Genomic DNA, 49,508 nt, shown 5'->3' with positions numbered 1-49,508 from the left:
GACTGCATTGGACACAAATGTGATTTTGTTTTCCTTTCTTCTTGCCGTTTTTACGGATATGGGTTGATTTACATTCAGGGCATTGCATAAATTATTCCTCCTATTCATACTCTAACTCAGCAACGCCATATTTCACTCGCAATGACATAATTTTGATATTACTCACGCTCTTCTTCAACTTTTTGCACATCAATCGCCCCTTCCCGAAAAGGACAACCCTTGCAAGAATGAAGCCTCGAAACTTCCTCGGTGTTTAAAACTCTCTCCAGAGGACAGCGCAACTCTTCCTCTTCTTTTTTGTCAAAGCAGATGTGAAAACCCACCAAACCAACAGTCAGCACTAGCCCCGCCGAAGAATTGAGAGCACCGATTACAGTACCCACAACCGCTTCTGCAATCATCCATCCATGCTGTTTCGACAATCCCATAAATCATTCCCAAACTCAACTAAATTGAGTATCAAATTTCGGGATACCCGAATGCCAAAGAATGGCTGCAACTCTGCTATACTAGGAATTAGGGATATTTGGGACGCTCATTCGGTATCGGGAATCCCGAAACTTTTTTAGCAACTTATTTTGAAAATCTATGCCCAATCTGGGAGAAGGCGATAAGTCTTGGCAGCGAGTCAAGGATTTGGTGGAGGCGCTGCTAGATTATAAGTTAAATAATAAAAATGACATCTCTAATCTCCATGCCGAATGGACAGGTAAGACTACCGACTTGTACGTCACGACGACCCTGGAAGCCCTGCGCCACTTGCTGAAAGATAAAAATGCCTTAAATGCCTTCAAACCAAATAAGACAACATCTGACAAGCAAGTTAGAATGTATATCGGTGAGGTACTTAATAATTATCTCGACGAAAATCTGAAAATTCTGAAGAATCACATCCCGAAGCCGAAAAGGCGGGGCAATTCAAATAGGATTTTTACTCTAAATTTGTGGAGTCAAAAGGACAAAGCAAAGAATTTAGAAGAGTTGGCAAAAGTTTGGGGCGGTACACCAGATAACAGCAGGCAAAATAGTGAGGGCAAAACTGAGAAGGATAATGTGCCCGCAGATTCCCCTCCCGATAAATCAATCCGGGTGGCTGTTTCTGAGATACCTCAATCGGTGCCTGTGTGGAAAGGGCGCGATGAATTGGTGGCAAAATTAACTGCTAAATTAGTACAAATTCTGCCCGATGGAAGTTCGCCCCCGAAAGTATTGGCGATAGTCGGGCAAGGCGGCATGGGCAAAACGAGTTTGGCAATCAAACTTGTGGAAGGATTGGGGATAAATTGGCAGCATTCTGTTTCTCAAGCAGGGAAAAGTTTGCTGGCGGGCGGTTATGAATGCGTGATGTATTTCAAGGTACAGGAAGGAACCAGTTTTGATGATGTGGCTGGGTTTCTGTTAAGTGAAGGTTTGGGAATTCCGGGGGCGGTGGAGTTAAAAAAGCCTGAAGAAAAGATTGCGAAAATTATGATGGGTTTGCAACAAACTCGCTGTCTGTTGATACTCGATAACCTGGAAGATATTTTGCATCCGGCGGTTGAGGCGGGAAATCCTGATTGTTTGGATTCGTCGCAGGTACATCGAACTATTTCACCGGATTGGGGTAAGTTGTTGAATGCTTTGGTTTATCAGCAGCACCAATCGCAAATGATTTTGACCAGCCGGGAAGTGCCTGGAGATTTGGCTGATACCCGCTATCCGGGTTTAGCGCCGGATGCCGAATTGGTGCATATTGAAGTGTTGCAAGGTGTGGATGAGAAGGCGACTGTGGAGATTTTGCAGCGACAGTTGACCGATGAATTAGCTGATTTGCAGTGGATATCTCGGCGGGTTGAAGGTCATCTTTTTTTATTAACTCAATTGGTGGCTCTTGGCAAGGGAAAACCGGGATATTTGCGGAAGCATCCTGAATTGGTAACGAAGAAGATGGAACTGATTTTGCGAGAACAAATGGTAAGGCAAAGTGCAGCGGCAAGAGATTTGTTGTGTCGGATGTGTGTGTTGCGAGTGCCTATAGATGTGAGGGGTTTAACTTTTTTGCGGCTGTATACGGATGATTATGAAAAAGATATCCGCTTTGAAGTAGCAGCAATATTAGAAGAACCTGCTGAGTTGACAGATGCAGAAATTGAGGAGACAGCAGCAATTTTAGAGCGATTAGTAGGTGCGAGTTTGGTGCTGTGTCGCTATGACGAGGAGAAATGTGAGGATTTTTACGATTTGCACCGGGTAATTGAGGAATTTTTGCAAGGGGAATATGAACGGGAATTGCCACAACTGTTGGAAAGTATTTATAAGTTTTACTGCACTGGTAAAAATGTGAAAAATCCTCAAACTTTAGCAGATTTACAATCAGTTCTAGAAGCTCAACATTTTGCCTTTAGGTTGGGAAATTATGGAGAAGCTTATTCTTTAATTCCAAATGAATATTTAAATCGGTGGGGATACTGGAATTTATCAAAAGAATTGCACGAGCAAATTTTACCTTATGTTGAAGGATATAGGCGGTCTTATTGTTTGAGGGAAATCGGTGCAATTCATCGCAATTTTGGGAATTGGGATTTAGCAGAAAAATATTTTAAAGATGCGCTATCAATCGCACAAGAAGATGATAATAATCAGAGCGGGATTGCTACTTCATTAGGGATGTTGGGAGATATCGAGCGAAATCGTGGCAATTGGGAGGAAGCAGAGCGACTTTACCGGCAAGCTTTGGCATTGAGGACAGAATTGGGCGATCGCGAAGGGATAGCATATTGTTGGGTATCGTTGGGATATATCGAGCAATGTCGCGGCAATTGGGAGGAAGCTGAGCGACTTTACCGGCAATCTTTGGCATTGAGGACAGAATTGGGCGATCGCGAAGGGATAGCAACTTCTTGGGGAGTGTTGGGAGATATCGAGCGAAATCGTGGCAAATGGGATGAAGCAGAACAGTTCAAGCGACAGTCTTTTCAGTTGCGACAAGAATTAGGCGATCGTGAAGGTATGGCAATGTCTTTGTGTGCTTGGGGAGAAATCAAACACGCTAGGAGTGATTTTTATGCTGCTGAACAACTTTATCAGGAGTCTTTACAGATAAGACAAGAATTGGGTGATACTGCTGGCATAGCTATTGTAAAAGGTTGTCTTGCTAAGAATAAAGTTACTCAAGGAAATCTCGAAGAAGCAGAACAGCTATTAATTGCAGCTTTTGCAACAATGCAAGAACTGAATATGTCATACGAAATTGCCGAAGCTAACTACGATTTAGCACGACTCCACCGCAAGCGCGGCAACACAGAAGTTGCTCAACAAAATTACGATACAGCACATCAAATATTTCAACAATTGGGAGCGGTCAAGGATGTTGAGAGAATCGAGAAAGAATGGCACAGCATTGATTAGAAAAGGAGAAACCCGGTTTCACCAGGCCTCACGCGCCTAGTCCAAGAAACCGGGTTTCTATGAGAATTTACGCCTCCTCACGAGATTGTCTGAAGAAACCCGGCTTCTGAGTCTCGCGCGGAGTCTCCAGAAGGATTATCGCGTGAAATCGCTATCAAGAATCTGGCAAATCTCCCAGCAGACGTTGTGCTAATTCTAAAAATTGTTCTGCATGACCAATTAATTGATTAACCTCATCTTCTGTAATTGCCGAATCGATATCATAGTCACCCTGATTTCGCAAATTTTGAGCAGAAATTAAATAACGGTGAAACTCCACCGGAACTCTGCCTGTCCGAGCAAAATCTCTACCAAATGCCGAAATCACAGCAGCATGACTGGAGAAACTTAAACCCTCACCCAGCAAGAAAGCTTCGGCAACATAAAACATGGTGTAATAAGCGCGCGATGCTGCAAAGTCAGGAAGTGCATTAGCTACTAATAACCTAGCTGCCCGCAAGCTTTCACCTGCTTTTGTTAAAAGAGCAATTTGTTCTGGTATCAAATCGGTACTCCTTCTCTGCGAACATTTAGAAAGAAAGGACTTTTCTCTTGCTGAAAACGTATGGTCGAAGCAAAAGCACTAGAAATTACTACAGTTTTATCTAAGCATAAAGCGGCAATAAATTCACTGGTGCGAGCGATTTCTAGGCCAGCATGAACTTGCCCGTTCAACACAACTAAAATGTCAATATCAGAATCTGGTTTGGCATCTCCTCTAGCTTGGGAACCGTAGAGAATTAACTGCACGAGTCTTTCGCCGTAAACTTCGTGAAAGTAGTGGCGGAGTTCTGCTAAAATTTCGGGTAAATTATCGTTCATTTAGATTCGCTATGTTTAGGTGTAATATCAATTCCGGCTGCGCCGGAACGATATAGAGGAGACGGCAGTGCCGTTTCCCTACCGCGATTAATTGTAGGGACACGGCACTGCCGTGTCCTCCGTTTATATCATTTTAACCGATCGCCTTTTTGATCAAATCCAACTTGCCCTTATAGGGAGCATACCGCCATTGCAACTCCAGCCAGAATGACTTTTGCAGCACACTCTTGTAATGCGAAAAAGTATCAAAACTCGCTTTCCCGTGATAACTCCCGATGCCGCTTTCCCCAACTCCCCCAAACGGTAAAGTTGTGACACCAACCTGCATTACGGTATCATTAATACAAACTCCCCCCGAAGAAGTTTCCCGCAAAACTCGTTCTTGTTTCTCCTTATCCTTCGAGAACAAATACAAAGCTAACGGTTTGGGGCGCGCGTTGATTTGGGCGATCGCCTCCCCGAAATCCTCATACTCCAAAACAGGCAAAATCGGCCCGAAAATCTCATCCTGCATCACCGGTGAATCCCAGGAGATTTTATCTAAAACAGTCGGTGCAATATACTTGTTTTCTGGGTCAGTTTGCCCGCCAATCACAATTTCTCCATCTTTGAGAAACACACTCAAACGCTCCAATTGCCGCTGATTGATAATCCGCGAATAGTCGGGACTGATTTGTGGATTGTCACCGTAAAATCCTTGAATTGATGTTTTAATTGCTTCCATTAATTGCGGCTTGACTTTCTTGTCTACCAAGAGGTAATCTGGAGCAATGCAGGTTTGTCCGGCATTGATGAATTTGCCCCAAGCAATGCGTTTTGCCGTGTGTTCAATCTGAATATCTGAATCGACAATGCAAGGACTTTTGCCGCCTAATTCTAATGTTACTGGCGTCAGGTGTTTGGCGGCGGCTTCCATCACGATTCTGCCGATTTTTGTACCGCCTGTAAAGAAGATGTGGTCAAATCTTTCGGCTAGCAATTGTTGGCTGACTTCCACGCCTCCTTCGACGGCTGCTATGTAGGCGGGATCGAAGATTTTGCCAATCATGTCGGCGACGACGGTTGAGGTGTGGGAGGCGATTTCTGAGGGTTTGAGGATGGCGCAGTTACCGGCGGCGATCGCCCCGACTAACGGTGATATCATTAACTGGAATGGATAGTTCCAAGGCCCGATGATTAAAACTACGCCTAAAGGTTCTGGGAAAATGCGGGCTGATGCGGGGAATTGGTCGATCGAAGTTGGTACTTTTTTCGGCTTTACCCAGGATTTGAGGTTTTTGATGGCATAATTGACTTCTGCGATCGCAGCAATTTCAAAGTATGCCTCAAACTCTGGCCGATTCAAGTCAGCCTTGACAGCATCGACGATTTGTGATTGATTAAGTTCGATCGCACTTTTAAGTTTCTTCAGTTGTTCAATCCGAAAATCCACATCTTTAGTTTTCCCAGTAGCAAAAAATTGGCGTTGCTCCCGGATCGTATCGCTGACACTCAATAGCATATTTTCTCCTGTATCTATACATAAATGTTACAATAAAAAAATGAAAATTTCCAAAAGCCATCTTTTATATTCCTGCTTGTCATTGCTTTGCTTGTTCGCAGTTACAAGCTGCAATTCGAGTTCTCAAAAACAAGTTGTTATTTGCTCAAAAGACTTTAGCGAACAAGTCATCCTTGCAGAAATTTTAGCACAGCACATCGAAGCCAAAACAGATATTAAAGTAGAACGCGAACTCAACCTCGGAGGCTCGCTTTGCCATCAATCCCTAACAGCAGGAAAAATCGACTTGTACGTCGAATATACGGGTACAGGTTTTACCAACATTCTCAAACAAAAGCCGATTTCTGACCCCAAAAAAGTCCTCGCTTACCTCAAACAAGAATATCCCAAACAGTTTAAAGCCGAATGGACTGAACCCCTGGGATTTAATAACGGTTTTGCGATTATTGTGCGGGGAGACGATGCCAAAAAACTTAACTTGCAAAATCTCTCGCAATTGGGTAAAGCTGCACCAAAATTGCGCGCTGGTTTCGGGCCGGAATTCAAAGATAGAGAAGATGGATTTCCCGGATTGGCTAAAACTTACGGGATTAAATTTGCGGAAGAACCGAAGGAGTTGCTGTTAGGATTGCTTTATCAAGCACTGCAACAAAAAGAAGTAGATGTGATTGCTGGAGGCACAACCGATGGTTTGATTCAAAGTTTGGGTTTGGTAGTGCTCAAAGATGATAAGAACTATTTCCCGCCCTATGAAGCTGTGCCGGTTGTGCGATCGCAAATTTTGGAAAAATATCCCGAATTGCGTCCAGTGCTCGCAGAGTTGGGCGGCAAAATCTCCGAGGAAGATATGCGCCAACTCAACTATCAAGTTGATGGGAAACAGCAGGATGCCGCACAAGTAGCGCGGCAGTTTTTGCAGCAAAAATTGGGTGAGTCCAAGCCTGCAACTCCGGCGAAATAAAGGCACGAATTATGCAAAAAATGGTTGGATATCATGTCGAGCAAAATATCAACTATAGGTTTGTAGTGAGGACTTTAGTCCTTCTTTTTGCGGACTAAAGTCCTCACTACAAACCTACAATCGGGTGCGTCTCGAAGGAGACCGGGCGAATATAATTCGCGTCTATACAAGCACTCACGTGACGGGAGCAGGTTGAAGAACGAACGGTTGAAATTATGTTACCTTCTTTACACCGCGGAGGCGGACGAAAGTTTGTATAGGCGCGGTTTCAACCGCCGTCTTTCTTAAGTTCCTTCACTCAGCTTCACTCAGCCTCCGCAAATTCAAAATATCGCTCATATTTTTAATCTGCATACAAGTCCGCTCGAACTGTTCTTTATCCTGGATATCCATGCACAAGTCAATTAATGCCGGCAATCCTGGATATGTTTTGACTTGAGCGCTGCGGACGTTCACTTTGTTGTCTTTTAAATGCGATAATACATCATTGAGAACTCCCACTCGATCGAGCGCTTCGACTTGAATGTTAACCGGATAAGTATTGGGGCGAGATTCATTGCGGTTGGTGGAATTCCAACTCACAGGAACTAATCTATCACCCGGTACACTCTCAACATTTGAACAGCCTTGGCGGTGAATCGAAATTCCTCGGATGCGAGTCACTACTCCAATAATTGATTCGCCGGGAATCGGACAGCAACAGCCGGCTAAATGATACAGCAATCCTTCTACACCTGCGATCGGCGATTTGCTCGGAGATGAACTCGGTACGGGTTTGGGTGTCGTCGATGCAGGTATTTGCACGGGGGATTCCTGGGTTCCTCCGGGTGCAGCTTCTATTTTTTGCTGCACTTTTACTAAATCTCGCAGGCGATTTACTACGAGATTTAGCGTGACTTCGCCGTAGCCCAAACCAGCGATTAAATCTTCGACGCTGTGGTAGTTGCACCGCTGAGCTACTGATTGCATTGGCCCTGATTTGAGCAAGGATTCTAGGCCGTTTTTGCCTAATTCTTTTTCCAGTAATTCCCGCCCGCGAGCGAGATTTTCATCTCGGTGCGATCGCTTTAACCACTGCCGAATTCGGTTTTTTGCTCCGTTTGTCTTGACAAAATTCAGCCAGTCGGAGCTGGGATGGCCGTTTTTTTGGTTCAAGATTTCTACAATATCACCATTCTTTAAAACCTTGTCTAGTGTCACCATCCGCCCGTTGACTCTGGCGCCGGTGCAGCGATTGCCTATTTCTGTGTGAATGCGGTAGGCAAAATCTACGGGTGTCGATCCGCTGTTGAGGGCAATTACGTCTCCGTTAGGAGTGAAAACGTAGATATCTTCGTCGAATAAGTTGTCTTTAATGCTTTGTAAATATTCGCGATCGTCTTTGAGATCTGTTTGCCATTCTAGCAGTTGCCGCAGCCAGGTAAATTTTTCGTCGTCGCCGGTAACTGTTGTGTTGGAACCGCCTGTTTCTTTGTATTTCCAGTGGGCTGCTATGCCGTATTCGGCAATGTGGTGCATTGCTACGGTGCGAATTTGGACTTCGATGGGGCGGCCGCTGGTGCCGATTACTCCGGTGTGCAAAGATTGATAGCGGTTGGCTTTTGGTAAACCGATATAGTCTTTAAAACGGCCGGGAATCGGGCGGAATGAATCGTGGACGATCGCCAATGCGCGATAACAGTCATCATTAGTTTCTACTATGATCCGCACCGCAGCAATATCGTACACTTGGTTAAAGCCTTTTTGCCGGCGCTGCATCTTCCCATAAATCCCGTACAAATGTTTGGGACGGCCGCTGACTTCGTAGCATTTAATGCCTAGATTGTCAAGCCTGTCTCGCAAACAATCTGTGACTTCTGCAAGTTGGGTTTCTCGATCGCCCCGCTTGACTGCCACCAAGTCCTGAATTTCGCGGTAAGCTTCCGGTTCCAAGTATTTAAAGGCTAAATCTTCCAATTCCCACTTAAAGCGCCCGATACCCAAACGGTTCGCCAGGGGAGCAAAAATATCTCGGGTTTCTAGGGCAATGCTGCGCTGCTTTTCTTCGGACAAATGCTCCAAAGTCCTCATATTGTGCAGCCTGTCTGCGAGTTTGACGACAATCACGCGAATATCTTTAGCCATTGCTAGGAACATTCGGCGGAAATTTTCGGCAAGGCGCTCTGTTTTGCTGGAAAAATTAAACTTAGAAAGCTTGGTGACGCCTTCGACTAACTGTCGCACTTCTGCCCCAAACCGCTGTTCTATTTCTTCGAGAGTAATATCTGTATCTTCCACAATGTCATGCAGGAAACCAGCGGCAATCATGGCGCTGTTTCCGCCCATATATCGCAGTATTCCAGCTACAGCTACGGGATGGCAAATATAAGGTTCTCCAGATTTGCGGTACTGTCCTTCGTGCAAGTCGCGCGCAAATTCAAAAGCCCGACAAATTAAGCCGTTGTCCGTCGTACAATTGGGATTTGGGGCTTCGTCAGGTTGCGATCGAGCATTCAGACATTCTTGCAGCCAATCGGGAACTATGCAAGGATCGATCGCATTCGAGGGAGTCAGAGTGTTTGCGTTCATGGGGTACACCTTTAAAAATTAGAAATACAAATGGTTAAATGCCAGTTTTCGGTTGAATTGCCGAAATTATGTGTTTAGTTATACTAAACTAATTGAATGCCACAATTTGCAATCCCAAAAAATAGTCGATTTTTGTGTTAACTATACCTATCTAATTGCGAGCTGCCCCCCCTCGCAGGTAGGAAAATATAGTGACTCCACTGCCGCCACTCCGTTCTGTCGATCGCGTAAGATGGGGATATTTTGGCGGTAGCAGTGGAGGTCAGTCGATTTGAGATTTGAGATTTGAGATTTGAGATTTGACTCGACAGATGAATCTGGAACTAGGGTCTAAAATTTGAAGATATCCACTCTAGCGAGCATTGGGACACTGTACCTGTTTTTGGTGGAGCGGGCGATCGACATTTACAGGCAACGCTAAACTCAAAGCAGAGGCCAGAGCGATGCTTGATAGTTGACAGTTGACAGTTGACAGTTGACAACTTAAAGCAGAAGCCAGAGCGATGCTTGACAGTTGACAGTTGACAACTCAAAGCAGAAGCCAGAGCGATGCTTGACAGTTGACAGTTGACAGTTGACAACTCAAAGCAGAAGCCAGAGCGATGCTTGACAGTTGACAGTTGACAGTTGAGAACTCAAAGCAAAAGCCAGAGCGATCGAGATGATGCCCCCCAGTGATGAAATTTTCTCGAAAAACAGGGAATTGCTGCAAAAAGGCACGGCTTTCCTTCATCTGAGCCAACCTTAAGCAAGAATCTACTTTGATTATAAAGACAAATTTGTTCACAAAATCATGATATTGTCCGAAGACCGCCGCCATTGCTACGAAGAATTACAGCAAGCACTCGAACAGCTACAAAGAACTGTCGCAGAGGATAATCTCGATCGGGCAGCGCTGGCGATCGAATACAAAAAAGTGCAACAATTTTTCGGAAACCAAATTATGAGAGTCCCCAGCGCTGAGTTAGACACCTCAGAACCCCCCCCAGAACAGTCATATTTGACGGAAATTCACAAGCAACTGCGGTTATTGGGGACAGATGTCACGTTTTTACAAGCCGCAAAGCAGCCAGCGACAGCATCCGCGAGGCAAACTGCGACTGCGGAGCGACTTAACACGCTAATTGGCTACTGCGGTGCGGTGCTGCAAAAAAATTCTGGTGCTTCAGGGCCCGTCCAGATGCAAAATTAATAACTGAATTAACAGGGAATAGATAAGGCAAGGAGAAATAAAGCGGTGGAATGTCCAAAATGTAAACATCCCAACTTAGACGGTGGCACCTTAGCCGGCAGTATGTCGGTGCAGTGGTGTCCCAACTGTTACGGTATCTGGATTCCAGGCAGAGAATACGAAGCTTGGCAGAAAGAACACAGCCAGTGGTACAACAAATCCGAAAAGCCAGAGGCGACAGGCACTCTCGGCATAGAATTCACGCCGTCTCCCTACGACAGCAAAGCAGCCCTGTGTCCCGAAGACGGTCACTATCTGTCCCGGGCAAAGGTTCCCTTTAGCAGAGTGCCGTTTTACATAGAGCGCTGTATGCTATGCGGGGGAATTTGGTGCGATAACGGCGAGTGGGATATTCTCGAAAGTCTGGGATTCCACACCGAGATTGACAAGATGTTTTCTCCCAATTGGCAAGCTAAGGCCCGCGTGCAAGAACTCGCTGCTCGGGAACGCCAGGTGCTGACTGAGAAACTCGGCCCGGATATCGCCGGATATGTATTGGAACTAGCGGAAGTTTTAGCAGACCATCCCCACGCTGATTGTGCGGCTACTTACATATTGCGGAGAGCTGAGTTGAAGCGAAGGGAAATTTAGTCAGTTGGCAGTTGACAGTTGACAGTTGACAGTTGGCAGTGGTCATTGGTCAGTTGGCAGTTGGCAGTTGGCAGTTGCCATTAGTCATTAGTAGATAGTGACTAATAACTAACAACGGGAGCATCTCAGTTTTGATTTTACAGTGCTGTCCCCGCTCGCGATCTATCCAACACTCGCGAGCGGGGACAGCACTGTAAAGAAATTGCTTTTTTGCAAAATTGAGATGCTTCCCTAACAAGTAACAACTAACAAGTAACAACTAACAAGTGAATTGGTAGTAAGGATAAAACTTCTCCCGTTACCCCCGATCGATGACTCCATGTTCTCACTACAAACGATTAACGATTGAAGATTATATGACTGGACATGATACGACCAATAACCAATAACCAATAACCAATAACTAATAACTAATAACTAAGGACTAAAGACTAATGACTAATGACTCTTCTCTATTTTCCGTTGAAAATCTGCGAGTAGCTTATCCTCAGCGGCGGGGCCAATCCGGTTGGGCCGTTGATGGGGTTTCCCTGACGCTGGAACCGGGGGAAAAACTGGGATTAGTTGGGGAGTCTGGGTGCGGTAAGTCAACTTTGGGAAGGGCGGCGATGCGGTTGTTGCCGGATTCGACTTTGGTTGAGGGGCGGGTTGGTTTTGGGGGAGAGTCGGTGTTTGACATGAATGCTTCCCGGCTGAGACGGTTTCGGGGCGAAGCTGTGGCGTTAATTTTTCAAGATCCGATGACTCGTCTCGATCCTTTGATGACTGTTGGGGAACACTGCATCGAGACTTTGCAGGCTCACAGACCGAATTTGAATCGCAAGGAAGCTAAGAAACGGGCGATCGAGATTTTGGATGCTGTGAAAATTCCGGCGTCTCGCTGGTCGCAATTTCCCCACGAATTTAGCGGTGGAATGCGCCAAAGAGTGGCAATTGCTTTGGCTCTTTTGCTCGATCCGAAGTTAATTGTGGCGGATGAACCGACGACGAGTTTGGATGTAACTGTCGCTGCTCAGATTTTGCAGGAATTAACCCGACTTTGTGCTTCAAGGGGAACGGCGATTTTGCTGATTTCTCACGATTTGGCGATGGTGGCTGAGTATTGCGATCGCATTGCGGTGATGTACGGCGGCAAAGTCGTGGAAACTGGGCCCGTGCTGGATGTTTTTGAACGCCCACAACACGAATATACTCGATCGCTCCTGAAAGCAGCTTTGCACATTCAAGCTGATTCGGGTAAAGGGTTAACATCGGAGGAAAGAAGGACTGAAGTCCTCACTACAAACTTAACAAATTCGCCGGAAAGAAGGACTGAAGTCCTCACTACAAACTTAACAAATTCGCCTCTGTTGACTGTGACGAATTTGCAGCAGCACTACAGTTTAGAAAGTAATTTATTAGACCAATTATTTTCCAGGAACCGCCAGGTAATTAAAGCCGTAGACGGCGTTAGTTTGCAGCTAGAACGCGGGGAAATCCTCGGGCTTGTAGGGGAGTCCGGCTGCGGAAAAAGTACGTTATCGCGCACAATTTTGCGGCTGATTCCCCCGACAGGTGGCAAAGTTGAATTTGAAGGAATAGATATTACTGCCCTGAGCCGTGATGCTGTCAGGAAACACCGCCGCCAAATGCAAATGGTATTTCAAGATCCCCACGCTTGCTTGAATCCGATGATGACAGTCGGGCAAAGTATTGCCGATCCTTTGTTGATTCACAAATTAGCTAAGGCAGAGGAAGCTAAAAAACAAGTCATCCAAATGTTAGAGCGAGTGGGTTTAACTCCTGGGGAGGATTTCTTTCGCCGTTATCCGGGGGAACTGTCGGGGGGACAACAGCAGCGGGTTTCCATCGCCCGAGCTTTGATTACTCGGCCGCAACTGATTATTTGCGACGAACCGGTGAGTATGCTGGATGCTAGCATACAGACTCAGGTATTAGAGCTGATGCTGGAGTTGAAGCAGGAATTTAATTTGACTTATCTGTTTATTACGCACGATTTGTGGGTGGCGAGGTTTTTTTGCGATCGCATTGCGGTAATGAATTCGGGAAAAATTGTGGAAATCGGGAAAACTAGGGATATTTTTACTAATCCGCAGCACCCTTATACTCAGGAGTTATTGCAGGCTGCTCCTTTACTGGCTCGAACTCAATAAAAATGTATAAAATTAGCGCAATCAGATATCAGTCACGAACTTCTAGATGGATTTCGGAAATTTCTGATTAAATTCGTTACAGTGAAGGGATACTTTTCAAATCATCCCACGGACACCAAGCAAATATGGCAAAATCTGACTTAGGCAGTTTTGCGGTGGCATCCGAAGCCTCACTCGAAATCGCAGAGGATGAGGACACCGAGATCGATCGTCCGACGGTAAGTAGATCGTCAGCATACAACAGTTGGTCTGCCGACGATCCCGTGGGAGCTTTGTTCAAAGAAATGGCTCGCTATCCCCTACTGACTGCCACCGAAGAGGTAGAGTTAGCGCGTCGCGTTCAAGAATTGGTAGCCCTTCAGGAACTAGAAGAGCGTTTAAAGCAGGAATTGAACAGAGTGCCCACAAAAGTTGAACTCGCCGCTGCTTTGGGAGTGAGCGAAACTCAACTGCAACAGATCCGCTACCAGTGTCAGTCGGCGAAACGAAAAATGATCAGCTCTAATTTGCGCTTGGTGGTTTCGATTGCCAAACGCTATCTCAACCGGGGCGTGCCTTTTCTTGATTTAATTCAGGAAGGAGCTTTGGGTTTGAACCGAGCCGCCGAAAAGTTCGATCCAGAGAAGGGTTATAAATTTTCTACCTATGCCTATTGGTGGATTCGCCAAGGAATTACCCGCACAATTGCCAATCAAGGGCGAACAATTAGGTTGCCGGTTCACATTGTCGAACAGTTAAATAAACTTAAAAAAGTTTATCGGGATTTAAGGCGTTCTCTTCAACGCAATCCCACTGAACTTGAACTTGCTAAGGAAATGGAAGTTACTTCCGAACAGCTTCGTTACCTCCAGCAAGTGCGCCGCCAATCTTTATCTCTCAACCACCGCATCGGCACGGAAGAAAGTTCGGAACTTTTGGATGTTATTGAAGATAACGCAACGCAATCTCCCGAAGCTCAGATGAATGAGATGATGATGCGCCAAGATATTTTGGAGGTGTTGGATAATATTTTGACTGAGCGGGAAAAAGAGATTGTTGCTATGCGTTACGGTTTGATAACTGGCGAACCTTACACTTTAGAAGAAGTCAGTAGTTTGTTCAATCTGTCCCGCGAACGAGTCCGTCAAATTCAAAATAAGGCAATGCGAAAGCTGCGGCGCCCTCAAGTGACGGAACGGTTGAAGGGCTGGTTGAAATAAGCTTCAAAACATTGAGTTGGCATTTTGAAAATTATTAAAATTATTTAGGGTGGGCTTCTCCCCACCCTAAATTTGCATATTCAAGTTCAGTTGACCAGGGACTGCTTGACAATCTACAAATAATATCAAATCCGGTAGCATGGTCTATTTAGCTCTCTATTCTCTCCCCTCTGTGTCCTCTGTGTTCTCTGCGGTTAAATCATTTCCATGCAATCAGAAACGATATAATGACTGATTATTGAAAAAACCAGGTGCGTCGCTATGAGATTGTCAAGATATAGCGGTTATCAAAAAAGTGAGGTACGTTGTTGGGATGCGAGCCCTCTTAATTTAGTGGTTATGTAAGCTGTCAGTCTTACCTCATCTCTTTGAGAAAGGCTATATTTGGGGGATTTTGAATGGCGACTCACCCTACAAATAATGACAGGTTATTGAAAACTTTAGGTGCGTCGCTATGAGATTGTCAAGACATTTTGGGGATTTTTAATGGCGACGCACCTACAAATAATGACAACTGTCAACTGTCAACTGTCAACTGTCAACTGTCAACTGTCAGTGGCGACGCACCTACAAATAATGACAACTGTCAACTGTCAACTGTCAACTGTCAACTGTCAACTGTCAGTGGCGACGCACCTACAAATAATGACAACAGAAAACTGTCAACTGTCAACTGTCAACTGTCAACTGACTACTGACTTCTGTTATATTTAATTGTTGATTGTCGCTTACTACTGATTGATTTATGTCTGATGAGGTGATTTTGCGTCCAGCTACCCGTGCTGATGTGCCGGTGCTGTTTGATTTGATTAAGGCTTTAGCTGAGTACGAAAAGTTATCTCATGCGGTAACAGGTAATGCGGTTGATTTGGAAAATCATTTGTTTGCCGATCGCCCTTTTGCTGAAGCGATTCTAGCAGAATGCGAAGGTCGGATTGTAGGCTGGGCGCTATTTTTTTACAATTATTCTACTTTTTTGACTCAGCCGGGGATTTATTTGGAGGATTTGTTTGTGCTTCCTGAGTTTCGGGGGCGGGGAATTGGCAAGTCTTTGATTGTTTATTTGGCGCGGTTGACGGTGGAAAGGGGCTGCGGGCGTTTGGAGTGGAGTGTGCTTGATTGGAATGAATTGGCGATCGGATTTTACAAGGGTATCGGTGCTGATGTAATGCCCGACTGGCGGATTTGCCGGGTGGCGGGGGAGTCTTTGGCGAGTTTGGCCTCGAAGTGATTGTAGATCGTTGCCAAAAATATAGGAAAATTTAGATAATAGTTGAGTTCAATAGGGAGAAGAGATGATGATTATTTGGGTAAACGAGCAAATCGATCCGTCTGGTATTCTTTATGCTTGCATTGCTTGTGTCGATGATACTCAAGCTAAGGAATGCCACGAATCTTTCAAGCAGAATTTGAGTGCAGAACAAAAAGAACAGGGCTGGGTTGCTACATTGCGGACTGTTAGTGCTTGGGATGACGTACCTGTTAACGCTTTGAAATTGAATTAATATCAAATCCGTTTACATCGGAATTACTTATTCCTCTCTCTTCTCTTTCTCTGTGTTCTCTGCGTTCTCTGTGGTTAAATAATTCAAAAAAAACCGTAGTAGATGAGATAATATAATATGGCGGTTCAATGCGATCGCCCATATCGCCCTGCACATTATTACTTATTCCTCTCTCTTCTCCTTCTCTGTGTTCTCTGCGTTCTCTGTGGTTAAATAATTCAAAAAAAACCGTAGTAGATGAGATAATATAATATGGCGGTTCAATACGATCGCCCATATCGCCCTGCACATTATTACTTATTCCTCTCTCTTCTCCTTCTCTGTGTTCTCTGCGTTCTCTGTGGTTAAATAATTCAAAAAAAACCGTAGTAGATGAGATAATATATGGCGGTTCAATACGATCGCCCATATCGCCCTGCACATTAGCTGAAAAAAAACAAGACTATTTGAATACCAGTTGGTAAAAAAAAAGTAAATTCTACAAGGATTTTTAGCTTTACTATTATTAAGTAGAGGGATTTCAAATTGTCAAGTTAAGTTTTTATGATTGAGACATTATTTCACGCTTATACGCCTCTAGTGATCTGGACTGGCTTGGGACTGCTGGTATTTCAATACATCCCAGTTGATTTTCCTAAACTGCTGAGCCGCTTTCTTTTCTGGATTGGGATACCCCTGCAAATTGCAGTTTTAGCCCGTCAGAGCGATTTTTCGGGTGCTGTCGGATTCACACCGGCGATCGCCATATTCGTATTATTTGTCAGTACGAGTTTAGCTTGGTTGACTTGGGTATTATTACGGCGGCTGAGCACCCGCCACGTCAAAAAGCCATATTTTGACGGCAAACATTCTGTAGTTAATTTATTTCTATTAAATATAAATTCCCTGACGCGATCGAGCCAAGGCAGTTTTATCCTAGCTGCGATGTTAGGGAATACCGGCTTTGTCGGATTAGCAATCACCCCCGCGATCATCAGCAGCGATAACAACAACTGGGCCGTCTTGTACAGCGTCACCAACAACGTGATCGGAAGCTACGGATTTGGTGTATTTCTTGCTAGCTATTTCGGGCATTCCGATGGAAAAAATCACTGGTGGATTCAGCTTCGGGACGTGCTAACAGTTCCCGCTCTCTGGGCATTTATCATAGGTTTTTTTACAAGAAATATCCCCTTGCCTGAGAATGTAGAATCGGGATTGCAGGGGGCAGTTTTGGGGGTAATTGCTAGTGCTTTGGTGTTGGTTGGTATCCGGCTGAGAGCTATTAAAACATGGCAAAGTTTTGAACTAGCGTTAATCCCGTCGCTGTTAAAAGTGGTAATTGTGCCGGTGCTGATCGGATTTGGTGCTAGTTTTTTCGGATTGAGCGGCGATCCGAGGTTGGTTTTGGTGTTGATGTCGGGAACGCCCACAGCTCTTTCGGTGCTGATTTTAGCAGAAATATATGAACTCGATCGCGATTTGTTAGCTAGCAGCATCGCCCTCACTTCTGTCGGTTTGCTGTTGATGCTTCCGCTGTGGTTGGCTTGCTTTATTTGATATTAGCTGAGTTGACAGTTGACAAAGGTAATTTGCTGTTAATTGGCTCCGAACAAGTTGAAATTGAGCAGGCTAGAGTTGAGCAAGAACGGCAAAGGGCCGAACAAGCAGAGCGAAAAGCCGAACAAGCAGAGCGAAAAGCCACCCAGTTAGCCTCCCGACTCCGAGCAATGGGCATCGATCCGGATGCTGAGGATTGATATCAAATCTGATGGTCTCGGAGTTATACTGGGCGTGCGATCGTCTTCCGAGCAGGACGATCGCACTACTAAAGTTAAATTGGTGATTTGTCCGAGAAAATCTCTGGGTAATTTATTACCTCAAGAACAGACAGCAAAGCGAACAGAAACAGTCAACAATCCTATCTATCTATTCCCCGATGACAAACTCAGTTTTGATCGATCGTTTAGGTAACTGGAACCCGCAACTGCTGCGGGAACTTCGCGGTAGACTCAAACCCCACACAGTCATTGCAACGGTCTCTTTTTCGGTCATCTTCCAAATTGTTTTACTGGTGATTGCCTCGTCGAATTCCCGCCCAGAAAGTGGCTGGCTGGACTTGTGGAAAATCATCACTTGGATGCTGCCCTACGTAACATTTACCATCGGCAGTTATTCGATCGTCAACGACATCGCACAGGAACAGAAACGGGGAACTCTGAATTTTATTCGGCTGAGTCCGTGTCCGGCGTGGCAGATTCTGCTGGGCAAAATGCTCGGCGTTCCCGTACTGCTGTATATTTTCCTAGGGCTGATGGTTCCCCTGCACTGCTTGGCCGGCTTGCAAGCGGGGGTTTCGCTGCCCCTGATTGCCAGCGTCTATCTGATGCTCGCACCTGGATGCGCTATATGCTACAGCCTGATGATGCTCTGCGGGCTGGCAAGTGAAACAGAGAAAAGGGCGCACCCACCACAGGCAACAGCCTTTGGAGTTGGGGCGATCGCCTGTTGCGCGATCGCGCCATTGTACATGAGCTGGAACATCAACATCACATGGCGGCCGCTGTTGGCGAATTCAGAAATATTCGGATACCCACATCCTGTTGTTTCGTGGTTTTTGGTTCCGATTAACAACATAGGTTTGGTATCTCACGCTTTTAGTTTAGCGGTGTTAGGCACTACTGCATTTTTGCTGTGGCGAATATTGTTGCGGAATTTCAACAAACCTCGATCGACTGCGATCGCCAAATGGCAAAGTTATGCCATTTTAGCTGGTATAGAAGTTCTCGCTCTAGGCTTTTTCCTACCCACAAGCGTGGTGGATGAGCAGAACGCCACCTTGGCAGCTATCTCTATGTACGTTTTGACCGTTATGCTGCTGCTGGTTTTAATGGTTGCTATCTGCCCTCAACGCCAAGCTTTATTAGAGTGGGTACGCTATGATTCTCCGGGCTGGCAAAGCTTAATTTGGTCGGATCGAAGCCCTATGTTAGTGGCTGTTATTATCCATCTAATCGTAGTAGGTGCGCTGTTAGTACCTTGGCTATTTGGGATAGGTATCGGCACTAAAAAACTTGTAGAAACAGGACTAATAGTTCTGTGTACGACGAATACGATCTTAATGTACGCCACCTTCGTGCAACAATTTTGTGCGACGAAACTTCGCAATCCAATGGCGTGGGCGATTTGTGGATTGAGCATTTGGTCGCTCGTTGCTCCCCGAATTCTCATATCTTTGGAACTCATCCCCGATCGCAATCCTGCAACCGCCGCACTTTGGACGCTATTCGGCTATGGGTTTTGGCAATTCGACAAACCAACAACAATACCCTTTGTGGGATTGGGAATCCTTGCTCAATGGGTGTTTCTGGCATTTCTGCTGTGGAGATTTCAGAAAACTATGCAGAAATTAAAAGTAGGAACCTAGTGTGATTGTAGATTTTAGATTTTAGATTTGGGATTGGGAGCGATCGCAATTCGAGTTCTATACTAGAGCAATCCGAATTATTTTGCAGCAATCGTAAGTCGATCGCACTTCCTTCCAGTCACAAACAACAAAGCTTATGGAAACCAAACCACCTCTACCGCCCTTTACGCTAGAAACGGCTAAAGCCAAAGTTCAAGCAGCCGAAGATGCCTGGAATACCCGAGATCCAGAACGAGTAGCCCTAGCTTATACAGAAGATTCTCAATGGAGAAACCGCGCCGAATTCTTCAGCGGACGGGAACAAATCAAAGCTTTTTTAACACGAAAATGGGCAAAAGAATTAGATTACCGTTTAAAGAAAGAACTCTGGAGTTTTACAGACAATCGAATTTCTGTCCGCTTCGAGTATGAATGGCATGATGATTCAGGCTACTGGTATCGCGCCTATGGAAACGAACAGTGGGAATTTGCCGAAAATGGATTAATGCAAAGACGTGAAGCCAGCATTAATGATGTTCCAATTCAAGAATCTGAACGCAAATTTCGCTAAGTACGTAGTTGCGCTTCAGCGCTCTCTTAGGTACGTAGTTGCGCTTCAGCGCTCTCTTAGGTACGTAGTTGCGCTTCAGCGCTCTCTTAGGTACGTAGTTGCGCTTCAGCGCTCTCTTAGGTACGTAGTTGCGCTTCAGCGCTCTCTTAGGTATAGCCTTTTTCAAAAAGTGAGGTATGACTGATACGTTATGTAACCCTTAAACTTAGAGGGCTGAAGCCCAACAACGTACCTTCGGAGCGCTAAAGCGCAACAACATACCTTATGCTCAATCAGTAAGCAAACTCGGAGAAGTGATCACAAAGACATCCCTAGTTCCCACCCCTTCCACTTCCGGTTTAATCGGCGTAGTAAAGTGGAAAAACTCGTGATCGTTAACTAACAGCAATTCTCCCGGATGCAGAATTTTATTAAAAACAGGCTTCTCTTTCTTCGCCAAATACAAATGCGTTTCCCCGCCCACAATATTAGTGCGATCGACCGAGAAAATCGCGATAAAATCAGTACCATCTTGGTGAATGCCTTCCGGTGCGGGATTGCCGAAATTTTTCGGCGAACAACTCGTCCTGATTTGATGCACTCCGATTTCAGCTTCCGGGTGAATTTTGCATGAATCGAAGAAAGCAAAAATCAGTTGTTTGAAGTTATCGAGTGCAATTAGCCGATCGTCCAATTCAGCAAATTCCCGCCGGATGTCGCCCACCACCGGATTGTACTCTTTACTTTGAAACAAATAGCCGTGAGGTAACTTAACTAACTCATTTCCGTTCACGACAAACCGCGACAATCTTCTCGAACGATACTTGCCTTTAATATAAGGATCCACAGGCATATCGTTAAAAAATGGCTTGAAACCTTCTAGCTTAATCGAGTTTACCTTCTTAAAAGTAAACATGAAAGCATAGTCCAAATGAATGGATTCTAATACGGTTTTCATGGATTATTCTCCTTTAAGCCTTGCTCCCCTCCTAAGTTTTGCCTTAAGAAGGTTTATACTTCTACTCTAGCTCAGGTTTTTTGAATGAGTCGTAAAAAATACTACAAAATTTGCAAAGATATCGTAAAGAAGGAAGAGGGGAGAGGGAAGAGGGAAGAAGACATATAGCATTTCTCAGAAAGATGAGGGCATAGGGCATAGGGCATAGGGCATAGGGCATAGGGCATAGGGCATAAGTTTCCGCAGGCATAGCTCACTTTTTTGAGAACCGCTATACACAGCAAGCTTTTTAGCGATCGCGATTTCACGTTTAATTAAGTGAATTTACTTAGCAATTAAGAGGGAAGAAGGAAAAAAAAGAGGTAACAAGACATACATAGCAAGCTTTTTGGCGATCGCAATTTCAGCTTTAATTAAGTGGATTTACCTAGCAACTTAATTCCGCACCGATTTCACTAGCGACTGACAAGCCCGCAGGAAGACGGCAACATCGACCCCAACTGCAACGTACTGAACGCCAGCATCAATCCACTGCTTGGCGATTTCGGGGTTGTCGGCAAAAGTACCTGCGGCTTTGCCTGCTTTGCGGATGGTTTGCACTGCTTCCTGCATCATGTCGATGACTCGCCGATCGCGAACTTGGCCCGGAATGCCGATCGACTGTGACAGATCGTAAGGCCCCAAAAAAATCACATCAATATGAGGGACTGTCACAATTTCTGCCAGGTTCTCGATGCCACCTTTACCTTCGATGTGAATCACCACCAAGGATTCTTCATTGAGTTTGTCCGTGATATCAACGCCCGCAGCAGTATAACGTCCCGCCCGCGTAGCGAAAGAAAGGCCGCGCGCGCCCAGAGGACTGTATTTAGAGCTTTTGACAGCAATTTCGGCATCGATTTTGCTTTCAATTTGAGGTATTTGAACCCCTGCGCTGCCGATATCGAGAGCTCGTTGAATTTGCGGCCCGTCGTTTTTGCGGACGCGGACGATGGGTGCAATTCCAACGCAGTCGGCGGCGCGGCACAAATCTTCAGCAGCAAGCGGGTGCAGGGGGCCGTGTTCCATGTCGATGACGGCGAAATCAAATCCAGCATGACCGCAGATTTCCATGAATGCGGGATAGGCGCAGTTCATAAATAAGCCGAGGACTGTTTCGCCTTGTTTGATTTTTTGTTTGAGTTCGTTTTGACGCATAAGTTTCGAGTTTTTAACCGCAGATGAAAGCAGATTGACGCGAATTATTTTAAATTTTATATAGCGGTTCTCAAGGGTGGTGAGGTATGCCCGATGCCCGATGCTTTTAGGCCCGATGCCCGATGCCCGATGCCCATGAATAGCTCATTGTTTTGAGAAATGCTATAACTCACAAAATCCCGCAACAAGTTACTTTATGTTAAGAGAATTGACATAAATTTTATAGCTGATTTTGCTTCTATTTTAAAAGGAATCAAACACAAAAGCCATGCAAAAATAAACATTCCTAATATCGGTAAAAATATTGGGCCCACAGAGGGTTCTACGAACCAAGCAAATAAAGCAAACATTCCAATACTGCCCGTTGTCCACAACCAAAGAATCATAAATGCTAGGACTATTTTATGTAAAGTCAGCCTAATTTTGATGGAACAACCAAACGGTTGAGAATGGATATCTCCTTCGATAATTGGCAAAAATGAATTGCGGCCCGTGATGATGCGACTGATTTTGAAGGTATTGCCAGAAATTGTTCCTTCGTAAGGTTTTGCAGGTGGCGGCCCGAAGGGTAGAGTTACTCTAAAAAGTTTGGGAGGAGTGACAACTTCGTCCAACCTGTGCAAAACTTCCGAAAAAGTTAAACTTGTCGTAATTGTTAAACTCTCAAAAGGAATCAAAGATCTAAAAAATTTGACGATTTTAAGCATAAGGTTTATCCTGCTTTTATATAGTTGTTGATGGTATTTATGCCTCTTGTATAAAAAAGTTTGCCCTGACAGCACGGCGAAATACCAGTATACTGCAAAATAAACATTTGGATGCGATGAGTGTTGTTCACTTATGTCTAAATTGATTCCACAATCTCCGATTAAACTGCGACGGTATCTATTTTCTTCGCTCAAAGGTCGATCGCTCGTCACCTTCACCCTCAGCCTGATTACCTCCCTCTCGGCTATTACCCCAGCCTTGGCTGCGCTTCCTCGCAATCCAGACAAAGAGGAAACTTGCGACATTCTCGTAGCCGGTGGCGGGCTAGCAGGTGCTGCTACCGCCTACGAAGGTTTGCTGGCGGGGCGCACCGTTTGCATCACCGAAATTACTGACTGGCTGGGCGGTCAAATTTCCTCCCAGGGAACCTCCGCACTCGATGAAAGAGACACTCAGCGATCGCTCTTATTTTACCCGCGCGGCTACCTAGAACTGCGGCAGCGCATCAAGGAACATTACGGGAGACTAAATCCCGGCGGCTGTTGGGTTAGCTATTCGTGTTTCATGCCCTACAACGGCCACAAAATTCTATCTGACATCTTGCAAGATGCCGCCGAAAAAGGGAAAGGCAAACTGAAATGGTTTCCCAATACGGTGATTAAAGAACTAGGAATTACTCCAGCCCCGGCGGGGAATGCGGTTGGGGGCCAACAGATTAAAAGTGCGATCGCGATTCAACACAAACCAGCCGCCAACACCGGGCCAATCAACACCGAAACTCTGTCTCAAACTATCGAAGACGCCTATCGCTACGAAAACTCGGCGCGATTTAACAAAACTATTATTCGGTTTACTTCCAAACCGCCCAACCAGTCAAAATCAAAACCGAGAGGTGCCGATTGGTTCGTGGTAGATGCGACTGAAACAGGCGAATTAATCGGACTTGCCGATGTTCCCTACCGCCTCGGAATTGACCCGCGTTCTCCTCTAGAACCTTCCTCCGCCAGCCCCACCGGCGACACTTACTGCACCCAAGGTTTTACCTACACTTTTGCCATGGAGGCAACGAAGGAACCGCAGCAGCACCAACAGCCGTCTTTCTATCAACAATACGCTCCTTACTACAGTTATGAATTAGCGAGATTAGCTAGTTTTCCGCTAGTTTTTAGCTACCGCCAAATTAGGAGCATGAGACCGGATGAGCCGCGCCCTGCCGACCCGAAGCAATTCCCGATTTATCCTGGGGATATTTCCATGCAAAACTGGACGTGGGGGAATGATTACCGTCCCGGTTCTGCCGAGGATAATTTAATTTATTCTCGATCGCAATTGGCAGCAAACGGTCAACTGCAACCTGGCGGCTGGATGGGCGGTTTGCGCGCGGAAACTTTGCGCCGCGGCGAAGAAAATGCGAAAGGATATTTCTACTGGCTGGTAGCAGGAACTACTGACTCGCAATTAGGTAACGGAGTGAAAAAGCCTTATCCTAACAATCGCTTTTTGAGCGGCTTGAATTCGCCAATGGGGACGGTGCACGGACTTTCTAAGTATCCTTATATGCGCGAGGGGCGGCGGATTATTGGGCGGCCGACTTTGACTCAACCTCAAGGTTTTACGGTGTGGGAAGTTGATATGTCTCGCAATGATTTTAAGACAGATTTTTACCGCCAGAATTTGTCGGAACAAGAGTATCGAAATTTGTGGCTGGCTTTGGGAGGCTTGAATGCGCCGGCTTTGGCTGTGGGAATTCAGTCTGTTGAGGAGACAAAATCGCGATCGCGCGCCACGATTTATCCTGATAGTGTGGGTATCGGTCATTATGCGATCGACTTTCACCCCTGCATGACCAACAGCCCCCCAGAAGCACCGGGAAACACCGAACGAGAAGGCACTCGCAAAGGTCAAGGATCGGCTTATCCGTTCCAAATTCCGCTGCGGGCAATGATTCCTCAAAAGATTGACAATATGTTAGTGGCGGGTAAAAGTATTGCTGTCAGCCACACGGCGGCGGCTGCTTATCGAGTGCATTCCTTTGAATGGTCTGCTGGGGCTGCTGCGGGAGTTACCGCCGCTTTTTCCCTAGAAAACGGGATTATACCCTATGAATTGGTGGACGAATTGCCGTCCCGCGAGCCCAATTTGGAGGCGTTACAGTTGCGGTTGCAGCAAAACAAGAATCCGATCGCATTTCCGGGTACTTCTATCTTCAATAACTCTTGGCAAAACTGGAAATAAATCAGAAGTCAGTTGTCCGAAGGAAGAGGGAAGAAGGAAGAGGGAAGAGGGAAGAGGGAAGAGGGAAGAGGGAAGAGGGAAGAGGGAAGAGGGAAGAGGGAAGAGGGAAGAGGGAAGAGGGAAAACAAGAGGATTGTCTCGATTATCCCCGATTATCCCCGATTATCTCCCTTTCGCCCTCCCCCTCTCCCCCTCTCCCCCTCTCCCTCTCCCTCTCCCTCTCCCGTGCAGATTATCAAGAAAAATATTAAGCTAACTAGAGGACTAGCGATCGACAATTCGGACAAGACACTCGTTTTGGCCCAAAAAGCCCGCTATTTGGGGTTTTTGCTTTTATAGCAATCGCCCCAGCAGTGAGGAGATAAATAACCTCAGGAATAGAGCTAGTACCTAGCTAGCGAATAAATAGACAAAATAGTACACTTGTAGACAAATCTACGATGTACCATTACAAGATGTGACAGAATTAAACAAAGAAATGAGCGTGTTGAGGTCGAACAATGCTTTTGTCCATCAAAACAAAGTTAAAGCTGAATAGGGTTCAAGCAACGGTTATGAGTAAGCACGCAGGAATAGCTAGGTTTACTTATAATTGGGGATTGGCTACTTGGAGTAATCTTTATAAAGATGGATTAAAGCCAAACAAATACCTGCTTAAGAAATTCTTCAACAATCATGTCAAACCTGAGTTTACATGGATTAAAGAGAAAGGAATCTGCCAGAAGATAACTCAATACGCCTTTGATAATCTTGGAGACTCCTTTTCCTTATTTTTCTCAAAAAAAGGTGGATATCCCAATTTCAAAAAAAAAGGACATCACGACTCTTTCACGATTGATGCAGGTGGCAAGCCGATCCCCGTGGGAGGTACGTCTATAAAGCTGCCAACAATCGGCTGGGTAAAAACTCACGAAGGATTGCCACACACTACCTGTAAGTCAATCACCATTTCACGTACTGCCGACAGTTGGTTTATCGCTTTTGCTTACGAACAAAGTCACGAATCAACGGTCAAAAGTCATGACGTTGTAGGAGTTGATTTGGGAGTGAAAGAATTGGCTACCCTTTCAACTGGCGTAGTATTTCCAAACCCAAAGCACTATAAAGCGCATCTGGCAAAACTCAAGAGATTATCAAGAGTTCTTGCGAGAAAGGTCAAAGGTTCTGGAAATAGATATAAAGCTAAAGTCCAGTTAGCGAAACATCATGCAAAGATAGCAAACCTCAGGAAAGATACTCTGCATCAAATCACTACTTACTTATGCAAAAACCACGCAACAATAGTAGTAGAAGATTTGAATGTCAGTGGGATGCTAAAAAATCACAAACTAGCACAGGTAATAGCTGATTGTGGATTCCATGAATTTAAACGTCAGTTAGAATACAAAGCTAAAAAGTTTGGTTGTGAGATAATCGTTGCTAATCGCTGGTTTCCATCAAGCAAAACCTGTTCAAACTGCGGGCATATTCAAGATATGCCACTAAAAGAAAGAACTTACAACTGTGGAAGTTGCGGTCGTTCGATGGACAGGGACTTAAATGCAGCGATTAATTTATCACGGTTGGCTAAACCGTGAAAGCTTACCGAGGGATAACCGCTCCCATGCTCCCGATGAAGTAAGAAGCAAATGTCTAGACTTGTCTAGTATTTGTATAGCAGCCTCCTAACCCATAGCATCAACGGTTTGATTTCCTGACTGTGCAACTGTCAACTGTCACTTGTCAACTGTCCGCTGCTATACCCGCCCTCAAATCACAAATTACCTGACATTCAATACATGAATATTTTTAGCAGTCTGCTTTCTGGGCCAACCAAACAACCCCAAGTCACAAAACAGCGTCGAGGCATTGAAATTAAGTCGGAACGCGAAATCGAAATAATGCGGCAAGCAGCGAAAATTGTCGCCACGGTTCTGAAAGAAATTTCTCAACTTGTGAAACCGGGAATGACTACTGCTGATTTGGATGTTTATGCCGAAAGACGCATCCGCGAAATGGGTGCAACTCCAAGTTTTAAAGGTTATCACGGTTTCACTGGTTCAATTTGTTCTAGCATCAATAACGAAGTTGTTCACGGCATCCCCAGCCCTAAAAAAGTAATTCGGGCCGGAGATGTTCTCAAAGTAGATACGGGAGCATATTATCAAGGTTTTCACGGCGATTCTTGCATCACGATCGCAGTTGTGGAAGTGACACCGGAATCGGCAAAATTAATTAGAGTTGCAGAAGAAGCTCTCTATAAAGGTATCGAACAAGTCAAGGCTGGTGCTTATTTGCTCGATCTCGCTGGTGCGATCGAGGATCATGTCAAAAGCAACGGTTTTAGCATTGTTGAGGAGTTTACAGGCCACGGTGTCGGGCGCAATTTGCACGAGGAACCGTCGGTTTTCAATTTCCGCACCCGCGAAATGCCTAACGTGAAATTGCGATCGGGTATGACATTGGCGATCGAACCGATTTTGAATGCAGGTTCTAAGTACACTCGCACGCTTGCTGACAAGTGGACTGCTGTAACGGTTGACAATGCGATGTCGGCTCAGTTCGAGCATACTGTGTTGGTGACGGATACCGGTTATGAAATTTTGACCGATCGTTCAAAAGTTTAAGTCGGAATGGTTCAAGAATAATCGTGAGATTGCCGCGCGATCGCGAACAACTATGCGCGGTTTTGAGTTGTGAATAAAAAAACTAATCAGTTTTTAATCATTGGATTAAAACAAAACTCAAACCTCTTGAATTTAACCACAATACGGTTTAGTTAATGATGTTTATCCCCCGGAGATCCCCCTAAATCCCCCTTAAAAAGGGGAGTAGGGGTTGACTTTGAGCAATTTCTTGTCCCCCCCTTGGCAAGGGGGGGTAGGGGATCAGGTTTAACTGAACCGTATAGGAGTTTAATCGCAATTTTTGGAGTTGCTTCTATAGATGGAGTGAAAAAATAGTTGAATTCGGCTAAATTAAAAGATAATAGTAGTAAAACGTAAGGGTAATGGATATGTCAGCAAGACTATTATTGGTAGATGATGAACCGGGCTTGCGGGAAGCGGTACAAGCTTATTTGGAAGATAGCGATTTTTCGGTTGAGGTTGCCAGTAATGCTCGGGATGGCTGGGAATTATTGCAGCAGATGAATCCGGATTTGGTGATTTCAGATATTATGATGCCGCAGGTGGACGGCTATCAGTTTCTCAAGCAAGTGCGGGAAGATCCTCGCTATAAGGCTTTGCCGGTGGTGTTTTTGACGGCTAAGGGGATGACGGGCGATCGCATTCAAGGCTATCAAGCAGGCTGCGATGCTTATCTTTCTAAACCCTTCGATCCCGACGAGTTAGTGGCAATTGTCACGAATTTGCTGGCCCGCCGCGCGGCGGCTAAGGAGACGGGCGGCAATGCTGAAAGTCCTGATATTGCTGCTTTGGCCAGCCAAATGGCGAGAATTGAGTCTTTGTTAAGCGGGCGAAGTGCGATCGTCCAAAGTAGCTCGTCGGTTAAAATTGATTTGACTCCGCGAGAGCAAAGTGTTTTGGATTTGGTTGCTCAAGGTTTGATGAATAAGGAAATTGCCCGCCGCTTGGAAACTAGCGTGCGGAATGTGGAAAAGTACGTCAGCCGTTTGTTTAGCAAAACTGGTACTAACAGCCGTACTGAGTTGGTTCGCTACGCTCTCGAACACGGTTTGACAAAGTAACAAGCGCCTTACTTTTGCTAGTTTCTCTTCCTCGCCACCCTGCGTTACCAGGAAGAGCCTAGTAACGAGAATTATACGAGTTGACGGTTGTAGGGGCAGTGCCCCCGTGCCTGCCCTCTTCGTTGTTCGCCGTTTTTAGCCTGAAATAGACACTCGCCCTCATTTCCAAAATTACCTACAGGAAAACCTGATTGTTTAAGAGTTTTCACGTAATCAATAGAAACGGGAAGAGTTAGCCAGATACCCTCCGTCAGGCAAATTTGCCCCGAAGTGTCACAGATCGGGGTATTTTTTGTCGAAAATAAGCGACTATTAAATAATAGCAGCGCTCTCAAGTAGCGGCGGATGTTTAAATTTATAGCAGCACCAAAATTTAGTTGATACTAGGAGGAGATTATGGGGAAAATCACGGTACGAAAAACGATAAGTGCAATGGTAGCACTGCCGCTCGTACTAATTGCCAATAACAGTCAAGCTTTAGCTACTGATACCGGCCAGAAAATCGAGCCAAACAAGCAAGTTTCTAATTTAGGTGATGAGCTTGATTTAGAGATGGTGGCACCAACCACAACAATCCTCATTGAAGAAAGCGAAGATTGGGATCGACCTGATTTTTCAGCTACTAATTTAGATATGGAGATTGATAAAATTCTGCTCGAAAATGCGATCGAAAATGTGCAAATGGTCATTGAGGAACCGCCGCCCGTAGTTTATCTCAGTGCGGCGAGGGGCCAGCAAAGCAGGGAATGCAAGATTTCAGCCGTTTGCGAATAACTGCATCGGATTTGTATGATTTTTGGCGATCGACTTTTTTGCTCGGGAGAACGTAAGTCACCGAGGGGAAAAAAAATCAGTGAAATCCACGGGATTGTCCTGAGATTATGATAATAACAGAGTATGTATTTCTTCGGGTATGTTTTAAGGGCGATCGGCTAAAATAATCGGACGGTTTCAGATCTGAGGTACGGGCAGCTAAAAACAAGGTACGTTGTTGGGCTTTAGCCCTAAGAGTTTAATTGGTTATATAAGCTGTCAGGCATACCTCATCTTTTTGAGAAAGGCTATATTTATTATATCGTTGACCGTTGCATAGGAATGATTTAACCGCAGAGAACACAGAGGACACAGAGAGAGAATAGAACTCTGAATAATTGTGATGTTAGAGGCTGCTCCCGAATCCGATCCCCCCTAACCCCCCTTAATAAGGGGGGGGATAAGATTCCGCTCAAAGTCCCCCTTCTTAAGGGGGATTTAGGGGGATCGAGATATATGCAACGACCCATTAAATTGGTATCAACAGTCAACTGTCAACTGTCAACTGTCAACTGTCAACTATCAACTGTCAACTGAAAGCATCTATTCAATCAGGATTTTAAAATATTATGGTTAATTCGCACTGCCACCAAGACACCGCAGCAGAGCAAAATAAAAGTGCTCTGCAAACTCTCTCCCGGACTCTTTCAATGTCTCAGGGGCAATTTTCGCTGATTTTGGTGCGGTGCAATTACAGTGCGATGCGAGAACAAACTGTACGGCAATTGCGGCAGCAGTCTGGTGTCGAGATTCGAGAAATTGTCCTCCCGAAATCTGTTAAAACTCTGTACACGACGATAGAAACTGAACTTGATGGCAGCCAACCTCAAGCTTTAATGGTGTTTGGATTGGAATCGGTAAGTGCAATAGATAGGGTACTAACATCTACCAACTACGTCAGGGAAGAATTTCGCAATAATTTTCCCTTCCCAGTGGTGCTGTGGGTGACAGACAAAATCTTAAAAAAACTGATTCGGTTAGTCACAGATATCGAGACTTGGACGACAAGTGTTGAATTTGTGCTGGGCCCAGACGAGTTGGTGGATTTTTTGGGCAAAAGTTGCGATCGCATTTTTGCTAAGATTTTAGAAAGCGGCAAATGGCGTTTAAGTAACTCTGCCATCCTCGGAGCCAATTCTTTAGCTGAATTAGAGTCGGCGAGGCAAGACTTGCAAACTTGCAACATCAGGTTAGAACCAGCTATTGAAGCAAGCTTGCAATTTATTCGCGGTCGAGACGAATATGCTGGCAACCGCATCCAGGCAGCTCTTGAATTGTATCAAAAAAGTCTCAGTTTTTGGAAGTATCAAGTAGCATTTATTGGGCCCCAAACAGCATTTAGCGATTTATTATTTACTGTTCACCCTGCACCAGTATTAGAGGGAATCGTAGTATTTCACATTGGTCTTTGCTACCGTTTTCAAGCAGAAAAGCACCGCAGCGGCAACCGTCCTTACTGGACGGAAGCTAAAAATTATTTTCAGCAATGTATTGATGTTCTAGAACGCGCGGGACAGCCGGATGCCGTCGGTATATTCATCAATCAACTCGGCGAAGTATTGCAGCATTTAGAAGATTGGGATGCACTCTGGAATTTAGCTCTGAAAGCTCGGAGGTTACATGAAAATATGGAAAACTCAACAGTTAATTTGGCTCAAGATTACGGCTTTTTGGCTAGAGTAGCCTTAGAGCAAAAGAATTGGCAAGGGGCAAAAGAATGGGCTTCAGTCGCCCTACAATCTCTCAACTCAAAATTTGAAGCGACAGGACACGGAACGCCTCTCAAAGCGCAGCATCTAGGCTTATATCTGTTAATTTTAGCAGAGGCCCAGAGCGAGTTGGGTGAGATTGACGAGGCGATCGCACATTTAGAGCTAGCTCGATCGCAAACCGAACCTTGCTACAACCCGCAACTGTATTTGCGCGTTTTAGAAATGCTGCGAGGATTCTATTTTCAGCGGGGAGAATATCTCAAAGCATTTCAGCTCAAGCAAGATTATCGAGCGGTAGAACATACGTATCGCTTCCGAGCTTTTATTGGAGCCGGAAAATTGCAGCCGCACAGAGAAGCGATTAATCCCGCCGAAACAGTTGCCGCCGCTCCTACTATTGCTGACGAAATTACCGCTTCTGGTAGAGAAGCAGACCTCAATCGCTTGATATATAGGATGAACAATACCCCAGACAAACTGACAGTAATTTACGGTCAGTCTGGAGTTGGTAAAAGTTCAATTGTCACCGGAGGATTAGTGCCGGCTCTCAAGCAAAAAAAGATCGAAATGCGGACTGTTTTGCCTGTAGTGCTGCAAGTTTACAACAACTGGCCGCGGGAATTGACCAGACAGTTATCTGCCGGGAAAGCTGAAATATTCGATCGCGACATTTTCGATGCAGTACCGGGATCGGCTTCGGGAGATTTGAGCGCAGCAGGCGCAGTCAACGCCAATCTGCGGCTGGAATTTAACGGCGGCTCGTCGGTTGGAGCAAGCCAGGATCTGATTGAGCAGTCACAGCCTGTAGAAGTAATTGTCGAGAAACAGGCGATCGAATATGAGAAAATCATCAAAGAGTTGCAAACAAATTCAGAACATCTAGTGACAGTTCTGATATTTGACCAATTTGAAGAATTCTTTTTCGTGTGGAAAGAGCCTGCGGAAAGACAAATATTTTTTAATTTTTTGCGGGAATGCTTGACAATCAAGTATTTAAAAGTCGTCCTGTCTTTGCGGGAAGATTACCTGCACTATTTGCTGGAATTTTCCCGACCCAAAAACCCAACAAAATTTATCAACAATGATATTTTGGCGGACGTTCTCAGCAAAGATATTCTGTTTTATTTGGGTAATTTTTCCCAGGGCGATGCGCGAGCGGTAATTCGCACTTTAACCGAACGATCGCAGTTTTACTTAGAACCGGAGCTGATCGAAGAATTAGTCAAAGATTTAGCTGGAGAATTGGGAGAAGTCCGCCCGATCGAACTGCAACTTGTGGGCGCTCAACTCCAACAAGAGGACATTAGAACTTTAACTCAATACCAGGAACTGGGCAACAGTCCCCAACAAAAATTAGTCGAAAGATTTCTCGAAGAAGTCATCAAAGATTGCGGGCCAGAAAATGAAGGAGCTGCCCGCCGAATTTTGTATTTTCTCACAGATGAAGATGAGATTCGACCCCTGAAAACCCGCGCCGAATTAGCCTCCGATCTAGCGATATTTGCAGCCACTGATAAATTAGATTTAGTCTTAGAACTGTTAGTCAAATCCGGTTTAGTTTTTCGGTGGACTGAACTACCCGCAGAGCTTTATCAGCTCGTTCACGACTATCTAGTTAGCTTCATCCGGCAGCAGCAGGAATTAGATAAAAAAGCAGAATTTGAGGAACTCCGCAAACAAAACCAAATTAACCGAGATGAAATTGAACAAATTCGTAAAGACAGAGAGCGAGATGCTTTGCTGTCGGAAGCTAGAGACAACCAGCGCTTAGCTAGAGACAAACAGCACCAAGCGGAAGCTCAACTTTATCAAACTCGGAGATGGCAATTGCGGGCGGCAATTCTAGGAGTGCTGGTACTCGGAGGTGTTTCTTGGATAGGATTCGAGCAAGCAAAATTAGCAGAAAGCGCGCGCCAAGAAGCAGAAACAAGTCGGACTGATGCCTTAAATTCTGCGTCGGAGGCGTTGGTGCTTTCCAATGAAAAAAATCAATTAGGAGTGTTAGGAAATAGTATCAAAATCGGCAGTGATTCTCTGAAAAGTACCGCACTGCCTGTGGATACTAAAAATAAAATTGCTGAGAGGCTCATACAAGCAGTTTCGGGGGTGCAAGAAAGCAACCGTTTCGAGCAGCACAGCAAGTCTGTTTTGGATGTGAGCGTGAGTCCCGATGGCAATTCAGTTGCTTCGGCAAGTGCTGACAAAACTGTTAAATTGGTCAGCAAATCAGGTAAGTTGTTAAAGACTTTCAAGCACGGCGATACTGTGACGAGTGTTAGTTTTAGCCCGGATGGGAAAACGATCGCAACTGGTAGCGCCGATCGCACAATCAAAATTTGGCAAGTAGATAACGACAAAAGTGCGATCGCCACCTTATCCGGCCACCGCGATATCGTCACCAGCGTCAGTTTCAGCCCTGACGGCAAAACCCTAGCTTCCGGGAGTCACGACAACACCGTCAAAATCTGGAACCTGGAAACAAAAAAATTGCTGCAAACCTTAACCAAACACAAAGACTGGGTACTCGGCGTCAGTTTCAGCCCCGACGGCAAAACAATTGCCTCAGCAAGTGCTGACAAAACTATCAAACTTTGGAATCGCAAAGGTAAAACCCAGAAATTTCAAATTAATCCCAAAACATTAACCAAACATTCTGACTTTGTTCGCAGCGTTAAGTTTAGTCCCGACAGCCAACAACTCGTCTCAGCCAGTGCCGACACCACAGCCAAAATTTGGAATCGAAAGGGTGAGGAAATCAAAACTCTCAAAGGACACAACGATGGAGTTGTCAGCGCGAGTTTCAGTCGCGACGGCGAAAAAATTGTCACCGGCAGCGCCGACGATACGGTAAAAATTTGGAGTCGCAGCGGCACTTTGCTCAACACTTTTCGAGGACATCAAGACGACGTGAGGGCCGTAACTTTCAGCAGCGACGGCACGATTGCTTCCGCCAGTAGAGACAAAATGGTAAAACTTTGGCAACCAAACAGCACTCCGTTGAATAAGATTTTATCGGGCCATGGAGATTGGGTTTATCAAGTCAGTTTTAGTGGGGACGGCAAAACAATTGCATCTGCTAGCGGCGACAATACAGTGAGACTTTGGCGCCCTGATGGCAGTTTAATCAAAACCTTAACAGGACATAAGGATTCTGTTACCTGGACGAGCTTTTCGCCGGAGAATAAAACTGTAGCTTCTGCCAGCGATGACAAAACGGTGAAAGTCTGGAATTTAAACGGAAAACTGTTAGATACTCTGCCTCACAACGGCATTATCAGAAGCGTCAGTTTTAGTCCAGATGGCAAAATAATTGCCGCCGCCAGTGCCGATCGCAAATTGTACCTTTGGCGCTGGAATGGCACAAAAGCAACAATGCTGGCAAAACTCGAGCACAGCAATCCAGTAATTAGCGTTAGTTTCAGCCCTGACGGCAAAACAATTGCTACGGCTACTGCTGCTGAGAATAAGGCAAGCGGAACCCAAAATGATGCTGAAACGGCTGGAGAAAAGAGAGTTTACCTCTGGCAATTTAACGGTACATCCGCGAAGATGCTGCAATCTCTCGATCACGCAGACAGTGTAAGAAATGTGAGTTTCAGTCCAGATGGTAAGACTATTGCTGCTGGTTGTGCTGACAAAAAAGTTTACTTGTGGGGTTTTGATGGTAAGGCCGCAAATTTAACTGAAAAACTCGACCACAGCGATACAGTCGAAAGCGTGAGTTTCAGCCCAGACGGCAAGTTGATTGCGGCGGCGAGTGCGGGAAATACTGTTAAACTGTGGAATTTTGACGGCAAGAAGGCACTGCTATCGAAGACATTGGAATCGGGCGATCGGGTGTTGAGCGTTACTTTTAGTTCTGACAGCAAAACTCTCGCTTTTGCTAGCAGGGATCGGACTGTAATTCTGTTACCTGTAGAGAATTTGGAGCTAAATAATATTATTGCTCGGAGTTGCGAGTGGTTGGGGGATTATTTACAGAATGACCCAAATGTCGCCGAGGGCGATCGATTGCTTTGTCTTGGGTTTGGGAAGCAGTCGTTAAATAAAAAGAAGTAAACTTTCAATAGACTTGAATTTCAAAAATAATTAGGACGCTGCTCAAAGCCATCCCACATTTTGTGGCTTGTGGGATGGGCTTCTAGCCCGTCCGAAACAATAATTAGGACGCTGCTCAAAGCCATCCCACATTTTGTGGCTTGTGGGATGGGCTTCTAGCCCATCCGAAACAATAATCAAAAGGACAAATCTAGATTTGAATTTAGATTGAAACATCTATCTATTGACTAATTTTTTGGCTGTAAATTTGCGGTAAATTATAGTAATAAACTTAACTGTACATCAACCCGCAATTCAAACAAAAAATAAACCCTATGGACACCAACTCCCAAAATATCCAACCCGTTCCCCCATTTAGCGAGAAAAATGACGAAACCCCAGACATGGGCGGCGGTTTACCAATAATTGAATATTGGGCAAAGCAGACTTTATCGCCCGAAGGCCCGAAACTTTGGCAAACTTTGCTGCACAAAAGTGCTTGTTTATCTTGTTCTTGGGGCACTGGCGGGCAGAAAGGAGGCTTTACGAATGAAGACGGCGAAAAACTTCAGCGCTGCATGAAAAGTGTTGAAGCAATCTCGGCTGAAATTAAACCTGCTATCTCGACTAACTATTTTCAACAGCACAATATTGCAGAACTCCAACAATTAACTTCCAGGGAAGCAGATAGACTCGGAAGGTTGAGTTTTCCGATGATTTTGCGGGCTGGTTCGTCTCATTACGATCGCATTTCGTGGCAAGAAGTCTATGAAATTGCCGAGGCTGCATTTCGCAAAACCCCCGAACGAGTGGCATCTTACAGTTCCGGTCGCTCTTCCAACGAGGCGGCTTTTTTGTTGCAATTGATGATGAGGGCGATCGGTTCTAACAACTTAGCAGATTGTTCCGATCTCTGCCACGCTCCCTCGACCACCGGGTTAAACGAAATGTTTGCCACCCGCACCTCGGTAGTGAGTCTAGAAAACTTAAAGCAAGCAGATTGCGTCGTACTCGCCGGCGCGAATTCTGCCTACAACCATCCCCGCTTCATGAACGAGTTGATTAAAATTTGCGACAAAGGCGGTAAAATAATTGTCATCAATCCGGTGATGGAAATCGGGTTAGTCAAGTTTGGTTCTCCGGCATTTCCAGTCAAGTCGCTCATCCCCGGTTCCAAGATTGCCTCGCTCTACTTGCAACCAATTCCCGGCAGCGATACAGCGCTATTTGTAGGGATTCAAAAATCGGTAATCGAACAAGGATTGCTCGACGAAACATACTTGCAGGCCCACACAGAAGGCTGGGAAGCAGCAGTGCAGCACGCCCGCGAAACCGACTGGGAAACTATTACTACAACTTGCGGAGTTTCCCAAGCAGAAATTGAGGCGGCAGCTAAAATCATCGGCAATTCTAAGCGGGTTGTCTTCGGTTGGGCGATGGGAATTACTCAACAAAAAAATGGCGTAGATAATGTGTTCAGCATTGCCAATACTGCTTTGATGACGGGAAATCTCGGCAAAATAGGGGCGGGATTAATGCCGGTGAGAGGACACTCAAACGTCCAAGGATTTGGCTCTATGGGTGTGACTGTGAACCTGAAAAAAGAAATTCAACATACTCTCGAACAGTTATTGGGGTGTCCCCTGAGCGGCGTTAAGGGTTACGAAACTCGATCGCTCATTGAAGCAGCAGATGCAGGCAAAGTCGATACGCTAATCTGTTTGGGCGGTAACTTGTACGGGGCGAACCCAGATTCAAATCAAGCAAAACGCGCTTTAGGCAAGATTGAAACCATTATTTACCTCGCCACCAAACCAAATTTGGGACATTTTAGCGGATTGGCTCATCACAATACAATTGTGCTGCCGGTGCTGAATCGCTTTGAAAATCCCTACAAAACAACCGTGGAATCCGGTAATAATTTTGTGCGTTTCAATGATGAAGGCGAAACTCATCTCAAAGATGCTGATTTGATTCCCGAAGTGCATTTTTTGACAGAATTAGCTGCTAGAATTCACGGTACTTATCCGGTAGACTGGCGCCAGCTTCAAGATACTAAATACGTTCGGCAATTGATTGCTAAAACAATTCCCGGCTTTGAGAAAATGGCAACAATTGATGAAACCAACGAAGAATTCACCATCAGCGGGCGAATTTTTACCGAACCCAAATTTCCCACAGATTCCGGCAAAGCCAAGATGTTTGTCACGCCTTTACCAGTGCTAAAATTACCGGAAATCAAAGATTTTGGTGCATCGGAATCGGTGCGGGGTTTAGTTGTGGCATTAATGACTGGACGCAGTTATTCTCAGCACAATACTGTGGTTTACAAAATTGATGACAAGTACCGGGGAATGCCGCACCGCAACTGCATTTTGATGAATCGCGCCGATGCAGAAAGCGCTGGCATGAAAGAACATCAGCGGGTTACTGTGCAGGGAAATGTGGGGAAAATGGAAAATGTTGAGGTGATTTACGGGGCGGTTCGTGAGGGTGCTGCTTTGATGTTTTATCCTGAAGTCAACGTAATTTTTCACCCGGAGATTGAAAAGCGATCCGGAACGCCTGCTTACAAGCGGGTACCTGCTTTTGTGTACGCAGAAGCATAAGGTACGTTGTTGGGCTTGGGCCCTCTTTCCGAATATTATAAAGAGTGCTGAAGCGCAACTACGTACCTAATTTATATGACTGACGACTATATGTATGGTGCGTCAGCGAAAATTATTTTCGCAACAAACCAACAATCTCATACTGACGCACTCCTCGAATAAATGGTGCGTCAGTATCAGACTTTTTGTGCTGATTGAAAATCTCAAATCTGACGCACCCTACTACTATTGATTGCCTCATCGTAATTACTTACACTGACTCAGGGGCGGAAATTCCCATTTTCCCGAATATAAAGTAGATGGCAGCTTTAAACAATAGGCAGCAGGAACCACCTGGATCAACCACCAATTAAACATATCTCGTTGGGCCGCAGCAAAGCCAGAAATGGCATCACCAGTAATTGCATCATACAAAATATCCAAGATGGCATTATAAGCTGTTTTGGTGTTGAGTGTTTGCAGCAAGCCGTAGAAAATATTATAAGCTTCGTTACTAGCTTGATATTTTCCAATTTTGTCGATATGAGGAAACAAGGTATCGGCCCAACTTTCTGGAATTTCACCACCATCCTTTAGCCAACAAGATACAATTGCTTGAACGATATCAGCCTTGTGTTCTTCAGGAAAGTAATGTTTAATCGTCGGTTTAGCTGCTAATGCTATTCCATAAGCCATGTACACATATCGCTGATGGGATACTTTATCATGCGGCATTCCAAAGGCCGTCATTACTTCTACAAAAGCTTCTTCTACATCGCTGTTTCCGCCTCTTTCGTATAAATCGTCATATTTTCTGTCCCAAACCCTGCGAAGTGTTTGCTGTAATTGCTCCGGAATATCGGAGTTGTTGGGCAATTTAAAATCGGTGTAGTGGCCTATGTCAAACTTAATCATTGACTTGCCCTCCTTATATTTTTCATTTAATCGTAGACTTAAAATAAAGCTTGTTTTAAGCTTCATATTACTTCCATTCTACCTTACCCAGAATAAATCGTGCGTCAGTATGAGACTTTTTATGCTAATTGAATATCTCAAACCTGACGCACCCTACTACTAACTCAGAAAGATGAGGTACGTTGTTGGGCTTCAGCCCTCTTTCCGAATATCATAAAGAGCGCTGAAGCGCAACAACGTACCTAATTTGTCTGACGAAAAGTCAACCGTATTAAAAGCTGACGCACCCTACTACTAATTTTTGTGAATGCAAAATCGGGATTAATTATTGTTAATTTGCAAAGCTCTCCCGCGCCAAGTCCATCCCCAACCTGTTTCGGTTTTGATCGCAGAACCGATCGCAATTGCCGCAATTAACGTCCCTCCCAAACCTCCCAACCACCAGTATTTCGTCGGACAGTCAGAAATTTCGGCACCCAAACGGCGCAAGGTGTAATGGTACCCAATTACGATCGCAGATAAACAGATAGTTAACAACGCAACCGGCAAATGGTAATTGCTAATTGCTAATTGGCCATTGCTAATTATGTTGGCAATTTTGCCGTTAGCCAGCAAAATAGCTAATGCCAACCACGGCATCGGATAAAGAAACAACATAATTGCGGCAATATAAATCATGCTCCCCCAACTGCGGTTAGCGCCGAGATACAGATTCTTTGTCCAGCCTTCCCACAATGCGCTCCAAGACCGATACATCCGCACGGATGCCAAATTTGACCCGGAATAAAGTCCGAGCTTTAAACTCGCACGCTTGATGCGTCTAGCTAATTCCACATCTTCGACAATTTCGCCGGCAACTGCTTCGTGTCCGCCGATTTTTTCGTAAGCCGATCGCCTAAACAGCATAAATGGGCCGCCCGCAAAGGCACTGTCTGTTTTTGCAGCATCATTAACGGCTGTAAAATCGAAGCAAACAGCTAGGTTATTGAACATTAAAGGCTGCACCAACCACTCGGAAAAACACCCACAAACCAGCGCTGGCATACAGGTTAGCAGGTCTATTTTCTCGGTTTCGGCTGTGGCGATAGCGGTTTCAATCGCCCCCGGTTTCAGCCGCACGTCGGCATCGATAAATAATAGGAATTCTCCGGTTGCTTCCCCAACAGCTTGGGCGCAGGCCCAGTTTTTGCCCGCCCAATATTGGTTTTCCGGTCGCGCCTCACCTGCTAATATTTTGAGGCGGGGGTCGTCGATCTGTTGTTGCAGAGTTTGGGCGATCGCCTTCGTGTCGTCTGTCGATCGATCGTCTACAATCAAAACCTCTAGCTTGTCAGCAGACAGGGCTGTACTCTCCAAAATGGCGATCGCGCAATCCTGAATATTCTCGGCTTCGTTGTATGCTGGTACGATCACCGAAACTTTGGGGAAGTCACCCGCCGACGGAAATAACTGCTGAGCCGCACTGCTGTTGGTGCGAGGCGCATTTTTGACCGATTGGCGCAAATTCTTGGTGTAAGCTCTACTGACTATGAGAGAAAAAATTACCAGGGTTAACAATATCAAAGCGAACTTACCTCAAAATTTAGCTGCACGATTTGTGTCCTTAAATATTAAAAAATATTAAAACAAAAAGCTAGTCGATCGCCCAAAAAGTTATTTTCAGCATCTCCTTTGCTATAATTTGTGAGCATCTTTCGGCTCTACCGCAGCAAGGGGCAAGACCCCTCACCCAGTCTGAGACCGAAAAGCCGAGGATAGATATCAGTTGTCAGAGGATCTTGCAATGGGCGAATTTGTTTCAGTGGATGTGTTTGCGAATACCATAGCGATACTCGGTGCTTTGGGTTTTTTCTTTTTGGGATATCAAGCTTTGCAGATGTTGAAAAAATAAAGTATGGCAATTGTCAGAGGGAACATCTCATTTTTGCAAAAAGCATTTTTATACAGTGCTGTCCCCTCTCGCGTGCTATGTATAGTACGCGAGTTCTTAAGATCCCACTACAAATGCGATCGCACAGATGCACCCATCGTCAGGTGAGTGAGGTACGGATTGTTCAACAGTTGACAGTTGACAGTTGACAGTTGACAGTTGGAGAGCAACCTCTACCTACAAGTCCGAGTATTTGAGTAATGAATAGTCTGATTTTAATTTCTCCCGGGCTTGGGGCTTTCAACCAATTCTTTCTGGTAATGGGTAATATGCGATCGATCGTGAGTGATGGGTGATGGGTAATGAGTGATTGGCTGGCGAGTACCTCCCTTGATTGACAATCGCTATATCAGTCAATTGAGAATTCGGCAAATCGTTGTAGAGAAATACAGTTAAATGCTTCTCTGGTGGGCATCGAACCCGCCACAAAATAGCAATTTAAATCTCAAATCGACTGACCTAGTTACAACTAAAAACTGCCTGCTGTGAAACTGTTTCTTGCGAAAATCAACCAAAAAAAGGCTGCGTTATTATCATGGTGAGCCAACTTTTAGATGGACGCTATCAAGTCATTGAAGTCATAGAAACAGGAGAATTTGGACAAACCTATCTGGCCAAAGATACTCGTCGCCCCGGTGAACCGCAGTGCTTTGTCAAGCACCTGCGTCCCGGTACCAGCGAACCCAAATTAATTAATACTACGCGCCGTCTTTTCCAAAAAGAAGCAGAAGTTCTAGAAAAGCTCGGTCAACACGACCAAATCCCTCAGCTATTCGCTTATTTTGAAGAAAATGAAGAATTTTTCTTAGTAGAATCCTTTATTGCCGGTCACTCGCTATCCACAGAGATTGTACCGGGAAAGCCGGTTCCCGAAGAAAAAATTATTCCTTTGCTGAAGGAACTATTAGAAATTTTAGTGTTTGTACACGGACAGGGAGTAATTCATCGAGATATTAAACCAGCAAATTTAATCCGTCGCTATGCAGACAACAAGTTAGTTTTGATTGACTTTGGCTCGGTGAAAGAAATTCACATCGCTCAAAGACAAGCACCGGTAACTGTGCGGATTGGGACGCTGGAATATATGCCGATCGAGCAATTTCAATACAACCCCCAACTCAACAGCGATATCTACGCCTTGGGAATGATTGGCATCCAAGCTATGACGGGTTTGCCGGCTTACGATTTGCCGAAACTGCGGGATTTGAAAAATTCTAATCGAGGCGAAATTGTTTGGCGCCATTTAACCTCCAGCTCCCAAGCGCTGGCCGATGTTTTGGACAATATGGTGCGCTACGATTTTCGGGAGCGCTACCAGTCGGCGGCGGAGGCTTTAGCCGATTTGCGGAAAATTGGCGATCGATCGCGCACGCGGGTACCCAAACTCACAATCTATCGCGAAGAAGTCGATCGGCGCAGCAGCAGTCGCGGTGACATTACAGTCGTCGGGCGGAGAATATTAGAAGAATTGCGCGTCAGTTTGGAATTGCAACCAGAAGAAGCAGAGGCGATCGAAGATGAAGTCTTGAACCCTTACCGCAAATACAGGCAAAAAGGCGAACGCTACGAACAATCGCTGCAAGAAACCATGCAGCAAGAATATCCTTTTTCTGCAAACACTCGCGAGGAATTAAAACGGTTGCAGCAAGTTTTAGGGCTTACCGACGAAGATGCGGCCAGAATCGAAGAATTAGTCGTTCCTAAATCTTTATTCGGTAAATTGTACAAGGCGATCGCGATCGTGTTGGAAGGACACCGCAACCCCAACGCCATTCTGCCCCCAGCCAGCAGCACTCTGCCACTGGGAGTGCAGGCAACTCCGGCGGCATCCCCAGAGGTAAATTTGAACGGAAAAGGGAGTTTATCCATCGCCCCAGACAGCACCAGCGCCTCAGCAATTGTCCCCAAAGAACCTCGCAAAATCAATCCTTATATCGCCGCAGCAACGATTGCAGCCCTCTTAACTGCGATCGGCGGAATTTACGGATACCTCAAATGGCAAGAAAGACAGCAGCAAGTCCAGCAAGAAACCCAACAATTCAATCAAATCGAAGCTTTTTATCAAGAAAGCAATTATGAAGGCTGCATCAGCCAAATCCCAACAATTGCCAAAACTTCTAGCACCTATACATCCGCCCAAAATTTACAACAAAAGTGCCAAGCAGGCCTCCACTGGAAAAACGCCAAAGTCAAAAACTTCGCCCAGCATTCAGATGCAGTTGGATCTGTTGCTTTTAGTCCAGACGGCTTAATGTTAGCCAGCGGTTCCAAAGACAAAACCATCCAAATTTGGGATTTAGCCACAGGCAAATCGATCCGCACTTTCCCAGGAGATTCATCCACCGTTTGGTCGGTTGCTTTCGATGCAAAAGGTACGAAACTAGCCACAGGAACAGGTTTTTGGAGAGTCATGTTGTGGGATTTGAAAACAGGTCAAGCTACTCGCAGTCTCGATCACAGTGCCTCTGTTTGGTCAGTCGCTATCAGCCCCGACGGACAGCTTGTTGCTAGCGCCAGCGGAGACAAAACCACCAAAATTTCGGATGCCACAACTGGCAATTTGCTCCAGAATTTACCAGATCATACAGATTTTGTTTATTCTGTTGCTTTCACTCCCGATGGCAAAAATTTAATTAGCGCTTCTAAGGATAAAAAAATCACAATTGTCGATGTAGCAACAGGGAGGTTGCTCAAAACTATTGAAGGACACGGCGACGCGGTGAGGTCTGTGGTAGTTAGCCCGGATGGCAAGACAATTGTTAGTGGCTCCTACGATGAAAGCATTAAAATCTGGAATCTCGAAAGTGGAGATTTACTTCGTTCGATTAAGGGACATTCTGACGATATTGTTTCGGTTGCTATCAGCCCGGACGGGAAATTTATCGCCAGCGGAAGCAAGGATAAAACCATTAAAATTTGGGACTTTGATACCGGAGAATTGCTGAATACTTTGACGGGACATACCGATGAGGTTTATGTAGTGACTTTTAGTCCCGATGGCAAAACTATTGCTAGCGGCTCTAAAGACAATACTATTAAGTTGTGGCTGAGATAATAGACTTGAATTGCAAAAATCGGAAAACACCCTGAAATTATCTGCGTTGCATCGTCGGTTGCATCTGTTTGACATCTGCGGTTTATAGTCTGATTTGTAGTAGGGTGCGTCAGCCAATTCTGGTTCCTCACCTGAAAATTAGGCTACTCGCTGACGCACCCTACAATATCGACTAAGCAGAGCGGTTTTATTGTCGTCAGACAAATTAGGTACGTAGTTGCGCTTCAGCGCTCTTGGCTAATATTATAAAGAGCGCAAAGATCGCAACTACGTACCTTGACCAGCGCTTTCAATTAATTGCAGTAATGTAACTCTTTTTCTAAGGATTTGGGAAAGTGCCAAGCAGGCGTTTCTATTGTGTCCTCAGTCGGATAAATTTCACTTGAATCCTCTCGACTTTGGAAAAAGTAGTAGAGGTTAGCCACAGTTAAATCGGATATTTCTTGCCAGTTCGAGACAGCTAAAGCTGGATAGCCAGTTGCGATCGCCTGCTGGCACACATAAAATTCGTATCCCCGGCGCAGTTCCGGCTTCAGGGCAAAGGCTAGCTGGTCGCGCAAGGATAGAAAGTGAGACTTTTGCTTTAAACTTTGATAAAGTGAAGGTTCCGCAGTTAATACCGCGAATGTCGTGTGGATGCTGCTTTTTATATGATGGTCGCCGCTAAGTTTATCTAAACTAGCTAACTGGTGCTGCTCTTTGGGAGACAAAGTTTGCATCCAATCTACCTCGTTTTGCCAAAATTCTATTACACTTAGATCGTGACCGAGAATCCTGGTAACTTCTGGAAATAAAAAATCTAGTTCAGATTCCGATTGACATCCTTTCACAACAGTGAGAAGATCGTGACGAATTTTTGATTGAAGTTTGAGCAGGCGATCGCTCACTAGATCGTAAGCCCGCTGCAACTGAAACGTGATGCCCAGCGCCAGCTCGATCGCCCAAACACATTCCATTTGCCGGAGCTTTCCTGCAGAACACAGCCCCTCCAACAAACCGGGACGATCGTAAATTCTTAAAGCCTCAAACAGCATATCTCGCCCGTTATTAATCTCCGAATTCCGCAGCTTGAGATCCGGCACTGTCAGGGCTGACTGGCAGCGTTTAATAGCTTTAGAAAAAATATCGTAACCGTTAACCAGTTGCTGGCGGTGCCTTTGAAAATTAGAGTCATGAGCCACCTTAAAAATTTGCTGAATTACCTCTACTCCCTTATCTTTGAGGATATGCCTGAGATCGATAAACCCGTCTTTAATTTTCAGCTTCTGGTGTTTTGCCTCATCTCTAATTTTTAATACTTGTTCGAGGTTTACTGCTGACAAAACTGTACTCGATACAGCCCCAATACCAATGACGGCAGCAGTCGCTTGCATCACTGCCAAATTAATTTTCAGACAGTTAAGCATTCTGTATATTTTCTGAAACCCCTGGTGACTTTGAGCAAGCTGCAACGGCGCGACTGTCACGTACACGGGAGCTATCAGTGGCTGTACGGGCCCGCCTCCGCCTAACTGTGAGAGCAATCCTAGAACTCCGCGATCGCATAGAGTTGTAGTTGTTGATTGATAAAATATTTTGGCAATCTCCACAAACTCCCCTGTCACCGGATCCCTAGCTGCGGGGAGCAATTTTCCAGTTGTGGTGGCAGGCTGTACGAGGTTGCCAGTATTGAGTCTAGCCTGAGTTGTAGGGGTGAATACATAATCCATGTTGTGACACCAGTTTAAAACAAGAATGCAACTGTAGGCCCGCGCTCCAAACCCTGATAGTCATCAGTCATTCCCATTCCCAATTCTAAAATCTAAAATCTAAAATGGTCTGACTCAGTTTGCATTCCAAAAGGGAGATGTTCTGTATTGTATGCTATTTAGGGAAAGGAGGGATGAAACGAAGTCATTGACCTCCGGCTAAAGCACGGAGGCTTGGAAGAGGAAGATTCACTAACTTCTTAATCTGAGACTAAACCAATGTCTAGCTTGCGGGCTAAAAACCCAAACTGAACTATCTGGTGGTGGTACACCAGAAGACGTTACTGGACGCCTCCCTAATCTGTAACCTCTCTGATAGTCAGTAGCGAAGGGAAATATACACATGGGCTTATCGCCACTTGTTATGCGTACAGGGTCAACCATGTCAGTCGGCAATTGTCCCGACGAAAGTGCAATACAAAAGCACCCGGTATTTAGTAGCTCCAAGGCGGTAACAAGATTCATAGGGGTGGAACTACCACCCCTAACACTAATCTAAAAAGCCGTCCTATAAGGACGGAGTTTCAAACCCATTTTTCTGATGAATGAGTATCTCAAGGTATTCCAGGCTATTACCCAGTTTAGCGATCGATTGCTCGCAGATGAATATCAATCCGTGGAGATTAAACAGTCAGCTACCCACCTCAGTCTAGACGTGGAACCTTGTATTCAGGAAATCAAGCAATCAGCCCTCAGACTCAAGGCGTTAGCTCATGTATGTTTCAAAGATGTATCTCAGGCTGAGGATGTCTGGAATAGCAAGCCGAGAATTGCTAAAGCATCTGCTGTTGATGTCTGGGAGCAAATTGGCGAACTAAGCGGATGCGACGTGAGAATTCGCAGTTTGGGAAAAAAAGGCAAATATGATGCTGTTGTTAAAGTTCGCAAATCGTGGAGCGACAAAGCTACCAAGTTAAAAAATAAGTGGTTTTTGTGGGATCAAAACCAGCAAGTGTTTAAAAAAGATTCTATCGGTTTTTATGACAAAGATAATTTGTACAAAGAATTGCGAAATGAAGTAGACTATCAAGGCGAGCGAGTAATTTTAATTGTGGAGAATGAACTCAATTCTATCTTTAAAGAATTACAATCTATTGATATAGAAAAAGTTGAATATTGTATAGAATGCTTCGACTTCAAGAGTCAATCGAAATTTAGAGAGCGACTGCAATCAATAGGCGGCGAGATTGTATCGAAGTTTACGGAACCTCTGAGATATTTACCGGAGTCTTATATGAAGACTTTTAAAGAAACCCTGAGAGATCCTGTTGAAACTCTGGTTCATAAAAGTAAAATGGGAATCAGCTTGAGCGATTTTGAAGAGTCTTGTAAAGTGATTAGCTCAATCCTGGATGATTTAATTTTAGCAGTTTTTGAGGAGCGCATGAAACTGGGAATTCAAACAGTTGAAAAAGCGATTATGTTCTACAATAATTTTTTAGAGAAGCAGGCGCGGTACCAGCTAGAGACAGCCCAACAGCGCGCGGCGGAAAAGAATTGGATTGAATACCAGCGGCAGCAACTCAGGGAAGTCGAGCAGTATATTGAATCAGTCATTAGTCATTAGTCATGGGGCATGGGGCATGGGGCGAAGCGGAGGGATGGGGAATGGGGCATTGGTCATTGGTGAAAAAATTAGGTTTCTGTTGATTTTAGATTAACTCCCAGTAAAACCTGGGAGTTAATCTAAAATCTCACCTCTAAAATCAAAAATATCAAATCAAAAACCTAACATCGCTTGACCGCTGAGTTCGTAAACGATCGCACCCAAAGACGCCAAACTAGCCAAAATCAGCATCCCAGCGGGCATAAACTTGCGAGTTTTGACCAGCCGTACCATAAAAACTACTACTAAAACAGCGGAAATTGCTGCTGCTAATGTTAAACCCCAAGTTTGTCCCATGAGTTGTGCGGTACCGGCAAAAATTAGCAGCGAACCGCTAACGAGGCCGGAAATGAGCGAGGCTTGGCTTTTGGCTTTGATGTAACCCATGATGCCGCCAATTAGTGTCAAAACGCCGTAGCCGATCGCGGCTGCTGTACCTAAATTCATTTTTAATTCCCCTATTTTCACTCTTTGCATCTCAATTTATACAGCGATAGCTGCGATTGCGGTCACAAATTGTTAGAAAATTTATTAAACCCAGTCCAGATATCTAACTGTTATACAATTGGCATTATGTCAGCCCTAACTTCTCAGGCGATCGCCCAAATCCGTTACCTCCAACGCCAAGCAGCATCCCTGTTGCTATATCAATCAGTTCTCGAAACCCCCGCAGGTCAAGCTTTTCTCGACTTGCTGCAAGCTCTCCACCACAGCGAACTCAGCGGTCTAGAGTGTCAGGTAGCTTACGGTAACTGGTTCAAAATTCAAGCTGCTCAAAATTTGAGCTGGAAAAATTCCCTGATTTTGCAAATTCTCAAAGACGAAAATCCCTTTTCTCACCTAGCTCAGCAAACAGATTTTGCGAGTTTGCCGCCCGCTTTAGTGGAAGCAGCCAGACATGATTTACAAGTGCTGCAAAATATTTATGACTGCACCAGCGAGCAGTTGAGTAAGTGGGTGCGAGTAGCGGGTCAACTTGACTCAGTGCCTCCCATTTGGCATTGCGAAAATATACCAGAAAACGCCGAAAAGCCCCTGCACGGAAAACTAGAAAAATGGTCTAGCGCTGCGGAATCTTTGGCAAAATATTACCGACAGTTTGGCACGGGTTTGTTTGCAGAGTATCGTGCTTTTGGGTGGAAATCCGGGCAGTTAGCGAGTATTCCACATCCCGATCGCATAAATTTGAAAGAGTTGGTTTGCTGCGATTGGCAGCGGGATGCTCTGGTGAAAAATACAGAGTTTTTGCTGGCTGGTTATCCGGCTTTGCACGTCTTGTTGTACGGAAGTCGCGGCTCGGGTAAGTCTTCGTTGGTGAAGTCGCTGTTAAATGAATTTGGATCTCGCAATTTGCGCTTGATTGAAGTATCTAAATCGGATTTGCAAGATTTAGCGCAAATTGTGGAGAAGTTGCGGGGAGTTCCTCAAAAGTTTATTATTTTTGTAGACGACCTTTCATTTGAGGAAGATGATGATGCTTTTAAATCCTTGAAAGTTGTTTTAGAAGGAAATGTCACCGCCCGGCCTCAAAATGTAGTTGTTTACGCCACATCTAATCGCAGGCATTTAATTCGAGAGTTTTTTGATGACAGGCCTCGCCCCCGCGACGGTGATGAAGTTCACGCTTGGGATACCGTGCAGGAAAAACTTTCATTTAGCGATCGCTTTGGCTTGACTTTAACTTTTGAACCTGCGGATCAAAACACTTATTTAACAATTGTCCGACATCTCGCCGAACTTGCTGGCATCAAACTCGCTGTTGAGGATTTGGAACACCGCGCTAAGGAATGGGCAACTCGCCGCAACGGGCGCTCTGGAAGGACTGCGCGGCAGTTTGTAGATTTTCTGAAAGCTGATTTAGCTTTGTTTGACAAGTAGGTTGTCTGCGCTGGGAGAGCGAGTTTTACCAGAAAGAATTGGTTTAAAGCCTCTCCCTTTTATGGAGAAATTAAAATCAGACGATTCATTACTCCAATCCTCTTCCTTCCAGGTAGAAGTCCACCCTCAAGCTGTCAACTGTCAACTGATTAAGGCTATCAACTGATTAATGCTGTCATACCAATTTAATGTGAAGTTGCACATATCTCGATCCCCCTAAATCCCCCTTAAGAAGGGGGACTTTGAGAAAAATCTTGTCCCCCCCTTATCAAGGGGGGTTAGGGGGGATCCGAATTCGGGAGCAGCCTCATAAAAAATTGGTATCAACTGTCAACGTAATTGCTCAACCCCCTTGACAAGAAGACAAGATAGACATTAGATAAAGGAATGGAAAAACTCCCCGACCTAAAACAACTATCGAACGAGGCAAAAGAAGCCTTGATAGTAGAGCTATGGGAGAAAATCCAAAAACTCAGTGCAATATTAGCCACCTACGAACCAAAACCAGAGCCAGAGCCATCTCCTAAAAAAACGAGCAAAAATTCTA

39 protein-coding genes and 1 pseudogene are annotated in these 49,508 nt (G+C 45.1%); 25 read left to right on the top strand and 15 right to left on the bottom strand.

Translation table 11 applies throughout. The features are described 5' to 3' along the window. Positions 1-88 (bottom strand): annotated as a pseudogene (locus tag QZW82_RS26110) (IS1 family transposase); the annotation flags it as partial. A 70-nt stretch (positions 89-158) separates the two neighbouring features. Next, positions 159-428 (bottom strand): hypothetical protein, encoded by a 270-nt coding sequence (locus QZW82_RS26105; protein WP_293155105.1) that lies wholly within the window; start codon positions 426-428, stop codon positions 159-161. 160 nt (positions 429-588) lie between these two features. Between QZW82_RS26105 and QZW82_RS26100 the strand changes: the two genes are divergently transcribed. Beyond that, the gene (locus QZW82_RS26100; RefSeq protein ID WP_293155102.1) at positions 589-3,387 is read left to right on the top strand and encodes a tetratricopeptide repeat protein; all 2,799 of its coding nucleotides are present in this window, start codon (positions 589-591) and stop codon (positions 3,385-3,387) included. Between the two features lie 154 nt (positions 3,388-3,541). Here the strand turns inward: QZW82_RS26100 and QZW82_RS26095 are convergent, their stop codons facing one another. The 3 genes from QZW82_RS26095 to QZW82_RS26085 form a co-directional block, all read right to left on the bottom strand. Next, complete coding sequence (locus QZW82_RS26095; protein ID WP_293155100.1) at positions 3,542-3,931, bottom strand: HEPN domain-containing protein; 390 nt, start codon at positions 3,929-3,931, stop codon at positions 3,542-3,544. Next, positions 3,928-4,248: a nucleotidyltransferase domain-containing protein gene (locus tag QZW82_RS26090; RefSeq protein WP_293155098.1), complete on the bottom strand. Its 321-nt coding sequence runs from the start codon at positions 4,246-4,248 to the stop codon at positions 3,928-3,930. Before QZW82_RS26090 ends, QZW82_RS26095 begins: the two co-directional genes overlap by 4 nt. Before the next feature lie 133 nt (positions 4,249-4,381). Further along, complete coding sequence (locus QZW82_RS26085) at positions 4,382-5,749, bottom strand: aldehyde dehydrogenase (protein ID WP_293155095.1); 1,368 nt, start codon at positions 5,747-5,749, stop codon at positions 4,382-4,384. A gap of 40 nt (positions 5,750-5,789) precedes the next feature. On the opposite strand from QZW82_RS26085, the gene QZW82_RS26080 reads away from it, so the two are divergent. Next, complete coding sequence (locus QZW82_RS26080; RefSeq protein WP_293155091.1) at positions 5,790-6,710, top strand: glycine betaine ABC transporter substrate-binding protein; 921 nt, start codon at positions 5,790-5,792, stop codon at positions 6,708-6,710. Between the two features lie 294 nt (positions 6,711-7,004). Here the strand turns inward: QZW82_RS26080 and QZW82_RS26075 are convergent, their stop codons facing one another. Both QZW82_RS26075 and QZW82_RS26070 read right to left on the bottom strand, forming a co-directional pair. Next, positions 7,005-9,278, bottom strand: coding sequence for a bifunctional (p)ppGpp synthetase/guanosine-3',5'-bis(diphosphate) 3'-pyrophosphohydrolase (locus QZW82_RS26075; protein WP_293155088.1), 2,274 nt, complete (start codon positions 9,276-9,278; stop codon positions 7,005-7,007). A gap of 529 nt (positions 9,279-9,807) precedes the next feature. Next, positions 9,808-10,011: a hypothetical protein gene (locus tag QZW82_RS26070; protein WP_293155085.1), complete on the bottom strand. Its 204-nt coding sequence runs from the start codon at positions 10,009-10,011 to the stop codon at positions 9,808-9,810. Between the two features lie 60 nt (positions 10,012-10,071). Here QZW82_RS26070 and patD point away from each other — a divergent pair, with 60 nt between their 5' ends. From patD to QZW82_RS26035, 7 genes are all read left to right on the top strand, one after another. After that, complete coding sequence (gene patD / locus QZW82_RS26065) at positions 10,072-10,470, top strand: heterocyst frequency control protein PatD (protein WP_293155082.1); 399 nt, start codon at positions 10,072-10,074, stop codon at positions 10,468-10,470. Between the two features lie 45 nt (positions 10,471-10,515). Further along, positions 10,516-11,100, top strand: coding sequence for a zf-TFIIB domain-containing protein (locus QZW82_RS26060; RefSeq protein ID WP_293155079.1), 585 nt, complete (start codon positions 10,516-10,518; stop codon positions 11,098-11,100). 434 nt (positions 11,101-11,534) lie between these two features. Continuing rightward, entirely contained in the window at positions 11,535-13,253 is a 1,719-nt protein-coding gene (locus QZW82_RS26055) for an ABC transporter ATP-binding protein (RefSeq protein ID WP_293155076.1), read from the top strand. A gap of 125 nt (positions 13,254-13,378) precedes the next feature. Beyond that, positions 13,379-14,452, top strand: coding sequence for an RNA polymerase sigma factor, RpoD/SigA family (locus tag QZW82_RS26050; RefSeq protein WP_293155073.1), 1,074 nt, complete (start codon positions 13,379-13,381; stop codon positions 14,450-14,452). A 473-nt stretch (positions 14,453-14,925) separates the two neighbouring features. After that, positions 14,926-15,150, top strand: a complete 225-nt coding sequence (locus tag QZW82_RS26045; RefSeq protein ID WP_293155071.1) for a hypothetical protein — start codon at positions 14,926-14,928, stop codon at positions 15,148-15,150. A 47-nt stretch (positions 15,151-15,197) separates the two neighbouring features. Next, positions 15,198-15,683 carry a GNAT family N-acetyltransferase gene (locus QZW82_RS26040; protein WP_293155069.1) on the top strand — a complete coding sequence of 162 codons (486 nt, stop codon included), beginning with the start codon at positions 15,198-15,200 and terminating at the stop codon, positions 15,681-15,683. Between the two features lie 67 nt (positions 15,684-15,750). Continuing rightward, positions 15,751-15,957: a glycogen debranching protein gene (locus tag QZW82_RS26035; RefSeq protein ID WP_293155108.1), complete on the top strand. Its 207-nt coding sequence runs from the start codon at positions 15,751-15,753 to the stop codon at positions 15,955-15,957. On the opposite strand, the gene QZW82_RS26030 is transcribed toward QZW82_RS26035, so the two are convergent. Beyond that, positions 15,935-16,366, bottom strand: a complete 432-nt coding sequence (locus QZW82_RS26030; protein WP_293155066.1) for a hypothetical protein — start codon at positions 16,364-16,366, stop codon at positions 15,935-15,937. The genes QZW82_RS26035 and QZW82_RS26030 overlap by 23 nt on opposite strands. Positions 16,367-16,500: 134 nt before the next feature. Between QZW82_RS26030 and QZW82_RS26025 the strand changes: the two genes are divergently transcribed. The 5 genes from QZW82_RS26025 (at position 16,501) to QZW82_RS26005 (ending at position 19,913) form a co-directional block, all read left to right on the top strand. Further along, the gene (locus QZW82_RS26025) at positions 16,501-17,496 is read left to right on the top strand and encodes an AEC family transporter (RefSeq protein ID WP_293155063.1); all 996 of its coding nucleotides are present in this window, start codon (positions 16,501-16,503) and stop codon (positions 17,494-17,496) included. Beyond that, the gene (locus QZW82_RS26020; protein WP_293155060.1) at positions 17,484-17,696 is read left to right on the top strand and encodes a hypothetical protein; all 213 of its coding nucleotides are present in this window, start codon (positions 17,484-17,486) and stop codon (positions 17,694-17,696) included. Before QZW82_RS26025 ends, QZW82_RS26020 begins: the two co-directional genes overlap by 13 nt. Then, positions 17,683-17,910 carry a hypothetical protein gene (locus QZW82_RS26015; protein WP_293155057.1) on the top strand — a complete coding sequence of 76 codons (228 nt, stop codon included), beginning with the start codon at positions 17,683-17,685 and terminating at the stop codon, positions 17,908-17,910. Before QZW82_RS26020 ends, QZW82_RS26015 begins: the two co-directional genes overlap by 14 nt. Further along, positions 17,876-19,363 carry an ABC transporter permease gene (locus QZW82_RS26010; protein WP_293155054.1) on the top strand — a complete coding sequence of 496 codons (1,488 nt, stop codon included), beginning with the start codon at positions 17,876-17,878 and terminating at the stop codon, positions 19,361-19,363. The genes QZW82_RS26015 and QZW82_RS26010 overlap by 35 nt, the downstream gene beginning before the upstream one ends. A 136-nt stretch (positions 19,364-19,499) precedes the next feature. Continuing rightward, positions 19,500-19,913, top strand: a complete 414-nt coding sequence (locus QZW82_RS26005) for a nuclear transport factor 2 family protein (RefSeq protein ID WP_293155051.1) — start codon at positions 19,500-19,502, stop codon at positions 19,911-19,913. Positions 19,914-20,181: 268 nt separating this feature from the next. On the opposite strand, the gene QZW82_RS26000 is transcribed toward QZW82_RS26005, so the two are convergent. The 3 genes from QZW82_RS26000 to QZW82_RS25990 form a co-directional block, all read right to left on the bottom strand. Next, positions 20,182-20,850: a 2OG-Fe dioxygenase family protein gene (locus tag QZW82_RS26000; RefSeq protein ID WP_293155048.1), complete on the bottom strand. Its 669-nt coding sequence runs from the start codon at positions 20,848-20,850 to the stop codon at positions 20,182-20,184. 435 nt (positions 20,851-21,285) lie between these two features. Further along, a complete protein-coding gene (locus tag QZW82_RS25995; RefSeq protein ID WP_293155045.1) occupies positions 21,286-22,047 on the bottom strand; it encodes an aldolase/citrate lyase family protein in 762 nt (253 codons plus the stop codon). Between the two features lie 194 nt (positions 22,048-22,241). Continuing rightward, positions 22,242-22,754, bottom strand: a complete 513-nt coding sequence (locus QZW82_RS25990) for a hypothetical protein (protein WP_293155042.1) — start codon at positions 22,752-22,754, stop codon at positions 22,242-22,244. A gap of 133 nt (positions 22,755-22,887) precedes the next feature. Between QZW82_RS25990 and QZW82_RS25985 the strand changes: the two genes are divergently transcribed. From QZW82_RS25985 to QZW82_RS25950, 8 genes are all read left to right on the top strand, one after another. Continuing rightward, positions 22,888-24,990, top strand: a complete 2,103-nt coding sequence (locus QZW82_RS25985) for an FAD-dependent oxidoreductase (protein WP_293155039.1) — start codon at positions 22,888-22,890, stop codon at positions 24,988-24,990. Continuing rightward, positions 24,972-25,241, top strand: a complete 270-nt coding sequence (locus QZW82_RS25980) for a hypothetical protein (RefSeq protein ID WP_293155036.1) — start codon at positions 24,972-24,974, stop codon at positions 25,239-25,241. The genes QZW82_RS25985 and QZW82_RS25980 overlap by 19 nt, the downstream gene beginning before the upstream one ends. A gap of 249 nt (positions 25,242-25,490) precedes the next feature. Continuing rightward, the gene (locus QZW82_RS25975) at positions 25,491-26,567 is read left to right on the top strand and encodes an RNA-guided endonuclease TnpB family protein (RefSeq protein WP_293155033.1); all 1,077 of its coding nucleotides are present in this window, start codon (positions 25,491-25,493) and stop codon (positions 26,565-26,567) included. A 201-nt stretch (positions 26,568-26,768) separates the two neighbouring features. After that, entirely contained in the window at positions 26,769-27,596 is an 828-nt protein-coding gene (map, locus tag QZW82_RS25970) for a type I methionyl aminopeptidase (RefSeq protein WP_293155030.1), read from the top strand. Positions 27,597-27,985: 389 nt separating this feature from the next. Further along, positions 27,986-28,678, top strand: coding sequence for a response regulator transcription factor (locus QZW82_RS25965; protein WP_293155027.1), 693 nt, complete (start codon positions 27,986-27,988; stop codon positions 28,676-28,678). 396 nt (positions 28,679-29,074) lie between these two features. Beyond that, positions 29,075-29,452 carry a hypothetical protein gene (locus tag QZW82_RS25960; RefSeq protein WP_293155024.1) on the top strand — a complete coding sequence of 126 codons (378 nt, stop codon included), beginning with the start codon at positions 29,075-29,077 and terminating at the stop codon, positions 29,450-29,452. Positions 29,453-30,060: 608 nt separating this feature from the next. After that, entirely contained in the window at positions 30,061-35,262 is a 5,202-nt protein-coding gene (locus QZW82_RS25955) for a hypothetical protein (protein WP_293155021.1), read from the top strand. 314 nt (positions 35,263-35,576) lie between these two features. Then, on the top strand, positions 35,577-37,850 hold the full coding sequence (locus QZW82_RS25950; RefSeq protein WP_293155018.1) for an FdhF/YdeP family oxidoreductase: 2,274 nt from the start codon (positions 35,577-35,579) through the stop codon (positions 37,848-37,850). Positions 37,851-38,096: 246 nt separating this feature from the next. Here the strand turns inward: QZW82_RS25950 and QZW82_RS25945 are convergent, their stop codons facing one another. Further along, the gene (locus tag QZW82_RS25945) at positions 38,097-38,810 is read right to left on the bottom strand and encodes a hypothetical protein (protein WP_293155015.1); all 714 of its coding nucleotides are present in this window, start codon (positions 38,808-38,810) and stop codon (positions 38,097-38,099) included. A 255-nt stretch (positions 38,811-39,065) separates the two neighbouring features. Beyond that, complete coding sequence (locus QZW82_RS25940) at positions 39,066-40,307, bottom strand: glycosyltransferase family 2 protein (RefSeq protein WP_293155012.1); 1,242 nt, start codon at positions 40,305-40,307, stop codon at positions 39,066-39,068. 902 nt (positions 40,308-41,209) lie between these two features. Between QZW82_RS25940 and QZW82_RS25935 the strand changes: the two genes are divergently transcribed. Then, a complete protein-coding gene (locus tag QZW82_RS25935; RefSeq protein WP_293155009.1) occupies positions 41,210-43,729 on the top strand; it encodes a serine/threonine-protein kinase in 2,520 nt (839 codons plus the stop codon). 293 nt (positions 43,730-44,022) lie between these two features. Here the strand turns inward: QZW82_RS25935 and QZW82_RS25930 are convergent, their stop codons facing one another. Next, positions 44,023-45,438 carry a hypothetical protein gene (locus tag QZW82_RS25930; RefSeq protein ID WP_293155006.1) on the bottom strand — a complete coding sequence of 472 codons (1,416 nt, stop codon included), beginning with the start codon at positions 45,436-45,438 and terminating at the stop codon, positions 44,023-44,025. Positions 45,439-46,018: 580 nt separating this feature from the next. Here QZW82_RS25930 and QZW82_RS25925 point away from each other — a divergent pair. After that, positions 46,019-47,044, top strand: a complete 1,026-nt coding sequence (locus QZW82_RS25925) for a hypothetical protein (protein ID WP_293155003.1) — start codon at positions 46,019-46,021, stop codon at positions 47,042-47,044. A gap of 153 nt (positions 47,045-47,197) precedes the next feature. On the opposite strand, the gene QZW82_RS25920 is transcribed toward QZW82_RS25925, so the two are convergent. Then, positions 47,198-47,530, bottom strand: a complete 333-nt coding sequence (locus QZW82_RS25920) for a TMEM14 family protein (protein WP_293155000.1) — start codon at positions 47,528-47,530, stop codon at positions 47,198-47,200. Between the two features lie 126 nt (positions 47,531-47,656). On the opposite strand from QZW82_RS25920, the gene QZW82_RS25915 reads away from it, so the two are divergent. Beyond that, positions 47,657-48,961, top strand: a complete 1,305-nt coding sequence (locus tag QZW82_RS25915) for an ATP-binding protein (RefSeq protein ID WP_293154997.1) — start codon at positions 47,657-47,659, stop codon at positions 48,959-48,961. The last annotated feature ends 547 nt before the right edge of the window (positions 48,962-49,508 follow it).

This window comes from Microcoleus sp. bin48.metabat.b7b8b9.023, from assembly GCF_013299185.1.
In the GTDB taxonomy this organism is placed as follows: Bacteria; Cyanobacteriota; Cyanobacteriia; order Cyanobacteriales; family Microcoleaceae; genus Microcoleus.
The sequence above is the reverse complement of the archived record's forward strand: the minus strand, read 5'-3'. Positions and strand labels throughout refer to the sequence as shown.

Excerpts from the sequence above, each read along its gene's own strand:
- QZW82_RS26080 (WP_293155091.1), top strand. The coding sequence starts at position 5,790 with ATGAAAATTTCCAAAAGCCATCTTTTATATTCCTGCTTGTCATTGCTT.
- QZW82_RS25965 (WP_293155027.1), top strand. The coding sequence starts at position 27,986 with ATGTCAGCAAGACTATTATTGGTAGATGATGAACCGGGCTTGCGGGAA.
- QZW82_RS25985 (WP_293155039.1), top strand. The coding sequence starts at position 22,888 with ATGTCTAAATTGATTCCACAATCTCCGATTAAACTGCGACGGTATCTA.
- QZW82_RS26000 (WP_293155048.1), bottom strand. The coding sequence starts at position 20,850 with ATGAAAACCGTATTAGAATCCATTCATTTGGACTATGCTTTCATGTTT.
- QZW82_RS25930 (WP_293155006.1), bottom strand. The coding sequence starts at position 45,438 with ATGGATTATGTATTCACCCCTACAACTCAGGCTAGACTCAATACTGGC.
- QZW82_RS26070 (WP_293155085.1), bottom strand. The coding sequence starts at position 10,011 with ATGAAGGAAAGCCGTGCCTTTTTGCAGCAATTCCCTGTTTTTCGAGAA.
- QZW82_RS25920 (WP_293155000.1), bottom strand. The coding sequence starts at position 47,530 with ATGAATTTAGGTACAGCAGCCGCGATCGGCTACGGCGTTTTGACACTA.
- QZW82_RS25995 (WP_293155045.1), bottom strand. The coding sequence starts at position 22,047 with ATGCGTCAAAACGAACTCAAACAAAAAATCAAACAAGGCGAAACAGTC.
- QZW82_RS26005 (WP_293155051.1), top strand. The coding sequence starts at position 19,500 with ATGGAAACCAAACCACCTCTACCGCCCTTTACGCTAGAAACGGCTAAA.
- QZW82_RS26055 (WP_293155076.1), top strand. The coding sequence starts at position 11,535 with ATGACTAATGACTCTTCTCTATTTTCCGTTGAAAATCTGCGAGTAGCT.
- QZW82_RS25945 (WP_293155015.1), bottom strand. The coding sequence starts at position 38,810 with ATGAAGCTTAAAACAAGCTTTATTTTAAGTCTACGATTAAATGAAAAA.
- QZW82_RS26100 (WP_293155102.1), top strand. The coding sequence starts at position 589 with ATGCCCAATCTGGGAGAAGGCGATAAGTCTTGGCAGCGAGTCAAGGAT.
- QZW82_RS26050 (WP_293155073.1), top strand. The coding sequence starts at position 13,379 with ATGGCAAAATCTGACTTAGGCAGTTTTGCGGTGGCATCCGAAGCCTCA.
- QZW82_RS25950 (WP_293155018.1), top strand. The coding sequence starts at position 35,577 with ATGGACACCAACTCCCAAAATATCCAACCCGTTCCCCCATTTAGCGAG.
- QZW82_RS26015 (WP_293155057.1), top strand. The coding sequence starts at position 17,683 with ATGCTGAGGATTGATATCAAATCTGATGGTCTCGGAGTTATACTGGGC.
- QZW82_RS26105 (WP_293155105.1), bottom strand. The coding sequence starts at position 428 with ATGGGATTGTCGAAACAGCATGGATGGATGATTGCAGAAGCGGTTGTG.
- QZW82_RS26040 (WP_293155069.1), top strand. The coding sequence starts at position 15,198 with ATGTCTGATGAGGTGATTTTGCGTCCAGCTACCCGTGCTGATGTGCCG.
- map (WP_293155030.1), top strand. The coding sequence starts at position 26,769 with ATGAATATTTTTAGCAGTCTGCTTTCTGGGCCAACCAAACAACCCCAA.
- QZW82_RS25975 (WP_293155033.1), top strand. The coding sequence starts at position 25,491 with ATGCTTTTGTCCATCAAAACAAAGTTAAAGCTGAATAGGGTTCAAGCA.
- QZW82_RS25915 (WP_293154997.1), top strand. The coding sequence starts at position 47,657 with ATGTCAGCCCTAACTTCTCAGGCGATCGCCCAAATCCGTTACCTCCAA.
- patD (WP_293155082.1), top strand. The coding sequence starts at position 10,072 with ATGATATTGTCCGAAGACCGCCGCCATTGCTACGAAGAATTACAGCAA.
- QZW82_RS26090 (WP_293155098.1), bottom strand. The coding sequence starts at position 4,248 with ATGAACGATAATTTACCCGAAATTTTAGCAGAACTCCGCCACTACTTT.
- QZW82_RS26030 (WP_293155066.1), bottom strand. The coding sequence starts at position 16,366 with ATGGGCGATCGTATTGAACCGCCATATATTATCTCATCTACTACGGTT.
- QZW82_RS25955 (WP_293155021.1), top strand. The coding sequence starts at position 30,061 with ATGGTTAATTCGCACTGCCACCAAGACACCGCAGCAGAGCAAAATAAA.
- QZW82_RS26075 (WP_293155088.1), bottom strand. The coding sequence starts at position 9,278 with ATGAACGCAAACACTCTGACTCCCTCGAATGCGATCGATCCTTGCATA.
- QZW82_RS26085 (WP_293155095.1), bottom strand. The coding sequence starts at position 5,749 with ATGCTATTGAGTGTCAGCGATACGATCCGGGAGCAACGCCAATTTTTT.
- QZW82_RS25935 (WP_293155009.1), top strand. The coding sequence starts at position 41,210 with ATGGTGAGCCAACTTTTAGATGGACGCTATCAAGTCATTGAAGTCATA.
- QZW82_RS26035 (WP_293155108.1), top strand. The coding sequence starts at position 15,751 with ATGATTATTTGGGTAAACGAGCAAATCGATCCGTCTGGTATTCTTTAT.
- QZW82_RS25960 (WP_293155024.1), top strand. The coding sequence starts at position 29,075 with ATGGGGAAAATCACGGTACGAAAAACGATAAGTGCAATGGTAGCACTG.
- QZW82_RS26025 (WP_293155063.1), top strand. The coding sequence starts at position 16,501 with ATGATTGAGACATTATTTCACGCTTATACGCCTCTAGTGATCTGGACT.
- QZW82_RS25990 (WP_293155042.1), bottom strand. The coding sequence starts at position 22,754 with ATGCTTAAAATCGTCAAATTTTTTAGATCTTTGATTCCTTTTGAGAGT.
- QZW82_RS25925 (WP_293155003.1), top strand. The coding sequence starts at position 46,019 with ATGAATGAGTATCTCAAGGTATTCCAGGCTATTACCCAGTTTAGCGAT.
- QZW82_RS26010 (WP_293155054.1), top strand. The coding sequence starts at position 17,876 with ATGACAAACTCAGTTTTGATCGATCGTTTAGGTAACTGGAACCCGCAA.